46 protein-coding genes and 2 rRNA genes (1 of these 48 running past the window's edge) are annotated in these 47,061 nt (G+C 71.4%); 18 read left to right on the forward strand and 30 right to left on the reverse strand.

The features are described 5' to 3' along the window. Positions 1-3,642: the 5' portion of a wHTH domain-containing protein gene (locus ACZ7DL_RS03680; protein ID WP_470771104.1), read on the reverse strand. Its footprint begins 858 nt before the window's first position; the window shows 3,642 of its 4,500 coding nt (coding positions 1-3,642); it begins with the start codon at positions 3,640-3,642; its stop codon lies off the left edge, out of view. A gap of 137 nt (positions 3,643-3,779) precedes the next feature. Here ACZ7DL_RS03680 and ACZ7DL_RS03685 point away from each other — a divergent pair, with 137 nt between their 5' ends. Next, complete coding sequence (locus ACZ7DL_RS03685; RefSeq protein ID WP_470771106.1) at positions 3,780-3,950, forward strand: hypothetical protein; 171 nt, start codon at positions 3,780-3,782, stop codon at positions 3,948-3,950. 195 nt (positions 3,951-4,145) lie between these two features. Here the strand turns inward: ACZ7DL_RS03685 and ACZ7DL_RS03690 are convergent, their stop codons facing one another. From ACZ7DL_RS03690 to ACZ7DL_RS03705, 4 genes are all read right to left on the reverse strand, one after another. Continuing rightward, positions 4,146-5,606: a sensor histidine kinase gene (locus ACZ7DL_RS03690; protein ID WP_470771108.1), complete on the reverse strand. Its 1,461-nt coding sequence runs from the start codon at positions 5,604-5,606 to the stop codon at positions 4,146-4,148. Continuing rightward, positions 5,607-6,320 (reverse strand): response regulator transcription factor, encoded by a 714-nt coding sequence (locus tag ACZ7DL_RS03695; protein ID WP_470771208.1) that lies wholly within the window; start codon positions 6,318-6,320, stop codon positions 5,607-5,609. Positions 6,321-6,615: 295 nt separating this feature from the next. Continuing rightward, positions 6,616-7,704, reverse strand: a complete 1,089-nt coding sequence (locus ACZ7DL_RS03700; protein WP_470771110.1) for an LLM class flavin-dependent oxidoreductase — start codon at positions 7,702-7,704, stop codon at positions 6,616-6,618. A 75-nt stretch (positions 7,705-7,779) separates the two neighbouring features. Further along, complete coding sequence (locus ACZ7DL_RS03705; protein WP_470771112.1) at positions 7,780-8,670, reverse strand: NADP-dependent oxidoreductase; 891 nt, start codon at positions 8,668-8,670, stop codon at positions 7,780-7,782. A gap of 134 nt (positions 8,671-8,804) precedes the next feature. Here ACZ7DL_RS03705 and ACZ7DL_RS03710 point away from each other — a divergent pair, with 134 nt between their 5' ends. Continuing rightward, positions 8,805-9,209 (forward strand): winged helix-turn-helix transcriptional regulator, encoded by a 405-nt coding sequence (locus ACZ7DL_RS03710; protein ID WP_470771114.1) that lies wholly within the window; start codon positions 8,805-8,807, stop codon positions 9,207-9,209. A gap of 180 nt (positions 9,210-9,389) precedes the next feature. Here the strand turns inward: ACZ7DL_RS03710 and ACZ7DL_RS03715 are convergent, their stop codons facing one another. Next, positions 9,390-9,863: a hypothetical protein gene (locus ACZ7DL_RS03715; RefSeq protein WP_470771116.1), complete on the reverse strand. Its 474-nt coding sequence runs from the start codon at positions 9,861-9,863 to the stop codon at positions 9,390-9,392. A gap of 105 nt (positions 9,864-9,968) precedes the next feature. Here ACZ7DL_RS03715 and ACZ7DL_RS03720 point away from each other — a divergent pair, with 105 nt between their 5' ends. From ACZ7DL_RS03720 to ACZ7DL_RS03735, 4 genes are all read left to right on the forward strand, one after another. Beyond that, positions 9,969-10,307 (forward strand): YnfA family protein, encoded by a 339-nt coding sequence (locus ACZ7DL_RS03720; protein WP_470771117.1) that lies wholly within the window; start codon positions 9,969-9,971, stop codon positions 10,305-10,307. A 52-nt stretch (positions 10,308-10,359) separates the two neighbouring features. After that, positions 10,360-11,136: an SDR family NAD(P)-dependent oxidoreductase gene (locus ACZ7DL_RS03725; RefSeq protein ID WP_470771118.1), complete on the forward strand. Its 777-nt coding sequence runs from the start codon at positions 10,360-10,362 to the stop codon at positions 11,134-11,136. Then, positions 11,136-11,306 carry a hypothetical protein gene (locus ACZ7DL_RS03730; protein ID WP_470771119.1) on the forward strand — a complete coding sequence of 57 codons (171 nt, stop codon included), beginning with the start codon at positions 11,136-11,138 and terminating at the stop codon, positions 11,304-11,306. Before ACZ7DL_RS03725 ends, ACZ7DL_RS03730 begins: the two co-directional genes overlap by 1 nt. Before the next feature lie 89 nt (positions 11,307-11,395). Beyond that, positions 11,396-12,004, forward strand: coding sequence for a TetR/AcrR family transcriptional regulator (locus tag ACZ7DL_RS03735; RefSeq protein ID WP_470771120.1), 609 nt, complete (start codon positions 11,396-11,398; stop codon positions 12,002-12,004). A 43-nt stretch (positions 12,005-12,047) separates the two neighbouring features. Here the strand turns inward: ACZ7DL_RS03735 and ACZ7DL_RS03740 are convergent, their stop codons facing one another. Further along, entirely contained in the window at positions 12,048-13,241 is a 1,194-nt protein-coding gene (locus tag ACZ7DL_RS03740; RefSeq protein ID WP_470771122.1) for an RtcB family protein, read from the reverse strand. Between the two features lie 218 nt (positions 13,242-13,459). Between ACZ7DL_RS03740 and ACZ7DL_RS03745 the strand changes: the two genes are divergently transcribed. The 3 genes from ACZ7DL_RS03745 (at position 13,460) to ACZ7DL_RS03755 (ending at position 16,759) form a co-directional block, all read left to right on the forward strand. Then, on the forward strand, positions 13,460-14,344 hold the full coding sequence (locus ACZ7DL_RS03745; RefSeq protein WP_470771124.1) for a DUF3558 domain-containing protein: 885 nt from the start codon (positions 13,460-13,462) through the stop codon (positions 14,342-14,344). Positions 14,345-14,470: 126 nt separating this feature from the next. Further along, positions 14,471-15,388: a DUF3558 family protein gene (locus ACZ7DL_RS03750; RefSeq protein ID WP_470771126.1), complete on the forward strand. Its 918-nt coding sequence runs from the start codon at positions 14,471-14,473 to the stop codon at positions 15,386-15,388. A 120-nt stretch (positions 15,389-15,508) separates the two neighbouring features. After that, positions 15,509-16,759, forward strand: coding sequence for a DUF2637 domain-containing protein (locus ACZ7DL_RS03755; protein WP_470771210.1), 1,251 nt, complete (start codon positions 15,509-15,511; stop codon positions 16,757-16,759). 67 nt (positions 16,760-16,826) lie between these two features. On the opposite strand, the gene lysS is transcribed toward ACZ7DL_RS03755, so the two are convergent. Beyond that, a complete protein-coding gene (lysS, locus tag ACZ7DL_RS03760) occupies positions 16,827-18,566 on the reverse strand; it encodes a lysine--tRNA ligase (RefSeq protein ID WP_470771127.1) in 1,740 nt (579 codons plus the stop codon). Between the two features lie 128 nt (positions 18,567-18,694). Between lysS and argS the strand changes: the two genes are divergently transcribed. Next, positions 18,695-20,467, forward strand: coding sequence for an arginine--tRNA ligase (gene argS, locus ACZ7DL_RS03765; protein WP_470771129.1), 1,773 nt, complete (start codon positions 18,695-18,697; stop codon positions 20,465-20,467). A gap of 39 nt (positions 20,468-20,506) precedes the next feature. Here the strand turns inward: argS and ACZ7DL_RS03770 are convergent, their stop codons facing one another. Then, entirely contained in the window at positions 20,507-21,475 is a 969-nt protein-coding gene (locus ACZ7DL_RS03770; RefSeq protein WP_470771130.1) for a helix-turn-helix transcriptional regulator, read from the reverse strand. Positions 21,476-21,547: 72 nt separating this feature from the next. On the opposite strand from ACZ7DL_RS03770, the gene ACZ7DL_RS03775 reads away from it, so the two are divergent. Together ACZ7DL_RS03775 and ACZ7DL_RS03780 are read left to right on the forward strand one after the other, a co-directional pair. Next, positions 21,548-21,937: a VOC family protein gene (locus tag ACZ7DL_RS03775; RefSeq protein WP_470771131.1), complete on the forward strand. Its 390-nt coding sequence runs from the start codon at positions 21,548-21,550 to the stop codon at positions 21,935-21,937. Between the two features lie 70 nt (positions 21,938-22,007). Beyond that, positions 22,008-22,832: a DUF4253 domain-containing protein gene (locus ACZ7DL_RS03780; protein ID WP_470771132.1), complete on the forward strand. Its 825-nt coding sequence runs from the start codon at positions 22,008-22,010 to the stop codon at positions 22,830-22,832. 20 nt (positions 22,833-22,852) lie between these two features. Here the strand turns inward: ACZ7DL_RS03780 and ACZ7DL_RS03785 are convergent, their stop codons facing one another. Next, entirely contained in the window at positions 22,853-24,265 is a 1,413-nt protein-coding gene (locus ACZ7DL_RS03785) for a helix-turn-helix domain-containing protein (RefSeq protein ID WP_470771133.1), read from the reverse strand. A gap of 190 nt (positions 24,266-24,455) precedes the next feature. On the opposite strand from ACZ7DL_RS03785, the gene ACZ7DL_RS03790 reads away from it, so the two are divergent. Further along, on the forward strand, positions 24,456-25,190 hold the full coding sequence (locus ACZ7DL_RS03790) for a DUF4232 domain-containing protein (protein WP_470771211.1): 735 nt from the start codon (positions 24,456-24,458) through the stop codon (positions 25,188-25,190). Between the two features lie 3 nt (positions 25,191-25,193). Here the strand turns inward: ACZ7DL_RS03790 and hemB are convergent, their stop codons facing one another. From hemB to ACZ7DL_RS03810, 4 genes are all read right to left on the reverse strand, one after another. After that, positions 25,194-26,195, reverse strand: a complete 1,002-nt coding sequence (hemB, locus tag ACZ7DL_RS03795; RefSeq protein ID WP_470771134.1) for a porphobilinogen synthase — start codon at positions 26,193-26,195, stop codon at positions 25,194-25,196. 10 nt (positions 26,196-26,205) lie between these two features. After that, entirely contained in the window at positions 26,206-26,361 is a 156-nt protein-coding gene (locus ACZ7DL_RS03800) for a hypothetical protein (RefSeq protein WP_470771135.1), read from the reverse strand. A gap of 94 nt (positions 26,362-26,455) precedes the next feature. Then, on the reverse strand, positions 26,456-27,445 hold the full coding sequence (locus ACZ7DL_RS03805; protein WP_470771136.1) for a helix-turn-helix domain-containing protein: 990 nt from the start codon (positions 27,443-27,445) through the stop codon (positions 26,456-26,458). 310 nt (positions 27,446-27,755) lie between these two features. Then, complete coding sequence (locus ACZ7DL_RS03810) at positions 27,756-28,202, reverse strand: ATP-binding protein (RefSeq protein WP_470771137.1); 447 nt, start codon at positions 28,200-28,202, stop codon at positions 27,756-27,758. Positions 28,203-28,362: 160 nt separating this feature from the next. Between ACZ7DL_RS03810 and ACZ7DL_RS03815 the strand changes: the two genes are divergently transcribed. Together ACZ7DL_RS03815 and ACZ7DL_RS03820 are read left to right on the forward strand one after the other, a co-directional pair. Next, positions 28,363-29,196 carry a helix-turn-helix domain-containing protein gene (locus ACZ7DL_RS03815; protein WP_470771212.1) on the forward strand — a complete coding sequence of 278 codons (834 nt, stop codon included), beginning with the start codon at positions 28,363-28,365 and terminating at the stop codon, positions 29,194-29,196. Then, complete coding sequence (locus ACZ7DL_RS03820) at positions 29,193-29,372, forward strand: DUF397 domain-containing protein (protein WP_470771139.1); 180 nt, start codon at positions 29,193-29,195, stop codon at positions 29,370-29,372. Before ACZ7DL_RS03815 ends, ACZ7DL_RS03820 begins: the two co-directional genes overlap by 4 nt. Positions 29,373-29,428: 56 nt before the next feature. Here ACZ7DL_RS03820 and ACZ7DL_RS03825 read toward each other — a convergent pair whose 3' ends face one another. From ACZ7DL_RS03825 to ACZ7DL_RS03845, 5 genes are all read right to left on the reverse strand, one after another. After that, complete coding sequence (locus ACZ7DL_RS03825) at positions 29,429-31,141, reverse strand: bifunctional uroporphyrinogen-III C-methyltransferase/uroporphyrinogen-III synthase (RefSeq protein WP_470771141.1); 1,713 nt, start codon at positions 31,139-31,141, stop codon at positions 29,429-29,431. Beyond that, entirely contained in the window at positions 31,138-32,097 is a 960-nt protein-coding gene (gene hemC / locus ACZ7DL_RS03830; protein ID WP_470771142.1) for a hydroxymethylbilane synthase, read from the reverse strand. The genes ACZ7DL_RS03825 and hemC overlap by 4 nt, the downstream gene beginning before the upstream one ends. Beyond that, positions 32,094-33,833 carry a glutamyl-tRNA reductase gene (locus tag ACZ7DL_RS03835; RefSeq protein ID WP_470771143.1) on the reverse strand — a complete coding sequence of 580 codons (1,740 nt, stop codon included), beginning with the start codon at positions 33,831-33,833 and terminating at the stop codon, positions 32,094-32,096. Before ACZ7DL_RS03835 ends, hemC begins: the two co-directional genes overlap by 4 nt. Then, complete coding sequence (locus ACZ7DL_RS03840; RefSeq protein WP_470771144.1) at positions 33,830-34,594, reverse strand: redox-sensing transcriptional repressor Rex; 765 nt, start codon at positions 34,592-34,594, stop codon at positions 33,830-33,832. Before ACZ7DL_RS03840 ends, ACZ7DL_RS03835 begins: the two co-directional genes overlap by 4 nt. Before the next feature lie 280 nt (positions 34,595-34,874). Then, the gene (locus ACZ7DL_RS03845; protein WP_470771146.1) at positions 34,875-35,156 is read right to left on the reverse strand and encodes a glutaredoxin family protein; all 282 of its coding nucleotides are present in this window, start codon (positions 35,154-35,156) and stop codon (positions 34,875-34,877) included. A gap of 117 nt (positions 35,157-35,273) precedes the next feature. Here ACZ7DL_RS03845 and ACZ7DL_RS03850 point away from each other — a divergent pair, with 117 nt between their 5' ends. From ACZ7DL_RS03850 to ACZ7DL_RS03860, 3 genes are all read left to right on the forward strand, one after another. Then, complete coding sequence (locus tag ACZ7DL_RS03850) at positions 35,274-36,194, forward strand: HAD family hydrolase (RefSeq protein WP_470771148.1); 921 nt, start codon at positions 35,274-35,276, stop codon at positions 36,192-36,194. Between the two features lie 306 nt (positions 36,195-36,500). Next, positions 36,501-37,280, forward strand: a complete 780-nt coding sequence (locus ACZ7DL_RS03855) for an ECF subfamily RNA polymerase sigma factor, BldN family (RefSeq protein ID WP_470771150.1) — start codon at positions 36,501-36,503, stop codon at positions 37,278-37,280. Between the two features lie 236 nt (positions 37,281-37,516). Continuing rightward, a complete protein-coding gene (locus ACZ7DL_RS03860) occupies positions 37,517-38,755 on the forward strand; it encodes a DUF5667 domain-containing protein (RefSeq protein ID WP_470771152.1) in 1,239 nt (412 codons plus the stop codon). Positions 38,756-39,029: 274 nt separating this feature from the next. Here ACZ7DL_RS03860 and ACZ7DL_RS03865 read toward each other — a convergent pair whose 3' ends face one another. The 11 genes from ACZ7DL_RS03865 to ACZ7DL_RS03915 form a co-directional block, all read right to left on the reverse strand. Further along, on the reverse strand, positions 39,030-40,094 hold the full coding sequence (locus tag ACZ7DL_RS03865; RefSeq protein ID WP_470771153.1) for a lysophospholipid acyltransferase family protein: 1,065 nt from the start codon (positions 40,092-40,094) through the stop codon (positions 39,030-39,032). A 14-nt stretch (positions 40,095-40,108) separates the two neighbouring features. Beyond that, the gene (locus ACZ7DL_RS03870; RefSeq protein ID WP_470771154.1) at positions 40,109-41,170 is read right to left on the reverse strand and encodes an NAD-dependent epimerase/dehydratase family protein; all 1,062 of its coding nucleotides are present in this window, start codon (positions 41,168-41,170) and stop codon (positions 40,109-40,111) included. Between the two features lie 183 nt (positions 41,171-41,353). Beyond that, complete coding sequence (locus ACZ7DL_RS03875; RefSeq protein ID WP_003948845.1) at positions 41,354-41,452, reverse strand: 30S ribosomal protein bS22; 99 nt, start codon at positions 41,450-41,452, stop codon at positions 41,354-41,356. 136 nt (positions 41,453-41,588) lie between these two features. After that, positions 41,589-41,801 carry a helix-turn-helix domain-containing protein gene (locus ACZ7DL_RS03880; protein ID WP_121791081.1) on the reverse strand — a complete coding sequence of 71 codons (213 nt, stop codon included), beginning with the start codon at positions 41,799-41,801 and terminating at the stop codon, positions 41,589-41,591. Positions 41,802-41,930: 129 nt separating this feature from the next. Continuing rightward, on the reverse strand, positions 41,931-42,746 hold the full coding sequence (locus tag ACZ7DL_RS03885; RefSeq protein ID WP_470771156.1) for a phosphatase: 816 nt from the start codon (positions 42,744-42,746) through the stop codon (positions 41,931-41,933). A 91-nt stretch (positions 42,747-42,837) separates the two neighbouring features. Beyond that, complete coding sequence (locus tag ACZ7DL_RS03890) at positions 42,838-44,010, reverse strand: acetoin utilization protein AcuC (protein ID WP_470771157.1); 1,173 nt, start codon at positions 44,008-44,010, stop codon at positions 42,838-42,840. Then, complete coding sequence (locus ACZ7DL_RS03895) at positions 43,961-45,181, reverse strand: MFS transporter (RefSeq protein ID WP_470771159.1); 1,221 nt, start codon at positions 45,179-45,181, stop codon at positions 43,961-43,963. The genes ACZ7DL_RS03890 and ACZ7DL_RS03895 overlap by 50 nt, the downstream gene beginning before the upstream one ends. Before the next feature lie 87 nt (positions 45,182-45,268). Further along, positions 45,269-45,979 carry a VC0807 family protein gene (locus tag ACZ7DL_RS03900; protein WP_470771160.1) on the reverse strand — a complete coding sequence of 237 codons (711 nt, stop codon included), beginning with the start codon at positions 45,977-45,979 and terminating at the stop codon, positions 45,269-45,271. Positions 45,980-46,071: 92 nt separating this feature from the next. Then, positions 46,072-46,716, reverse strand: coding sequence for an HAD family hydrolase (locus ACZ7DL_RS03905; protein ID WP_470771161.1), 645 nt, complete (start codon positions 46,714-46,716; stop codon positions 46,072-46,074). Between the two features lie 61 nt (positions 46,717-46,777). Then, positions 46,778-46,894 (reverse strand): 5S ribosomal RNA (gene rrf, locus ACZ7DL_RS03910). Between the two features lie 70 nt (positions 46,895-46,964). Next, positions 46,965-47,061 (reverse strand): 23S ribosomal RNA (locus tag ACZ7DL_RS03915); the annotation flags it as partial.

Consider the following 47,061-nt stretch of genomic DNA (forward strand, 5'->3'; position numbering starts at 1 on the left):
CGGACCGACGGTGAAGCCCCATTTCTCCAGGCGCCGGGCGATCTCCCGCGGGGTGAGCCCCGACTGGACCGCGGCTGTCGCCAGGAGGACGGCAGGTACTGGCTCCGAGATGCGAAGCCAGCCGAGCTTGCTGGTGTTCCAGCCCCACGCGTCGCTCTGGTCCAGCAGTTCCCGGGCCGTCCGCTCGTCCAGGGAGCCGAGTTCTACGGTGCATCCATAGGTCTCCAGCTGTGAAACCACCTCGTGGAAGGACCGGCCCAGTTCGGCTACGGCACGCAGCACGTACCCCGCGGACACCGGCCGGGCGGTGCCGAGCCAGGGTGCCTCTCCCCCGAGTCGCTCGCTCAGCAGGCGTACCACCCACTCGTCCGGAGTGTCGGTGGGCAGGTCGCCGGGAACGGTGAAGCCGAGGGCCGCGAGCCGCCCGGCCGCCTCGTCCACCGGGATGCTCAGCAGCAGGTGGGCCTTCAGCAGATGGCCGGGCGGAACAGGCTGCGCGGGATCCAGCCAGTCGACCCCGTAACTTGTCGCGGTTTCACGCAACTTCTGATCCAGCAAGGCCCTGCCGACCGTGTCGACCACGACCTCGCCCGTGGGCGCGGGCGGGTGGGGAAGGCCCAGGAGGCGTGCTCGCGCCACGATCTCCTCGTAGGAGACTCCGCACGCCTGGGCCACGGACATGAAGTGCCCGGGGCGCGACCTGTTCACGATCTCGCGCTCCCCGGCTCGCCAGGTCCGGTACGTCCACGGGCCACGAGGCAAGGTGAGAAGGTAATAGTCCATGGGCCGCGCAGGGAGCGTGGTCTCAGCCCGTGACAACTCCGGTACGAGCGCGGTCAAGGCGGCGATCCCGGCATTGGGCCGGTGCGTGATGAGCCGCCACAGGAGAACGGCGTCGTCCGGAGTGCCTTCCGAAGCGGTCAGGTAGCCGGACATGACCTGCTTGCGCCGGTCCCCGAGCTCCCACACGAACGTGGCATCCGCCGCGAAGTACCCCGCCCTGGCCACGGGCACCGTCCGCTCCCCCAGCACCACCCTCATCCCCGCCTCCCCTGCCGCCGCCACCACCAGGTCCGCGAGCCGGGGGCTCTCCCGGGCCACCATCTGGAGCCAGTCGGCGGTCAACAGCGGCGGCTCGGCCGCGAACAGGGCGGGCAGGGCGGCCGTGACCAGCTGCTCCACCGTCTCGTGCAGGTCTCCGTCGAGGATCTCCGTGCGGTCCACCGACAGGTCGGCCGGCCGGCTGCGGCCGGTCAGGTTCACCACCACCCCGCTCAGCCGGGCCTCCTCCTCCGGGGTGGCCAGCACGCCCCGCCGTACCCGGGGCTCGACGGCGATGCCGTCGGCGAGGAGGCCGCCGCCGTGCCGGCACCAGACGACCTGGCCGTCGGTGCCGTAGCCGCTCTCCGGCCAGGAGGCCGTGCGCCCGTGCGCGACGAAGCCCCCTGTACGGCCCGCGGACGCCTCCCGGGGCTGGAGCACGCCGGGCCGCCACCGTGCTTCCTGGGCCCCGTGCCGGGCCACGGTGGAGAACTCCGCGATGCCCAGCAGCCGCCGCAGTTCCCGGACGCAGGACGGCGCCCGCTCGGCGTCCCGCAGATAGAGCCGGACCGTCGTCCCGACCGGCCCCCGCCGCCCGGTCCGCCGGACCCGGAAATAGTGCCCGGGGCCGGTGATCAGCACGGTCAGCTGCTCCGGGCGGCCCTCTCCGGCGTCCAGTGGACACGTGGTCACGCGGATCTCGTCGGCCAGCATGAAGTAGCTGAGCACCCCGATGCCGAACCGGCTGTTGGGGTGGACGGTGATGCCGTCGGCCTGCCAGCCCTGGGCCTCCTCCTGGAAGCGGGCGTGGTCGGTGAAGCGGACTCCGGCCCGGGAGAAGACCTCGGCGAGGACCGTCTCGTCCATGCCGATGCCGTTGTCCTCGCACTCGAGGTAGTGGCGCCGCTCCTGCTCGTCGTAGCCCTGCCGGAAGACGATCTCGCCCTCGAAGGTGTCCCGTCCGTCCCGCGCCCGCTGCCAGGCCCTGCGGTAGCGGCAGGCGTCCAGGGCGTTCTGGTACAGCTCCCGGATGGCGAGGCCGCGGTCCCGGTACAGGTTCTCGCCCATGAGGAGTTCCTGGATGCGCTCCTCGTCGAGGCGGAACCGGATGACCGCGCCGGGCCGGCCGGGCGCCGTGGCGGCGTCGGTCTCGTGGACCTCGTCGGCGTGCGCGTACACCGGCAGCCGGCCGAGGCCGGCCACCGGCCGGGTGCGCCGTGCCTCCCGCAGCAACGCGTCGACGTACGCGACGTGTTCGGTGAGCGCGGCCACGGCCGCCGGATGGCCGCACTCGGCGGCAAGGCCGAGGGTGTCACCCGCCGGGGCCCAGCCCGCCTCCTCCAGGGTGGCGAGGAGCCGGGCCGGCTCCAGCGGGTCGGGGATGCCCACGTGTTTGACGACCGCCGTCGACAGGTGGGTCACCTCGACCGCCATGGCGTGGGCGATCGCGAACAGCGGCCCCACCAGGCGCTCGCGCACCTCCTGAGCGCCCCGGCCGCCGAAGTCCACGAAGCACGGGTCCTCGCGCAGCAGGCTCTCGCGGCCGTGCCCGTACAGTTTGCGCGGCACGGCCTGGGCGCAGGACAGCAGACGGGCCAGCAGCTGCGGGTCGAGGACGGCGCCGATCTTCGCCGGGTCCCCGCCGAGGTGCCGGAGCGGCTCCGGGACCCGCCCGGACCGTGCTGCCGCCCACCGCCGGAACAGCCACCAGCCGATCTCCGGCCGCCCGTCCCGCCGGTCCGGCAGGTCACTGCCGCGTAAGGCCTGTCGGACGAGCCGCCGGTGGCTGCGCAGCATCCGGTTGTACGACTCCCGGTCCGCGCCGCCGCCCGTCTCGTCGTCCAGGTTCTCGGGGCCGATGTGCACGAGTGCGGCGAGCGTGGCCGCGCGCCGCGCCTCGTGCAGCACGGGCAGCAGCGCGAGCAGGGCCGCCTCGGCCGGGGCCAGGGCCGCGTCCTCGTCCCCGTCGAGGCGGCGGAGCAGCAGGTTGGACCACCGCGCCGTGCGCCGCACCAGGTGGGGGTCACGCCAGGGGTCGCGGGCGAGGACGTCGTCCCACTCGTCGTACCGTGCCACGAGCCGCCGTACGACGCCCTGCGCCTGTTCCTTCAGTTCGTCGGCCGAGTCCCGCGCGCCGGGCGGGACGAGCCGCCAGGCGTGCGCGTCGGCGACGGCGTCCAGCCAGTCGTGCCGGGACACACCGTCGGGCGCGGGCGCCGGCCGGACGGTGCCCTTCCGGCCCTCCCGGATCATGGCGTCCCAGTCCTGCTCCCTGGGCAGCCGGAAGCGCTCGCCCTGCCGGCCTCGCGCCATCCTGCCCAACGCGCCGAGGAACAGCTTCAGTTCGTCGGTGTCGCGTCCGATCCGGCCGTCCAGCCAGCCGCCCACGGTCGCCGCGGGAGGCGGCTGCCGTCCGCCACCCAGATGCCGGGCGATCTCCTGGCGCACCTTTCCGGAGTCGGGGTTCCCGGCCGCCGTGACCAGCCGCTCCAGCTGCTCGTGGTACCGCAGCGCCATCCCGCCCGTCGCCTCCCCTGCTCCCCTGCGCGAGCCGGCCCGGCCGTTCGACTCGTCCGACCCGTACGACTCGCGAGTTCGCACATTACCGACTTGACCTGCGACATCACCGGGTTTCCCGGACATCCGCCGGGCATCTCGAAAGGGGCCACCGGAGCAAGGTCTTCGACGTCACCCGACGTCACGCGACACCCCGACGTCACCTGCCGAAAGGACGCCTGATGGACCCTCTGCTCCTCGCCGCCGCCTGCGCCGTCGTGCCGCTGCTGATCGTGGCCTGCACGGCAGTCCTGCTCGTCCGCCACGCGCTGACCGGCACGGCGTCAAAGGACCGCGCCCAGATCCTGACCGCAACCGCAGAACTCATCCGCTCCCTGCGGGGCAGGCGGTGAAGCCCCCGCCCCGACACCACAGCCGCACCCGCACCCGCACCACGGCACCACCGCACCCGCCGATGCACTCATAGCCACCCGCACCCGCCGACGGCGAACGCGCCCCACGGGGGCCACCCGCACCCGGCGACGAAAGCCGCACGGGTGGTGCGGGTGGGAAAGCGGGTCACGACGAAGGCGAAGCCGAGGCGGCCGTCACCCCCCGCCGCGCGCACTCCCCTCGCCCCCCACGACGCTCCCGCCCCCACCCCCACCCACCGTGAACCCGATCACCGCTCCACCACCCTCGCGCCGGAAGGCGAACGGCGCTCCGCCATGCGCCATGGCGACCTCCCGCACGATGGACAGACCGAGACCGGAACCGGGCTGGGACCGCGCGTCGGCGGCACGGTAGAAGCGGTCGAAGATGCGCACGAGGTCGCCGTCGGCGATCCCGGGCCCCCGGTCGCGCACCTCCACCCGTACCGTGCCCGCCCGCGCAGGCCCGGTGACGCAGACCTCGATCGGCGCCTTGCCGCCCCGGTCGAACTTGGCGGCGTTCTCCACCAGGTTGGAGATGGCCCGCTGGAGCATCCCGGACCGCCCCTCGCTCGTCGTGTCACCGCTCGCGTGCAGCACGATGTCCCGGCCGGTACGGCGTCTGGCCAGCCCGGCGACGTCCTCGGCGAGGTCGGCGAGGTCCACCCGCTGGGGCGGCTCGGCATCGGACTGGCCGGCGGCGAGGTCGACCAGCTCGTTGACGAGGTCGGTGAGTTCCCGGGCCTCCTGGGAGAGGTCGGCGACCAGCTCCTCCCGGGTGGCGGGCGGGAGTTCGTCGATCCGCCGCAGCAGCGAGATGTTCGTGCGCAGGGAGGTGAGCGGCGTGCGCAGCTCGTGGCCCGCGTCCTGCACGAGCCGGCGCTGGTCCTCCTCGGACTGCGCGAGCCGCCCCAGCATCCGGTCGAAGGCGCGGCCCAGCCGGCCGACCTCGTCCAGCCCGGCCACCGGCACCTGGATGCCCAGCTGCCGGGTGCGGGCGACGTTCTCGGCCGCCGAGGTGAGGATCACCAGGCGCCGGGTGATCCGCCGGGCCAGCCACCACCCGAACAGTCCGGCCGCGACCACCACCGCCGCCATCAGGATCAGCGTCCGCTGCTGGAGGGCGCGCAGCAGGTCCTCGGTGTCGCTGAACTCCTGCGCGACCTGGACCGCGCCCCGCCCGTCGCCGAGCGAGACGGTGGCGATGCGGAACAGGTCCGCGTCCACCCGTACGTCCTTGTGCTGCACGACCCTTCCGGCCGACCGGTCGACGGCGACGGCCCGGTCGCGGGAGGTGACGGGGAGCACCGGGCTGCCGTGGTCCACGATCTGCCCCTGCGCGCCCAGGACCTGGACGTCGGTGCGGGCGGGGCGGACCAGGTCGTGCCCGGGGCGGGAGGAGGAGAAGTCCTCCGGGCCCATGGCGTGCTGCCGTACCTCGTCCCGGACGTCCTGCACGACCTGGGTGAACACCGACTGCTGGTCGACGCGGACGAGCCGCGCGGCGGAGCCGTACGACAGGATGCCCACGAGGATGGTGACGGCGGCCGTGACGGCCGCGAAGGAGACCGCGAAGGTGGTGCGCAGGGAGACCAGCTTCGGCCGGGGCCGGGCCGGCAGCCGCCAGCGGCGGCCCACTCAGTCCTCCCGCAGCACGTAACCCACGCCCCGCACGGTGTGGATCAGTTGCGGGGCGCCGGGCTCGTCGAGCTTGCGGCGCAGATAGCCGACGTAGACGGCGAGGTTCTTGGAGCCGGGGCCGAAGTCGTAGCCCCAGATGCGGTCGTAGATCGTGGCGTGGTCGAGGACGATGCCCGCGTTGCGCACCAGCAGTTCCAGTAGCTCGAACTCGGTGCGGGTCAGTTCCAGCTCGCGCCGGCCGCGCCAGGCGCGGCGGGCCTGGAGGTCCATGCGGAGCCCGGCGGCCTCCAGCCGGCGGCCTGCGGCCGGCGCCTCCCGTACGGCGCCCTCGGGGCTGCCGCCGCCGACGGGCACCGGGCTGGTGCGGCGCAGCAGGGCGCGCAGCCGGGCGAAGACCTCCTCGACGTCGAACGGCTTGACCACGTAGTCGTCGGCGCCGGCGTCCAGGCCCGCGATGCGGTCGGCGGTCTCCACCAGGGCGGTGAGCATGAGGATGGGGGTGCGGTCGCCCTCGGCGCGCAGCACGCGGCAGACCTGGAGGCCGTCGATGCCCGGCATCATCACGTCCAGGACGAGGACGTCCGGCGGGTTCTTGTGTGCCTGCGCCAGCGCTTCCACGCCGTCGGCGACCGCCGTCACCGCGTAGCCCTCCAGGGTGAGAGCACGCTCCAGGGCATGGCGGATGGCGCGGTCGTCTTCGGCGAGCAGCACAGTCTGGGGCACGTCCCCAGTCTGCCAAGGCCACCGGCGGTTCGGCCGGGCCTGAGGGCCGGCGATCACCCTTTTTACCGCCCTCTCACCGTCACAGCGGCGACCCACCGGACACGGCGGCCTTTCAGCCGGCCGCGCCGGGTGGGCGCGTGGGGAGGTGGCGAAAGACCAGCGCTGCTGCGCCGCCGGCTGTACCGCGAACGGCACCACGGCCGGCCCTTCCCGCCGGGTCGCCGGCGGCATCAGCGCGGACAGCTCGTCCGCCGCCCGCTCGGTCCCCCGAAGCCGACGAGCTTCAGGCGACGGTCTCCTTCCGCGCGGCGGCGAGCAGGGACCGGTGGGTCGGCGCCTCGGGCACGCCTGCCGGGCGCCCCTTCGCGAACTCCTTGCGCAGCACCGGGACGACCTCCTCGCCGAGCAGGTCGAGCTGCTCCAGCACGGTCTTCAGCGGCAGCCCCGCGTGGTCCATCAGGAACAGCTGGCGCTGGTAGTCGCCGGCGTACTCGCGGAAGGACAGCGTCTTCTCGATGACCTGCTGCGGGGAGCCCACGGTCAGCGGGGTCTGCTCGGTGAAGTCCTCCAGCGAGGGCCCGTGGCCGTACACCGGCGCGTTGTCGAAGTACGGCCGGAACTCCCGCACCGCGTCCTGCGAGTTCCTCCGCATGAACACCTGGCCACCCAGGCCGACGATCGCCTGCTCGGGCGTACCGTGCCCGTAGTGGGCGTACCGGTTGCGGTACAGCTCGACCATCCGCTTGGTGTGGTCGGCGGGCCAGAAGATGTTGTTGTGGAAGAAGCCGTCGCCGTAGTAGGCGGCCTGCTCGGCGATCTCCGGTGAGCGGATGGAGCCGTGCCAGACGAACGGCGGTACGCCGTCCAGCGGCCGGGGCGTGGACGTGAAGCCCTGCAGCGGAGTGCGGAACTTCCCCTCCCAGTCGACGACGTCCTCGCGCCACAGGCGGTGCAGCAGGGCGTAGTTCTCGATGGCGAGGTTGATGCCCTGCCGGATGTCCTGGCCGAACCACGGGTACACCGGCCCGGTGTTGCCCCGGCCCGTCATCAGGTCGACGCGCCCGTCGGCCAGGTGCTGGAGCATCGCGAAGTCCTCGGCGATCTTCACCGGGTCGTTGGTGGTGATCAGGGTGGTGGAGGTGGAGAGGATCAGCCGCTGCGTGCGCGCCGCTATGTAGCCGAGCATCGTGGTCGGGGACGACGGCACGAACGGCGGGTTGTGGTGCTCGCCGGTCGCGAAGACGTCCAGGCCGACCTCCTCGGCCTTCAGCGCGATGGCGACCATGGCCTTGATCCGCTCGCTCTCGGTCGGGGTCCGCCCCGCGGTGGGGTCCGGCGTGACGTCGCCGACCGTGAAGATCCCGAACTGCATGGTCGCTCACCCTCCAGTTGTTGACCGTTAAACTATAGCCTCGCAACGGTCACCCCGGCCCAGGTATTCCAGCCCCTACGGCACCAGCACCAGCCGCCCCCGCACGCCGCCCTCGGCCAGCCGGCCGTGCGCCTCGGCCGCCTTCTCCAGCGGATAGGTCTCCGCCACCCGAAGCGTCAGCACCCCCGCGTCCACCAGCCGGACCAGCTCCGCCAGCCCCTCCCCGTCCGCGGCCACCTCCACAGCACCCGTCCGCACGCCGCGCACCGACCCGGGCTGCGCCCCCGGATGCACCCCGACGTACGCACCCCCGTCGCGCACCCACTCCAGCGCCGGCCCGCCGAGCACCGCCGCGTCCAGCACCGCGTCCACGCTCCCCGGCTCCACCTCGCCGGCCGCGAAGTGCGCGGCACCCAGCGAGCGCACCAGCCCCTCGTCGCCCGCCCGGGCGTGCCCGGTCACCTCGATCCCCCGGTGCGCGGCCAGCTGCACCGCGAACCCGCCGACCGCCCCCGCCGCGCCGGTCACCAGCAGCGAGTCGCCCGGCGCGAGGTCCAGCAGATCCAGGGCCTGCACCGCGGTCAGCCCGTTGAGCGGCAGGGTGCCCGCATGCACCGCGTCCACCGAGACCGGCGCCACGGCCACCGCGTCCGCGTCCACCACGACGTACTCGGCGTGCGCGCCCAGCGGCGCGGCCACACCCGGCACCAGCGTCACCACCGGATCGCCCACCCGCCAGGCGGCGGCCACGCCCACCGCGTCCACCGTGCCGGCCACGTCCCAGCCGAGCCCGAGGGTCTTGCCGGCCCCGCCGAAGACCCCGGCGCGCACGGCCGCGTCCACCGGGTTCAGCGCCCCCGCGGCCACCTTGATCCGCACCTGGCGCGGCCCCGGCTCCGGCACCGCAACCTCCACGATCTCCACCGCTTCCGGACCGCCGAACGCCTTCACCACAGCAGCACGCATGACAACTCTCCCTGAACAACGGAACTTGACGGTTTCCGCGGCGTCTTTCCGCCGCACCACCAACCGTAGGAGAGCTACTATCGATTGGTAAGTAGTTACCTGAGAGTGCGTAACCGACCCGAAGGTGAGAAGCCATGGCGACCATGACCGCGGCCGAGCGGCGGGAACAGGCCCGCATCGACTACGACGCCTTCCTGCGCGACTGCCCCACCAACCAGCTCCTCGGCCGGCTCAGCGACAAGTGGGTCAGCCTCGTCGTCTCCGCCCTGTCCACCGGCCCCATGCGCTACAGCGACATCGGCCGCAGGATCGCCGGCGTCAGCCCCAAGATGCTCACCCAGACCCTGCGCGCCCTGGAGCGGGACGGCATCGTCAGCCGCACGGTCACCCCGTCCGTCCCGGTCCGCGTCGACTACGCGCTCACCCCGCTCGGCATCGGACTCGCCGGCCTGCTCACCGGCGTGAAGGACTGGGCGGAGACCCACTTCGACGAGGTCCGCGCCGCCCGCGAACGCTACGACGCCCAGCCCCCCGCCTAGGGGGTTTCGTGTGGATCAGGTCGGATCAGGCCGCGGCGCATGGTGCGGTGCATCGCAAGGCGGAGGATCACCCGCGTACTGGGCGTACTCGGGTGGGCCGACAACGCGGCGAGGTGCCGTGCCGGGCGTCGCGGACCCGGGCTGATCCAAACGAAGCCCCCTAGCCGCCGTGAGCGCCGGTCAGAAGGCGTAGGTGTCGCCGGTGGCCAGGACCAGCACCTTCATCCGGTCGTTCGTCCGGTCGTCGTCCACCGCACCCGCGCTCCACGCGGCGTCGATCTCCAGCTCCACCTCCGACGGCCGCTCCCGCAGCCGCACCGGCACCCGCAGCTGCTCCCCCGCCGCGTCCGCGGCCAGCGCCCCGGTCCCGCACAGCACCGTCCGCTCGTCCTCCCGGGCGCACCGGGCGGGCAGCTGCTGGTCGTCGGCCAGCGCCGCCGACCAGCGCAGCCGGACCGTGGCGTCCGCGATCTCGGCGGGCCCGTTGTTGCGCGGCGTCAGCCGCACCTCCACCTGGTCCCCGTCCATCACCGCGGTCCCGTGAAAGGCCAGATCGGCCTCGGGAACCGGAGCGGCCACCGCGACCCCCGGCACCAGGACGGCACCGGCACACACCCCGGACAACACCCACGCCCGCATCCGCACGCCGCTCACCACTCCTCGCTCGCGCTCCGACTGCCGTACGGATGTATGCCACGCGAGCCGCCCGCCAGGCGCCCTCCAACAGGTGACACGGCCACCGCATGCGAAGCTGCCCGCATGTCCGTCCTGCGCTCCGCCGCCCTCTTCGTCGTCGCCGCCCTGTTCGAGATCGGTGGCGCCTGGCTGGTCTGGCAGGGCGTACGCGAACACCGGGGCTGGCTGTGGATCACCGGAGGTGTCCTCGCCCTCGGCGCCTACGGCTTCGTCGCCACCTTCCAGCCCGACGCCCACTTCGGCCGCATCCTCGCCGCCTACGGCGGCATCTTCGTGGCCGGCTCGCTCCTGTGGGGCGTGATCGCCGACGGCTACCGCCCCGACCGCTGGGACCTCGCCGGCGCCCTGGTCTGCCTCGCCGGCATGGCGGTGATCATGTGGGCGCCGAGGAACGGCGGATGAGGCTCCCCTAGGCTTGACGAAGCCCGGCCCCACACCGACCTCAGGAGCAGCCATGGCCACCGCCGCCCCGTCCGCAGCCTCCCGCATCGCCGTGGTCACCGGCGCGAGCAGCGGCATCGGCGCCGCCACGGCCCGGCAGCTCGCCGCGGCCGGCTACCGGGTCGTCCTCACCGCCCGCCGCAAGGACCGGATCGAAGCCCTGGCCGAGGAACTCACCCAGGCCGGCCACTCGGCGGTGGCGTACCAGCTGGACGTCACCGACCGCGCGGCCGTGGACGAGTTCGCCTCCGCCTTCCAGACCATCGGCGTCCTCGTCAACAACGCCGGCGGCGCCCTCGGCGCGGACCCGGTGGCCACCGGCGACCCCGAGGACTGGCGCACGATGTACGAGACGAACGTCATCGGCACCCTCAACGTCACCCAGGCCCTGCTCCCCAAGCTCGTGGCCGGCGGCGACGGCGTGGTCGTCGTGGTCTCCTCCACCGCCGGCCACGGCACCTACGAGGGCGGCGGCGGCTATGTCGCCGCCAAGCACGGCTCCCACGTCCTCGCCGAGACCCTCCGCCTGGAGATCGTCGGCCAGCCGGTCCGGGTCATCGAGATCGCACCCGGCATGGTCAAGACCGACGAGTTCGCCCTCACCCGCTTCGGCGGAGACGCGGACAAGGCCGCGAAGGTGTACGAAGGCGTCGCCGAGCCCCTCACCGCGGACGACGTCGCCGAGACGATCACCTGGGCGGTGACCCGCCCCAGCCACGTCAACGTCGACCTCCTCGTCCTGCGCCCGCGCGCCCAGGCGTCCAACACCAAGGTCCACCGGGACCTGTGATGACCGCCGAGGACCCGGCCGCGGCCTCCGCCGCGAATGCCGCCGAGCAGCGCCGCCTGGCCCAGGAGACCAAGGACGAACGCAAGGTCTGGTACTTCCTCGCCTACTTTCTCTTCGGCATCCACTTCGTGGCGTTCGTCATGATCTACGCGGTACGGCACGCGAAGTAGCACCGGCCGTGTGCCAGGTCCTCTAAGCCAGCTGACTGACTGATGAGGAACCCCACACCGCCCCAGGGGTCCTGTCTATAGTCAGTCAGGTGACAAACTCAGTAGACCGGCGCGCACGGGCGTCACAGAAGCGCCAACGACTCACGGCGGCCGCCGCGCGCGTCCTGCACGAGCAGGGAATCGAGCGGACCACCCTCGCGGACATCGCACGCGAGGCCGGCGTCCCGGTCGGAAACGTCTACTACTACTTCAAGACCAAGGACGAACTGGTCCAGGCCGCACTGGCGGAGCACAGCGCGCACCTGGACGAACTCACCGGCCACCTCGACCGGTTGGCAACCCCGCGCGACCGCCTCCAGGGCCTCGTCCGGGCCTGGGTGGACCAACGCGAAACCGCCGCCCGCCACGGCTGCCCCACCGGCACCCTCGCCGTCGAACTCGACAAGCGCACGGACGGCACCCTCGACGCGGAGGCCGGCGCGGTGATCCGCCGCCTGCTGGACTGGACGGCCACCCAGTTCCGCACCTGGGGCATCCCGGGCCCGGACGACCACGCCCTCACCCTGATCTCCGCCTACCAGGGCATGTCCCTCCTGACCAACGCCCTGCGCGACCCGGACATCATGACCCGCGAGGGCTCCCGCCTGCTGCGATGGCTGGACTCGCTGGAGCAGGTACCGGCGCCCGGCGACCGGTGACCGGACGCACGAGGCCCCCGGCACCGGCCGGGGGCCTTACGCGTCAGCCCTTGACGCAGACGACCTGCTTCAGCTTCGCCACGACCTGCACCAGGTCCCGCTGCTGGTCGATGACCTGGTCGATCGACTTGTAGGCGCCCGGGATCTCGTCCACGACACCGGAGTCCTTACGGCACTCCACGCCCCGCGTCTGCTCCTCCAGGTCGCTGGTGGAGAAGCGCCGCTTGGCCGCGTTGCGGCTCATGCGCCGACCGGCGCCGTGCGAGGCCGAGTTGAAGGCCAGCTCGTTGCCGAGGCCCTTCACGATGTACGACCCCGTGCCCATCGAGCCCGGGATGATCCCGTACTCGCCGGAGCCGGCCCGGATCGCGCCCTTACGGGTCACGAGCAGGTCCATGCCCTGGTACCGCTCCTCCGCCACGTAGTTGTGATGGCAGGAGATCTCCGGCTCGAAGGTCGGCTTCGCCTTCTTGAACTCCTTGCGGACCACGTCCTTCAGCAAGGCCATCATGAGCGTGCGGTTGTACTTGGCGTACTCCTGCGCCCAGAACAGGTCGTTGCGGTAGGCCGCCATCTGCGGGGTGTCCGAGATGAAGACGGCGAGGTCGCGGTCGACGAGGCCCTGGTTGTGCGGAAGCTTCTGGGCCACGCCGATGTGGTGCTCGGCGAGCTCCTTGCCGATGTTCCGGGAGCCGGAGTGGAGCATGAGCCACACCGAACCGTCCGTGTCGGTGCACACCTCGATGAAGTGGTTGCCACTTCCGAGCGTTCCCATCTGCTTCCAGGCTCGTTCCTGACGGAACTTGACCGCTTCCGCGACCCCGTCGAACCGCCCCCAGAAGTCCTCCCAGCCGGCCGTGGCCAGCCCGTGGAAGCCCCCGGGCTCCACGGGATCGTCATGCATCCCCCGCCCCACCGGAATCGCCTGCTCGATCTTCGACCGCAGCCGGGACAGATCCCCGGGGAGATCGTTCGCGGTCAGGGACGTCTTCACCGCCGACATCCCGCAGCCGATGTCCACGCCCACCGCGGCCGGGCAGACGGCGCCCTGCATCGCGATGACCGAGCCGACCGTCGCGCCCTTGCCGTAGTGCACGTCGGGCATCACGGCCAGGCCCTTGATCCAGGGCAGGGTCGCCACGTTCTGGAGCTGGCGCAGGGCCACGTCCTCGACCGTCGCGGGGTCCGTCCACATCCGGATCGGGATCTTGGCGCCCGGCATCTCTACGTACGACATACGTTCCTCATTCCCCCGAAATCAACAACAAAAGGCTTAAAAACAGCAAAACGCAAAAGCGGCGCCAAGGTCGATGAAAAGGGACAAGGGACCGGCGTCCACGGCAGTGCGTGCGATACACATTGTCTCCAGGGGGCGCCCCGCTGCGGCAAGCGAATAACCAGCGGGGACACTGGACCACCAGCAGCACCGAGTCATCCGTCGAGAGGAGCCCGACCGTGCAGCGGAAGGCGTACGTAACCGGCACCGCCGCCCTCCTCGCGGCGCTGCTGGCCGGCTGCACGAGCGGCTCCGGAGACGACGGCGCGACGGACGACGCCAACCCGGGCGACGCCGGCACGGCCACGGTCGCCGCCCAGCCCGGCAAGTACCGCACGCTCCCGGAGCCCTGCGGCGCGGTCGGTCAGGAGACCCTGGACGCGCTGTTGCCCGGCATCCAGCAGATCACGGACACGGACCAGCGGAACAAGGCCTACCAGGGCGAGGCCGCGCTGACCTACGACACCGATCGCAAGGTCGGCTGTCACTGGAAGGTCGAGTCGGCCGACGCCACGGACCGCCTCTCCGTCGACTTCGAGCGTGTGGTGTCGTACGACAACACGGTCAGCGACGACGACGAGGCGCAGAAGCTGTTCCAGGAGAAGGCGGCGGCCGCCGATCTGCCGGTGCCGAGCAGTTCCTCGGCGCCGCCGCAGTCACCGTCGGCGACTCCGTCGGGCAAGGGTTCGCCGAGCGGTGGTGCGTCCCCGTCCGCCGCGGGGTCCGCGGCGAAGTCTTCGGACTCCCCGGCGGCTTCGGACTCCCCGGCGGCTTCGGGGTCTTCGGCTTCTTCGGGTTCTTCGCCGGGTGCCCTGCCCGCCGATCTTCAGCCTCGGGCACTCACCGATCTCGGCGACGAGGCGTATCTGGACGACCGGCTGAGCACGTCCGGTTCGACGGCCGAACAGCGGACGGTGACTGTGGTGTTCCGCACGTCCAACGTGGTGGTCACCATCCAGTACGAGGAGCAGCCGATGGCCACGGGAACGGTCCCGGACAGCAAGGAAATGCAGGACAGGGCCCGCAATCTGGCCTCTCGACTGGACGACGCACTGGGCGGCTGACGGCCCCACCCGTCCCACCCGTCTCCGCCCGCAAAGGGTGCGAACGGAGACCGCACACCCCCCTCACCGCGTACCGTGGCCCCGCAGGAACCCGCACGAACACCGAGCGTCATGAGTGAAGGAACCATGCAGCGAGCAGCCCAGCGAGACGACCGTGCCCAGCAAGGCCAGCGAGCCAAGCGCCTCCGCCGCGCCCTTGTCTGCGCGGCAGCCGTTCCCGCGGTTCTGATCACCGCCGCGTGCTCCTCGGACTCCGGCGACTCCAAGCCCAAGTCCGGTGGCGAGAGCAGCCGGCAGTCGGCGGGCGGTGACACGCAGTCGTCGGCGAGCGCGTCCCCCACGGTGCAGGCCGCGGCGTACCAGAAGCTTCCCGACCCGTGCTCGGTCCTGGCGAAGAAGACACTGACCGATCTGGTGCCGAAGGGCGCGAAGTCGGGCAAGAAGGGCAGCTCGGACGATCCGTCGTCGCGCGCCTCGTGCGCCTGGAACAGCCTGGACAACAACGGCGTCAAGGGCTCCCAGTTCCGTTGGCTGAACGTCTCGCTGCTGCGCTTCGACTCGGATGTCACGCGCGGCTCGGGCGACGACCAGGCTCACGCGTACTTCGGCCAGCAGATCAAGGACGCGCAGGCGGTGGACGGCGCCAAGAACACCAAGGTGGTGCCGCTGACCGGCACGGGCGCGGAGGCGTCGGCGGTCCGTTACGAGCTGAAGAAGAAGGAAGGTCTCTTCAAGCAGCAGACCGTGGTCGCCCGGGTCGAGAACGTGGTCGTCACGCTCGACTACAACGGTGCCGGTCTCGCGGGCGAGAAGACGCCGGACGCCGACGATCTGACGAAGGCCGCGGAGAAGGCGCTGAAGGAGGTCGTGGCGTCGGTGTCGTCGGCCAACGGCGCGGGCGGTACGGCGGGTTCGCCGTCGAAGGCTCCGGCGAGCCCGTCCGAGTCGGCCTCGAAGTCTCCGTCCGGGGCCGCTTCCAAGGCCCCGTCCAAGTCGGCCTCCTCCAGCGCATCTCCGACCAAGTCGGCCGCCGCGAAGAGCTGACCGGCCGGTCGTAGCCGCTGACCGGCGTCACGTTCGCCGTACACGTGTGCCACTCTGTTGCGCGCAACAACACGCAAGGGGAGGGGAGTACGAGTGGCCGCGCCACTGCAGCTGACTCGGATGCACCGCGTACTCATCGGCGTGGTCGTGTCCGGCGCCTTGATCATCGCCGGTATCGGCTTCGCCGGTTCGTACGCCGCTGTCCGTGAGCTGGCCATCAAGAAGGGCTTCGGGAACTTCTCCTATGTGTTCCCGATCGGCATCGACGCAGGTATCTGTGTCCTCCTCGCCCTCGACCTGCTGCTGACCTGGATCCGTATCCCCTTCCCGCTGCTGCGCCAGACGGCGTGGCTGCTGACGGCGGCGACGATCGCGTTCAACGGTGCCGCCGCCTGGCCGGATCCGCTGGGTGTGGGCATGCACGCGGTGATCCCGGTCCTGTTCGTGGTGGCGGTGGAGGCGGCCCGCCACGCGATCGGCCGGATCGCGGACATCACGGCGGACAAGCACATGGAGGGGGTCCGGCTCACCCGCTGGCTCCTCTCCCCGGTGCCGACGTTCCTGCTGTGGCGCCGTATGAAGCTGTGGGAGCTGCGTTCCTACGACCAGGTGATCAAGCTGGAGCAGGAACGTCTCGTCTACCAGGCCCGGCTGCGGTCCCGCTTCGGCCGGGCGTGGCGCAGGAAGGCTCCCGTGGAGTCCCTGATGCCGCTGAGGCTGGCGAGGTACGGCGTGCCTCTGGCGGAGACGGCCCCGGCCGGGTTGGCGGCGGCGGGGATAGAGCCGTCCCTGCTGCCCGCCGTGGCCGCGGGCGGACGTGCCGCCGGGCCGGCACCCGTCCCCGTGCAGGCGGCACCTTCCCGCGAGCAGCGCCCGGAGTTGCCCCGCCAGCGCCCCGGCCGGAACCCCGGGCAACCGGACAACGCGCCGGCGGACGACCAGAGCCCTTGGTTCCAGGCCCCCCGCGAGGTGGAGTACCACGGCGGTTACGACCCCACCTACGACCCGATGCTCCAGGAGCCCCAGTACGCCCCGGAGGAGCAGTACGAGGGCTGGTACGAGGAGCAGGTGGGGGAGGACTTCCAGCAGCCCTCCCCCGAGGAGACCGGCAGCTTCCCCATACCGGTGGGCCCGAACCGCACCCGCGAGCTGGGCGAGGGCGGCGGCACTCCCCCCGTCGAGCCGGACGAGGAGGGCTACTACCAGGTCTTCCGCCAGTCGATAGACGGCAGCTATCCCACGCCCCGGGTCCTGGGCGACAACATCCAGGCGACCTACGGCACCCAGCTCAGCCCCGGTGAGCTGAAGACCCTCGTGGACCGTTTCCAGCAGCGCCATTCGGCGGAACTGGAAGAAGACCACATCGCGTGACGCCATGAAGACGTGACGCCATGAAGAAGGGGCCCTCCGTCTCGGAGGGCCCCTTCTTCATGACCGCTTACTCGCCGAGCAGGCGCCGCACCCGCTCCTGCCCGACGGCGAGCAGCAGCGTGGGCAGGCGCGGCCCGGTGTCCCGCCCGACGAGCAGGTGGTACAGCAGGGCGAAGAAGGAGCGCTGGGCCGTCTTGATCTCCGGCGGCAGCTCCTTGGGCGTGGCATCGGCGGAGAACCCGGCCTGGACCTTCGGCACGCCGTAGACGAGGTGGCTCAGCCCGTCGAGCGACCAGTGGTCGGCCAGTCCGTCGAGCAGGAGCCGTACGGACTGCTGGGACGCCTCGTCGAGGGACTTCAGCAGTTCGGCGTCGGGCTCGTCGCGGACGATGGTGCGCTGGTCGGCGGGGACGTGCGTGTTGATCCACGCCTCGGCCCGGTCGTAGCGCGGCCGTGCCTCGTCCAGGGAGGCCAGCGGCTGCTCGGGGTCCAGCTCGGAGAGGATCCGCAGGGCCTGGTCCTCGTGGCCGGCGGTGATGTCGGCGACGGAGGCGAGGGTGCGGTACGGCAGCGGGCGCGCCGTCCTGGGCAGCTCGCCGGTGGCGGTGCCGACGGCCCGGGTGTAGGCGGCGACGTCGGCCGGCAGGGCGGAGCCGTCGGCGACCTTGGCGACGAGCTTGTCCCACTCGTCGTAGAGCCGCTGGATCTCCTGGTCGAAGGCGATCTTGAAGGACTGGTTGGGCTTGCGGCGGGCGTAGAGCCAGCGCAGGAGCTGCGGCTCCATGATCTTCAGCGCGTCGGCCGGGGTGGGCACGCCACCACGCGAGGAGGACATCTTCGCCATGCCGCTGATGCCGACGAAGGCGTACATCGGGCCGATCGGCTGCTTGCCGCCGAAGATGCCGACGATCTGGCCGCCGACCTGGAAGGAGGATCCCGGCGAGGAGTGGTCGACGCCGCTGGGCTCGAAGATCACGCCCTCGTAGGCCCAGCGCATGGGCCAGTCGACCTTCCAGACGAGCTTGCCGCGGTTGAACTCGGTCAGCCGGACGGTCTCCGCGAAGGCGCACTCGTTGCACGTGTACGCCAGCTCGGTGGTGTCGTCGTCGTACGAGGTGACCGTCGTCAGGTCCTTGCCGCAGTTGCCGCAGTACGGCTTGTACGGGAAGTAGCCGGCGGAGCCGGAGCTGCCGTCGTCCTCGGACGCGGCCCCGGAGCCCTCCTCGGCCTCCAGTTCGGCCTCGTCGACGGCCTTCTGCTGCTTCTTGGCGGCCTTCGGCTTGGTCCGGTACTGGGCGAGGATCGCGTCGATGTCGCCGCGGTGCTTCATGGCGTGCAGGATCTGCTCGCGGTAGACGCCGGACGTGTACTGCTCGGTCTGGCTGATCCCCTCGAACTCGACGCCGAGCTGGGCCAGCGACTCGATCATCGCGGCCTTGAAGTGCTCGGCCCAGTTCGGGTGCGGCGAGCCCTTCGGCGCCGGGACGGAGGTCAGCGGCTTGCCGATGTGCTCGGCCCAGGTCTCGTCGACGCCCGCGACGCCGGCCGGCACCTTGCGGTAGCGGTCGTAGTCGTCCCAGGAGATCAGGTGGCGGACCTCGTGGCCGCGGCGGCGGACCTCGTCGGCGACCAGGTGCGGGGTCATGACCTCGCGGAGGTTGCCGAGGTGGATCGGGCCGGACGGGGACAGTCCGGACGCGACGACGACCGGTTTGCCCGGGGCCCGGCGCTCCGATTCCTCGATGACCTCATCCGCGAAACGGGAGACCCAGTCGGTCGTCTCGGTGCTCTGAGCCACGATCGGCACGTCCTTCTTTCTGAACGGGGTGACACCCCATTCTCACAGACCGGCTCGCGCCCGGGAAAACGGCTTTACCCCCCGTGGGATACTGGCCGGGACTATCCATCCCCACGAGGAGAACGGCACCCATTCCTATGGCCTCGGTCACGTCCCTCAGCGACAACGTCCAGCAGCACCTCGCGTCCGCTCTCTCGGCCATCCTGCCGGAGGCCGCCGGCGCGGACCCGCTGCTGCGACGAAGCGACCGGGCCGACTTCCAGGCCAACGGCATTCTGGCCCTGGCCAAGAAGGCGAAGGCGAACCCGCGGGAGCTGGCGACCCAGGTCGTCTCCCAGGTGGTGACGGGTGCCGTGATCAAGGACGTCGAGGTCTCGGGCCCCGGCTTCCTGAACATCACGATCGCGGACCGGGCGATCACCGAGAGCCTGGCCGCGCGGTACGCGGACGAGACGGGCCGCCTCGGCGTGCCGTCCGCGGAGCAGCCGGGCACGACGGTGATCGACTACGCGCAGCCGAACGTGGCGAAGGAGATGCACGTCGGTCACCTGCGGTCCGCGGTGATCGGCGACTCGGTGGTGCAGCTGCTGGAGTTCACCGGCGAGAACGTGGTCCGGCGTCACCACATCGGCGACTGGGGCACCCAGTTCGGCATGCTCATCCAGTACCTGGACGAGCACCCGCACGAGCTGGACCACAAGTCCGCCGAGGGCGCGGTGTCCGGCGAGGAGGCGATGTCGAACCTCGACCGCCTCTACAAGGCCGCGCGCAGGCTCTTCGACTCCGACGAGGAGTTCAAGACGCGGGCGCGCCGCCGGGTGGTGGACCTCCAGGCCGGTGACCCGCACACGCTCGCGACGTGGCAGAAGTTCGTGGACGAGTCGAAGATCTACTTCTTCTCCGTCTTCGAGAAGCTGGACATGGAGATCCGGGACCCCGACATCGTCGGCGAGTCCGGCTACAACGACATGCTGGCGGAGACCTGCCGCCTCCTGGAGGAGTCGGGTGTCGCGGTCCGCTCCGAGGGCGCGCTGTGCGTCTTCTTCGACGACATCAAGGGCCCGGACGGCAATCCTGTCCCGCTGATCGTGCAGAAGTCGGACGGCGGCTACGGCTACGCGGCCACCGACCTGTCCGCGATCCGCGACCGTGTCTTCAACCTGAAGGCGAACACCCTGCTGTACGTCGTGGACGCCCGGCAGGCCCTGCACTTCCGGATGGTCTTCGAGACCGCCCGCCGGGCCGGCTGGCTGAACGACGACGTCAAGGCGCACCAGCTGGCCTTCGGCACGGTCCTCGGCAAGGACGGCAAGCCGTTCAAGACGCGTGAGGGCGAGACGGTCCGCCTGGTCGACCTGCTGGACGAGGCGATCGAGCGGGCGTCGGCGGTGGTCCGGGAGAAGGCACAGGACCTGTCCGAGGAGGAGATCGCCGAGCGGGGTGCCCAGGTGGGCATCGGCGCGGTGAAGTACGCGGACCTGTCGACGTCGGCGAACCGGGACTACAAGTTCGACCTGGACCAGATGGTCTCGCTGAACGGCGACACGTCCGTCTACCTCCAGTACGCCTACGCCCGTATCCAGTCGATCCTCCGCAAGGCCGGCGAGGTCCGCCCGGCGGCTCACCCGGAGCTGGACCTGCACGAGGCGGAGCGCGCCCTGGGCCTGCACCTGGACTCCTTCGCGGAGACGGTCCGGGAGGCGGCGGCGGAGTACGCCCCGCACAAGCTGGCGGCGTACCTGTACCAGCTGGCGTCACTGTTCACGTCGTTCTACGACAAGTGCCCGGTCATCAAGCCGCAGCCCCCGCGGGAAGTCGCGGAGAACCGTCTGTTCCTCAGCGACCTCACGGCCCGCACCCTGCACCAGGGCATGGCTCTGCTGGGCATCCGGACGCCCGAGAAGCTCTGACCGAGCGGCACACACGCGATACAGGCCGGCGGCCCGTCCTCACGATGAGGGCGGGCCGTCGTCCGTGTGGGCGGCGAGGAGTTCCCGGGTGCGGCGGAGCAGGGCCTGCCGTACGGATTCGGGGGCGAGTACCCGCAGGGGAGTCGCCAGGCCGAGGAGGTAGCGGGCCAGGCCGTCCGCGTCGGGGCCGCCGATGTCCACGATCGTCGCGTCCGGGCCGTCCGGCCGGTGGGTGCCGACGGTCGCGGGGACGAGCCGCAACGCCCGGTCCATGGGCAGGGGGAGGCGGACGGTGGCCGACAGCGGATAGGGGCCGTTCGCGGTGTTGCGGGAGACGAGCTGTGCCGGGTCGGGCGGGTCGGTGATCTCCACGGGCTGCCCGGTGGGCTGGAGCCGTTCGACGCGGTCGGCCCGGAAGGTGCGCCAGCCCCGGGCCACGTCCCGGGCGACGAAGTACCAGCGCCGGCCGGTGTGCACGAGCCGGTAGGGGTCGACGTCCCGGACCGTACGCCGGTCCTGTCCGTCGCAGTACGACAGCCGGGCGCGCTCACCGCGCCGGCAGGCGGCGGCCAGTTCCAGCAACATGCCGGGCCGCAGCTGCGGTTCCGCGGGCCAGGGCAGCCGTACGAGGGCGTCGTCCCACTCCGCGAGCCGTTCGGCGACCCGGGGCGGCAGCACCTGGCGCAGCTTGAGCAGGGCGGACAGGGCGGCCTGGTCGCCGCCGAGGGAGCCGTTCAGCGCCGCTTCGCGCAGGCCGACGGCGACGGCCAGCGCTTCCTCGTCGTCCAGGATCAGCGGTGGCATGCGGGAGCCGGCCCGGAGCCGGTAGCCACCCCAGGGGCCGGCGTCGGAGTCGACGGTGTAGCCGAGTTCCCGCAGTTTGGCGATGTCCCGCCGGACCGTGCGGTCGGTGACGGCCATGCGGTCGGCCAGCTCGGCGCAGGTCCAGGCGGGCCGGGCGGCGAGCAGCGCGAGCAGGCGCAGCAGACGGGTGGACGCGCTGAGCACGGGGGAAGTTTTTCACAGGTGCCCGCACAACCAGGACCATATCTGTCCGGGTTGTGTCCTACGGTCGTCCCCATGAGCACAGACACCACTTCCGCACCCGTCCTCCGCTACGCCGCCGTCACCTTCGACTGCGCCGACCCGGTCGAACTGTCCCGTTTCTACGGCGAGATGTTCGGCCTCTCCGTCGCCTACACCTCCGACGAGTTCGTCTTCCTCGGCGGCAAGGACGGCGCACCGGGCCTGGGCTTCAACCGCCTGGCCGACTACCGCCGCCCCACCTGGCCGGACCCGGCCCAGGAGAAGCAGGCCCACATCGAGGTGGGCGTGGACGACCTGGAGGCGGCCGAGGCCCACCTGCTGAAGCTGGGCGCGACCAAGCCGGAGGCGCAGCCGCAGCCGGACCGCTGGCGGGTCCTGCTCGACCCGGCGGGCCACCCGTTCTGCATCACCACGCTGGTCTGACCGCCCGGTGGCGCGGCAACGGCGGTGACGGCCGCGGGTGTTGTCAGTGGGGGCCCGTACAGTCGGCGGTATGGCGACTCTTCCCAACCCGCTGCCCAGGCTGGCCACCGACCCCAGTGGGCGTTCACTGGCGCTTCGACTGCCGCCCGGCAGGCTGGTGGACGCGACGGACGACGGGCCCTGGCACGAGCCCCTGCTGTGGCACGCGGAGAAACCCGCCGCCGCCGGCACCTGGAAGGCGCTCGGGGCGCCTGCGGCGCGGGCCGGGCTGCTGCCGGTGCTGGTGGACCTGGCCGGTTGCCGGAGCGGTGTCGAGGACTGGATGCTGCTGCCGGGTGAGGCGTCGTACCCGGGGGACCACGATGCCGAGGAGGTGCTCGCGGAGTACTGGCACGAGGAGACCGACGGGCATGCCGGCAACGAGATCGAGCCGTTCGGGACGGAGTGGCCGGGGCTCGCGCCGGCCGGGGTTCTCTGCGCCGACCCGGACTCCCGTGCCGCGCAGGTCGCCGACGCGCTGAACAGTGACCCGGGCGCATGGGCCGAGTGGATGGAGGAACCGCACCTGGCCCTCGTACCGGCCCGCCGGTCCGCCGACATACCCGCCGCAATCGGGTGGACCGGCCCCTTGAACTACGAGAGCGACGTGGCCCGGGTCAGCGCGGTGCTGCGCTCGTGGGAGGACCGGTTCGGCATCCGGGTCGTGGGACTGGGCCTGGACAGCCTGGTGGTGTCCGTGGCAGCGCCGCCCGGCACGCTCGGCGACGCGGAGGTGCTGGCCGCCGAGCACTACGCCCTGTGCCCGAACACCGTCGCGCAGAGCGGGCCGGGGAGCATAGGGGCGTACGCCAAGGAGCTCGTCGGCGCCACCAGTTGGTCCTTCTGGTGGGACTGAGGCACCCCGCCGGGGCGCGCTCAGTCGGCCTCCGACGCCGGTTGCCACTTCTCGCCGCCGAGTGGGAAGGCGTAGGCCGGGCGTCCGTTGTTGCCGCTGGTGCGGAACGGGCGTCCGGCATCGTCGATCGACAGGGTGCCGTGCCGGCTCCCGCTGGACCAGGCCAGCTCCAGGTACCAGCTGACGTCGTACGCGGACGCGTCGGCCGTGACGTAGAAGACCTCGGGGTCGGACTGGCTCACCTTGAACGGGAAGTTGCGGTGCCCGGCCTCCGGCACGGGCGCGGGGCGCATCGCGTCCAGGGCGACCGTGAAGGAGTGGGTCGGCACGCCGCCGCCGCAGCCGACGCCGGGATAACCCATCGCGTAGTCGTTCCAGGCGAGCGGGGGCCGCTTGCCCGCCATGCGCACGGACAGCCGCTCCAGGACGACGGTCTCCTTGCCGGTGCCCTGCACCGTGAAGGTGACGAACTGCTCCCCGGCCGACACCGCCTTGTGCACGTCCACCCAGGCGGGCGCGTCCTGTTCCAGCGGCGGCGGGGCGACGTCGGTCGGCGGCCGGTCGATCAGGTAGTGCTGGGAACAGGGGTCCACCCAGCTGTAGGGGTGGGTGGTGACGGTGAGGGGCGGGGCGGCGGACGTCCGCCCGGTCGCGGAGGCGCTCGGCCTGCCCGCGGGCCTGCCGCTGCCGGCGCCGGTTCCGGGGGCCTCGGCGGAGTCGGCGGACGGGGAGACCGAGCGGGCGGCGGACCTGCGCGGCGTCGGTGTTCCGGCCGTCGGCTTCGCCGGTGTGCGGTGCGGGGCGGCGGCCCCCGCGGTGGCCGTGGCCGCCGCCGTGCCCTTGCCGTCCTCTTCTCCGTCTGCTGAGGGCAGATTCAGGGCGACGGCCACGCCGCCGAGCAGCGCGGTGACGGTGACGGCGGCGAGGAGAACGGCCCGGCTCCGCCGCCGCGCCCCTGCGGAGGGCTCCGCCTTCGGTCCCTGCCCGCCCGCCGGCTCCGGCTCCGGCCCAGCCGGCTTCTCCGGCGCGCCCATCGGCTCCGACTGCGACTCGGGCGGTAACTCGGACTGCGGCTCCGACTGCGATCCGGACCGCGGCTCCGACTGCGACTCGGACTCCGGCTCCCGGTCTCCCGCCGGCACCGGTGCCCGCGCGGCCCGTGCCGGCTCCGGGCCCTTCCGCCCCCGCCCCGCGTCGGCCAGGATCCACCGCCGGTGCAGTTCCACCAGTTCCTCGGGCGTGGCCTTGCACAGCCGGGCCAGCCGTTCCACGGGCGCGTAGTCCGTCGGTACGGCGTCCCCGTTGCAGTAGCGGTGCAGCGTCGACGTACTCATGTGCAGCCGTTTGGCGAGCGTGCCGTAGCTGTGCCCGGAGCGGTTCTTCACCTCCCGCAGCAGCTCGGCGAAACCGCTCTCAGACGTACCCTCGGACACCGTTCCCCTTCCCCCCTCGTCCCACCCCGGCGTTCCAGGCAGGAACCGCTTCCGCAGGTCAAAGCCGGTATGGGCATTCCAGCGTCCCGGATCACCGGCAGGTGCTGGCCACCGGGACGGAGCCGCCCACAGGCTGTTGGTCATCCAAGCACGACAACCGGCCCGGCCCGAAAGAGGACTTGCCATGCGTATGCGCCATATCCGTCTGCTCGCCGCCACCGGCACCGCCGTCGCCGCCCTGGCGCTCACGGCGTGCGGGAGCGGAACGGGCACCGAGGACGAGGGCGCCTCCCGGCCGACGGCGACGGAGGTGGAGTCGGGCGCGACGAAGACGCCCGTGGGCGCCGCCACCACCGGCGACAGCACCCGGACCAGCGCCGGCACCGTCGGTGGTACGGCGGACGGCACGCCCGTGGCCCGTACCCGCACGCCCAGCGCCCAGGCCCCCGCCTCCGCCTCCGCCACCCGAGGAAGTCAGCACACCCGCACCGGCGGCTCCGCCGTGCTGTGCAACGGCACGAACACCACCGTGACCGCCCAGCCGCTCTCCCGGCCCCTCAACCACATGCTGCTCACGGTGAAGAACACCGGAAGCAAGACCTGCGACCTGCCGTACTGGCCGGTCCTGCGCTTCGACCAGATGCAGTGGGTGCCGCAGGCCGACGAGGCCACCCAGCCGCAGGCCGTGGTCTCCCTGGCGCCCGGTGAGTCGGGGTACGCGGGTGTGCTGCTGTCGGCCGCCGACGGCAGCGGCACCGGCGGGAGGACCGCCCACAAGCTGACCCTGGCCTTCCAGGGCTACACCCCGAACAGCAGCGGCGGCCCGTCCGCCACCCCGTCCCTGCCCGCCAAGGGCGTCTACTACGACAGTTCGCTGGAGGTGACGTACTGGCAGCAGGACGTGGACGACGCCGTCAACTGGTGAGTGTCACGCGGACCGGCGCAGCTTCTGGGCCACTTCGGTGGCCCAGTAGGTGAGGATGTTCCGCGCGCCGGCCCGCTTGATGCCGGTCAGGGTCTCGAAGATGGCCCGGTCGCGGTCCACCCAGCCCTTCTCGGCGGCGGCCTCGATCATCGCGTACTCGCCGGAGATCTGGTAGGCGGCGACGGGCACGTCCACGGCGTCCGCGACCCGGGCGAGGATGTCGAGGTAGGGCCCGGCCGGCTTGACCATCACCATGTCGGCGCCCTCGGCCAGGTCCAGTTCCAGCTCCCGCAGGGACTCGCGCCAGTTGGCCGGGTCCTGCTGGTAGGTCTTGCGGTCGCCCTGCAGCGAGGAGGCGACGGCCTCGCGGAAGGGGCCGTAGAAGGCCGAGGAGTACTTGGCGGTGTAGGCGAGGATCGCGACGTCCTCGCGCCCGATCTGGTCGAGCGCGTCGCGGACGACGCCGATCTGACCGTCCATCATCCCGCTGGGGCCGACGACATGGGCTCCGGCGTCGGCCTGCACCTGCGCCATCTCCGCGTACCGCTCCAGGGTGGCGTCGTTGTCGACGCGCCCCTCTGCGTCCAGCACCCCGCAGTGGCCGTGGTCGGTGGTCTCGTCCAGGCACAGGTCCGACATGACGAGAAGGTCGTCCCCGACCTCGGCGCGCACGTCCCGGATGGCGACCTGGAGGATCCCGTCCGGGTCGGTGCCGGGGGTGCCGACGGCGTCCTTCTTGCTCTCCTCGGGCACGCCGAACAGCATGATCCCGGAGACCCCGGCCTCCACGGCCTCCAGCGCCGCCTTCTTCAGGCTGTCCCGGGTGTGCTGTACGACCCCGGGCATCGACCCGATCGGCACCGGCTCGCTGACACCCTCCCGGACGAACGCCGGGAGGATGAGGTCGGCGGGGTGCAGCCGGGTCTCGGCGACCATGCGGCGCATGACGGGGGTGGTGCGCAACCGTCGGGGACGCGTACCGGGGAAGGATCCGTACTTCGTCATGTCTTCTACGCTACGCCCGCCGAACCCACGCCTTTGCCGACGCGCTGTCGGACGAAACCAGGCAGCAGGCGTCCCAGAAGAAGCGGCGTAATCGTGCCCGCTCGACGTGATCGGCCGTGTTGCCGTAGTCGATGCTGAGGTGGCGACGGAGCAGCAGGATCGACACGCTTCCGGCACCGGCCGGTCCACGCGGCAAGCAGAGGAACCGCTCCCCCACCGGCAGGCGGCTTGCGCAGACGCCGCAGGCCGGTACAGCAAACTCATGCGGCGCACACGTCCTCGCCTGGCGCCGTCCGAGCAGCGCGGCAGTCGCGGCAGTGGCCGGGGCGTGGGGCGCGGAACGCGCGTTCGCAGCCGTCGCAGGTCTGCAACGGATGGGGGAAGCGCCGGGTGGCCTCGGTGTTCACCGGCGCGGGTGGTGGGCTCGCGGGGAGTGGTGCGGGCCGCAGCTCGTGGAGGCGATAGGCGAGCACACCGGCCGGGTGTCGCATGTCCACGGGCAGATCGGCGGTCAGGACGCGGTGGACGACGGCGGCCGTGGCGCCACCCGCGAACCAGGCAGCAACGGCGGGCGCGAGCCGGTCCACCTGCCGCTGGGAAAGCGTCAGGCGGTTGTCGGTGCGGCGCAGGCCCGCGAGGAGAGTGACGGCCATCCTGTGGTGCCGGTCGGCAGGGGGGTGCGCGGAGCCGTGCGTCTTCGGCGGGGCGGGCGACTCGTCGCCGGTCACGGGCGCTTCCGGCGTGACGCGGGCTTGATCGTCCTCCTGGGGCGTCTCCTGAGGGGTCTCCTGGGCCTGCGCGTCGACCGCCGGACCGCCGGTGGCGCGGGCAGGGGCAGCTGCCGGGCGGCCGGAGACCCGGACGGGGGCGTGGGGCGCGCCGGCCCCCGCGGGGGTGTGGTGGGCGTAGGTACGCGTGACCAGGCGGCCCGACTCGGTCTGCTCGCGGACCCGCTCCAGATAGCCATGCGCCTCCAGCTCCCGCAGCCCGAACGCGATCCGGTCGCGGCCCTCGGGGAAGCGTTCGGCAAGGCTGCGGATGTCGACCGGAGTGCCCTCGGGCACCGACAGGATGTGGGTCGCCAGTCCGATGGCCGTCAGCGACAGGTCGCGGTGCTGGGCGAGGTGGTTGCCGATGACGACGTACTGACCGGACTGGTACGTGCGTACGTGGGTGACACCGGAGGGGGTGGCGCTTCGCCGAACACCGTGAATCGGACGCAGGGCGGCGTTAGGCTTCTTCTCAGCCATGGGGAAGGGTCGTCTTCCTCTTTGGTCAGGCCCTCGCACTGGGATTGCCGTCCCGGCGGGGGCCGATGCATGTGTGGGGCTGTGCGTTCGTGAGGCGCATATGCCTCGGGGCGAGCCTGCATGCCCGAACTGCCGCCACGCCAGCCGGACCGACCACTTTCACCCGCCCGGGTGATGTACGCGAGGTTTGGTTGGTTGGGTTGGTTTTTTCCCCGGGTTCTTTGGTCTTTTACCGCCCGCGGCACCGGCCCGCCCGCCACCGCAGCACGTGTTTGCGGGCTCCGGTGCGCGGCCGCTCGGTGAAGGAGTATCAGCCGAGGTCATCTGGGTGGGCGGCGGCTGAGAGATCCAGTTCCGCCCACACCGTCTTGCAGGGCACCGGCCCGCGCCGCACGCCCCAGCGGTCCGCCAACTCCTCGACCAGCAGCAGTCCGTAGCCGGACTCGCCGGGCACGTCGGACGCGGCCCCGCGGACCGGCAGCTGATCACCCCGGGTGTCGGTCACCTCGATGCGCAGGACGCGCCGCTCGATGACCGACAGCGCGAGACGGAAACTGCGGCCACGAACCCGGCCGTGCAGCGCGGCGTTCGCCGTCAGCTCGGCGACGATCAACCGGGCGGGGTCCAACGGCAGGCCCCACGCGCCCAGTTGCTCGGCCGCGAGCAGCCGTCCGAGACGAGCACCGCGCCGCGTCGCGGACAGAGGGGCGAAGAACTCGTGCGCCGAGGTGCGGAGGGTGGAGATTCGCTCATTCACATCACTCAGCGTGTCCACGCGTGCTTAGCCTGTGAAGTGCGGCGGCCCGTGCGACCGGCGGCTGTCCGTGCGGTGTCCGGTTCCGTCCGGGTCGTACGGGGTGACCGGGGACGCGCGGGGCTGGTTGGACCACGAAGGGTGCGGCGGGAGGACGGAGTACGTGAACGATTGTGAGGCGGGGCCGGCGGACGAGGAGGCCGGGGCGGTGATCCGCACGGTCGCGCGGCAACTGAAGCTGTGGCGGGAGGCGGCGGGTCTCACCCAGGCCGAGTTCGGCGCGGCCATCGGGTACGGGGAGGAGCTGGTCTCCTCCGTGGAGCGGGCGCGGCGGATCCCCCGGCCCGAGTATCTCGACGCGGCGGACGAGGCGTTGGGTGCGGGCGGCAGGGTCTCCGCGATGAAGAAGGACATCGCGGAGGTCCGGTACCCGAAGAAGGTGCGGGATCTGAAGAAGCTGGAGGCGGAAGCGGTCGAGATGTGCGCCTACAACAACTCCGTCGTCCATGGGTTGTTGCAGACGGAGGAGTACGCGCGAGCGGTGCTCAGGGCACGTCGCCCAGCCTTCACCATCGACGAGCTGGAGCAGCAGGTAGCGGCCCGCGTGGCACGGCAGGAGATCGTCAACGACACGACGGCCCGGCCTGTCTTCAGCTTTGTCCAGTGTGAGTCGACGCTCCGTCGGCTCATCGGAGGCAAGATGGTCATGCGTGGGCAACTCGAACGACTGCTGGAAGTCGCCGAGTTCCGTAACGTCGACCTCCAGGTGTTGCCCCTGGGCCGCGAGGAGAACTCGGGGCTCGACGGATCGTTCAGGATGCTCAGGCTCAACGACGGCACCGCGGTCGGCCACATCGAGGTAGTGCACATCAGTCGTGTGATCGCCGATCCGAAAGAGGTTCAACTCCTCGACATCCAGTATGGAATCATCCGGGCACAGGCTCTCAGCCCACGGGAGTCGACGGCCCTCATCGAGAAAGTGCTTGGAGAGACATGAAGCTGGAGTGGATAAAGAGCAGCTACAGCACGTCTAGCGGCCCCGACTGCGTCGAGGTGGCCACCCCCGACGAGACCCACGTCCTCGTCCGCGACTCCAAGAACCCCACCGGCCCCCGCCTCGCCCTCACCCCCACCGCCTGGGCGACCTTCCTGCCGTACGCCTCCGGGCACTGACGCCTCAGGGGTGCCCAGACAACCTGGGCACCCCTGAGGACGGTGTCAGCCGAAGGTCACGTCGTCGTACGACGCCTCCGCGCCCCCGGCCGCCGCTCGCTCGGCCGCGTCACGGGGTCGCCGGCCTCCAGGGCCGCCGCGCGACGGCGCATCCCGAAGTCGGCCAGCGCCTCCGCCAGCTTGTGCACGGACGGCTCGGGAGCCATCACGTCCACCCGCAGCCCGTGCTCCTCGGCCGTCTTGGCCGTGGCCGGCCCGATGCACGCGATCACCGTCACGTTGTGCGGCTTGCCCGCGATGCCGACCAGGTTGCGGACCGTGGACGACGAGGTGAAGAGCACCGCGTCGAAGCCACCGCCCTTGATCGCCTCCCGGGTCTCGGCCGGCGGCGGCGACGCCCGCACGGTCCGGTACGCCGTGACGTCGTCCACCTCCCAGCCCAGCTCGATCAGACCGGCGACGAGGGTCTCCGTCGCGATGTCGGCCCTCGGCAGGAAGACACGGTCGATCGGGTCGAACACCGGGTCGTACGGCGGCCAGTCCTCCAGCAGACCGGCGGCCGACTGCTCCCCGCTCGGCACCAGGTCCGGCTTCACACCGAAGGCGACCAGCGCCTTGGCGGTCTGCTCGCCCACCGCGGCCACCTTGATGCCCGCGAAGGCACGGGCGTCGAGGCCGTACTCCTCGAACTTCTCCCGGACCGCCTTCACCGCGTTGACGGACGTGAAGGCGATCCACTCGTACCGGCCCGTCACCAGGCCCTTGACGGCACGTTCCATCTGCTGGGGCGTGCGCGGCGGTTCCACGGCGATCGTCGGAACCTCGTGCGGCACGGCACCGTAGGACCGCAGCTGGTCGGAGAGCGACGCCGCCTGCTCCTTCGTCCGCGGCACGAGCACCTTCCAGCCGAACAGCGGCTTGGACTCGAACCACGACAACTGGTCGCGCTGGGCGGCGGCGGAACGCTCGCCGACCACGGCTATCACCGGCCGGCCGCCGTCGGGAGACGGAAGGACCTTCGCCTGCTTCAGGGTCTGGGCGATCGTGCCGAGGGTCGCGGTCCAGGTCCGCTGACGGGTCGTCGTACCGGCGATCGTCACCGTCAGCGGGGTGTCCGGCTTGCGGCCCGCCGAGACCAGCTCGCCCGCCGCGGCGGCCACGGAGTCCAGGGTCGTCGAGACGACCACCGTGCCGTCCGACGCGCCCACCTCCGTCCAGCAGCGGTCGGAGGCGGTACGGGCGTCCACGAACCGGACGTCCGCGCCCTCGGCGTCCCGCAGCGGCACACCGGCGTACGCGGGCACGCCGACCGCCGCCGCGACACCCGGGACGACCTCGAAGGGCACCCCGGCGGCGGCGCAGGCGAGCATTTCCGCCGCCGCGTACGTATCAAGTCCGGGGTCCCCGGACACCGCACGGACGACCCGCCTGCCGCCCCGCGCGGCCTCCATGACAAGATGAACGGCATCCCGGGCAGCGGCCGGTGCAGCGGCGGGGGTTGACGTGCCGTCAACGACCGTCAGCTGTGGCGTGCCTGTGCCCGGCGGCGAGACCGAGGAGGGATCGGCGTCCGTCTGCACGACGGAGACGCCCTGTCGGGCGTGCGTCCGGATGACGTCGAGCACCTCGTGCTCGGCGACCAGGACGTCCGCGTGCGACAGCGCCTCCACGGCGCGCAGAGTCAGCAGTCCCGGATCCCCGGGTCCGGCACCGAGGAAGGTGACGTGCCCGTGTTCCGGACCGGCGGCAGGAAGGGCGGTGGGGCTCAATGTGCTCGCTCCCCCATCAGACCGGCCGCGCCCTGGGCGAGCATCTCGGTGGCGAGTTCGCGACCGAGTGCCAACGCCCGGTCGTGCGTCTGGGGCACGGGACCGGTGGTGGACATCTGCACCATGCGGGAGCCGTCGGTCGTGCCGACGACGCCGCGCAGGCGCATTTCCTTGACAATCTGCCCGTCGGCCAGCAGGTCGGCCAGCGCGCCCACAGGGGCGGAGCAGCCGGCCTCCAGGGCGGCGAGCAGTGACCGTTCGGCGGTCACGGCGGCCCGGGTGAACGGGTCGTCGAGTTCGCCGAGCGCGGCGATGAGGTCCGCGTTGTCCGCGGCACACTCGATCGCCAGGGCCCCCTGGCCGGGGGCGGGCAAAACCGTGTCGACCGACAGGAAGTCGGTCACCTCGTCGATCCGGCCGATCCGGTTCAGTCCGGCGGCGGCCAGCACCACCGCGTCCAGTTCGCCGGCCCGGACGTATCCGATCCGCGTGTCGACGTTGCCGCGGATCGGGACGGTCTCGATGTCCAGGCCGTGGGCCCGGGCGTACGCGTTCAGCTGCGCCATGCGGCGCGGCGCTCCGGTGCCGATGCGCGCTCCGCGCGGCAAATCGGTGAACTTCAGCGCGTCGCGCGCGACGATCACGTCCCGCGGGTCCTCGCGCACCGGTATGGCGGCCAGGACCAGCTCCTCGGGCTGCGTGGTCGGCAGGTCCTTGAGCGAATGAACCGCGAAGTCGACCTCGCCCTTGAGCAGCGCGTCGCGCAGCGCCGTGACGAACACGCCGGTGCCGCCGATCTGCGCGAGCGCCTCGCGGGAGACATCGCCGTACGTGGTGATCTCGACCAGCTCGACGGGCCGCCCGGTCACCTGGCGGACGGCCTCCGCCACCTGCCCGGACTGGGCCATGGCGAGCTTGCTGCGCCTGGTCCCCAGCCTCAAAGCCTTCTCACTCATGCCGGTCGGTCCTTCTTCTCTGTGCTGTCCCCGGCCCGGGAGACGGCGGCCACCGTCTCGGGGTCGAGGTCGAACAGGGTGCGCAGCGCGTCCGCGTACCCGGCGCCGCCGGGCTCGGCCGCGAGCTGCTTGACCCGTACGGTCGGCGCGTGCAGCAGCTTGTCGACGACCCGGTGCACGGCCTGCCGGATCTCGCCGCGCTGGCGTTCGTCCAGGTCGGGCAGGCGGCCGTCGAGGCGGGCGATCTCGCTGGCGACGACGTCGGCGGCCATGGTGCGCAGCGCGACGACGGTCGGCGTGATGTGCGCCGCCCGCTGTGCCGCGCCGAAGGCCGCGACCTCGTCGGAGACGATACGCCGGACCTGGTCCACGTCCGCCGCCATCGGTGCGTCGGCGGACGCCTCCGCCAGCGACTCGATGTCCACCAGGCGCACCCCGGCCAGCCGGTGCACGGCCGCGTCGATGTCCCGGGGCATGGCGAGGTCGAGGAGGAAGACGGCAGGGGCCGGGCGCGGGATCTCGGCGACCGGTTCCGGCTTGCGGCGCTCGGGGATGCGGCCGACGGTGGCGGCGGTCGCGGCGAGCGCGGTGATCAGCTCGGCGTCGGCCTCGGGGCCCCGGCGTTCACGGCGGTCCACCGTGCCGCCCGCGGCCCAGGCCGCGTGCTGCTCCAGGGTGGCCGCGTCCATGCCGGCCACGGCGGCCTCGCCCATGACGGAGAAGCCGGGCTGTACGGCGGCGAGGTCCAGCGGGCAGTTCTCCTCGGTGCCGACGCTGGTGGGCGGCAGCAAAGCCTTGGCATGTCCGGCCGTAGGCGCGCCGTCGCCGGTGTCTGCGGTGGCGGCGAGTTCGGCGGCGGGGGCGCCGGTGCGGCCCTCGACCGCCTGCGCGACCGCCTCCGCCGTGAGCACCAGACCCGTCGCCCCGGTACAGGAGACGACGACGTCGGCACGTGTCAGCTCGTCGGCCACGGCGTCCATCCGTACCGCGCGCGCGGTCACGCCACCGGTGTCCTCACTCTCGGCGAGGCTGTGCCCGTATTGCTCTTCGAGCAGGAGCGCGAGCCGCTCGGCGCGCTCGAAGGTGCGGTTGGCGACGACGATCTCGGCGACCCCGGCGCGCGCGAGCGTCGCGGCGGCCAGGGACGACATCGACCCGGCGCCGATGACCAGCGCGTTGCGGCCCGCGGCCCATGCGAGCACGTCACCGCCCGCGGCCAGCTGCTCCAGGCCGAAGGTGACCAGGGACTGGCCGGCGCGGTCTATGCCGGTCTCGGAGTGGGCGCGCTTGCCGACCCGGAGGGCCTGCTGGAACAGGTCGTTCAGCAGCCTGCCTGCGGTGTGCAGCTCCTGCGCACGGGCCAGGGAGTCCTTGATCTGGCCGAGGATCTGCCCCTCGCCGACGACCATCGAGTCGAGACCGCAGGCCACCGAGAACAGGTGGTGGACGGCCCGGTCCTCGTAGTGCACGTACAGATAAGGAGTCAGCTCCTCGAGGCCGACACCGCTGTGCTGGGCGAGCAGCGTGGACAGCTCGGCGACACCGGCGTGGAACTTGTCCACGTCGGCGTACAGCTCGATGCGGTTGCAGGTGGCGAGCACCGCGGCCTCGGTGGCGGGCTCTGCGGCGACCGTGTCCTGGAGCAGCTTGATCTGGGCGTCCGCGCTCAGCGCGGCCCGCTCCAGCACGCTGACCGGGGCGCTGCGGTGGCTCAGTCCGACGACGAGGAGACTCATGCCGGCATCACGGCGGGGACGTCCCCGTCGGGTCCCTGGTCGGCGGAGTCCTCGCGGGTGGTGGCCGCGGGAAGCGCACCGTCACCCGCCGCGGTCTCCTCACCGGCCTTGCGCTGCTCGTGGAAGGCGAGGATCTGAAGCTCGATGGAGAGGTCGACCTTGCGCACGTCGACGCCGTCCGGGACGGACAGCACGGTCGGCGCGAAGTTCAGGATGGAGGTCACGCCGGCGGCCACGAGCCGGTCGCAGACCTGCTGGGCGGCACCGGCGGGGGTGGCGATCACGCCGATGGAGACCCCGTTGTCCTTGATGATCTTCTCGAGGTCGTCGGTGTGCTGCACCGGGATACCCGCGACCGGCTTGCCGGCCATCGCCGGGTCGGCGTCGATCAGCGCGGCCACCCGGAAGCCACGGGAGGCGAACCCGCCGTAGTTGGCGAGAGCGGCGCCGAGGTTACCGATACCGACGATGACGACCGGCCAGTCCTGGGTCAGGCCGAGTTCGCGGGAGATCTGGTAGACGAGGTACTCCACGTCGTAGCCGACACCGCGCGTTCCGTAGGAGCCCAGGTACGAGAAGTCCTTGCGCAGCTTGGCGGAGTTGACCCCCGCCGCCGCGGCCAGCTCCTCGGAGGAGACCGTGGGTACCGAGCGTTCCGACAGTGCGGTCAGGGCTCGGAGGTACAGCGGAAGCCGGGCGACGGTGGCCTCGGGAATCCCTCGGCTACGGGTCGCCGGTCGGTGTGTTCGGCCAGTTGCCACGGTGCTCCTGCGGGTAGAGCGGGGCTGTAGGCGGTCATACGTCCCCAGACCGCCCCGTCGACAGCAGGCTATGTCTTTGTGAACGCGTGCACAAAGATGGTGTCCGATTTGCCCGGCAGAAGTGACCGGGGTCACGCGGGTTTCGCGCCCGTGGCGGGAACCGGCGCATACGCACCGGCGCTCCTTCGTTACTGGGGGAAAAACCGCACACACTCCTCGCGAATCCCGCCCCCGAGACCAAACCGCCGTTGATCCTAAGCGACTTTCCGCCCGGTTTGGACTACTCGGTCAGTGCCCGGCGCAGTCGCTCCTCGTTCACGCGCCAGAAGGTGTGCTGTTCGCCGTCGATGAGGACGACCGGGATCTGCTCCCAGTAGCGGTCGTGGAGGTCCTGGTCCTGGGTGATGTCCTTCGGCTCCCACGGCACGCCGAGGTCGGCGCACACCTTTTCGACGACCAGCTGCGCGTCGTCGCAGAGGTGACAGCCCGGCTTGCGGACGAGGGTGACCAGCCGCTCGCGCGGCTCTGCCTTGCGTCGGAAGAGGGGACTCATACCGGCCATTCTCGCGCGCTCCGCGCCCGTTCCGGATCGCTTCTTTAACGACGCTGTTCCGCAGTGTTCACACCCTGCCGACCTCTCGGCTCAGGAACCACCGAACAGACTGGCTATGCTCACGTCATGGCCGCTCTCGGATGGCTCACTCCCCGTAGGCGCTCCGCCACGGCGCGGAGCGTGTTGGCAGGCGAGGCTTCGGCGGAGGCCGCCCGCAAGTCCTCGCAGGAGGCCCCGCGCGCCACGCCCGAGGAACCTCAGTTCCCGGTGATCGGCGACGACAAGGCCGCCGCCTTCTTCGACCTCGACAACACGGTGATGCAGGGCGCCGCGCTGTTCCACTTCGGCCGCGGGCTGTACAAGCGCAAGTTCTTCGAGACCCGCGACCTCGCCAGGTTCGCCTGGCAGCAGGCGTGGTTCCGGCTGGCCGGCGTCGAGGACCCGGAGCACATGCAGGACGCCCGCGACTCGGCCCTGTCGATCGTCAAGGGCCACCGGGTCGCCGAGCTGGAGTCGATCGGCGAGGAGATCTACGACGAGTACATGGCCGACCGCATCTGGCCCGGCACCCGCGCCCTCGCCCAGGCCCACCTGGACGCGGGCCAGAAGGTGTGGCTGGTCACCGCGGCACCCGTAGAGATCGCCCAGGTGATCGCGCGCCGCCTGGGACTCACCGGCGCCCTCGGCACGGTGGCCGAGTCGGTGGACGGCGTCTACACCGGCAAGCTGGTCGGCGAGCCGCTGCACGGCCCCGCCAAGGCGGAGGCGGTCCGCGCCCTGGCCGCGGCCGAGGGCCTCGACCTGACCCGCTGCGCGGCCTACAGCGACAGCCACAACGACATCCCGATGCTGTCCCTGGTCGGCCACCCCTACGCCATCAACCCCGACGCCAAGCTCCGCAGGCACGCCCGCGAGAAGGACTGGCGCCTGCGGGACTACCGCACGGGCCGCAAGGCGGCGAAGGTCGGCATTCCGGCGGCGGCCGGCGTGGGAGCGGTCGCCGGCGGCACGGTCGCGGCGATCGCCATCAGTCGCCGGCGCCGATAGCCGCGCCCGCGCCCTCGGCCCGCCCAGCCCCACCCCGCGCGCCCGGAATTATGCCGCGGCCACTTCAACACGCCCCGGACTTCACCGAAACACGCCCCTTTCCGTTCAACAACCGATCATTCTGCGGCACTTGACCTGCCATCAAACGGCTAGAGATGCGACGCAATCGATGATTTGAGCAACTCGGTGTAGCAGTGCCTGCACGAAGCGTTATTCTCCTCAGACGCAAACCGGTACCCCTCCGTCGCTACGACGGGTGAACGGTCCCGCACTGCACGTGATGGAAGCTCTGCCTCTGGGAGTCCCGTGTACCCACACGTCGGGGTTGACGCCTCGGGCCTGGCTACGCTGCGCGCAACGGTCGCGACGGTCAAAGACATGCTGCGCGGCTTCGTCCCCACCGCGTCCGCCGTCCCCGCCTTCGCCGCCGCCGCGCCGGCAGGCCCGTGCTATGCACTGGCCGACGGCAGCGCCGCCGTCGGCAGACGAGGGCGTGCCACCGGCGCGGCCACCACCCGCCGCCCGGCCGCCGACAGCGACAGCGCCCGGATGATGGACCTCGTCGAACGCGCCCAGGACGGCGAGGCCGAGGCCTTCGGGCGGCTCTACGACCAGTACAGCGACACCGTCTACCGGTACATCTACTACCGGGTCGGCAGCCGTGCGACCGCCGAGGACCTCACCAGTGAGACCTTTCTGCGGGCGCTCAGAAGGATCGGCACCTTCACCTGGCAGGGCCGCGACTTCGGCGCGTGGCTGGTCACGATCGCCCGGAACCTGGTCGCCGACCACTTCAAGTCCAGCCGCTTCCGGCTCGAGGTCACCACCGGCGAGATGCTCGACGCCAACGAGGTCGAGCGCTCCCCGGAGGACTCCGTCCTGGAGTCCCTGTCGAACGCCGCCCTGCTCGACGCCGTACGCCGGCTCAACCCGCAGCAGCAGGAGTGCGTGACGCTCCGCTTCCTCCAGGGCCTCTCCGTCGCCGAGACCGCCCGGGTCATGGGCAAGAACGAGGGCGCCATCAAGACCCTCCAGTACCGCGCCGTACGCACCCTCGCCCGGCTGCTGCCGGACGACGTGCGCTGAGCGGGGCAACCGTGGGCGACGGCCAACTCACGTTGAGTGAAAGCCGGTTGCCTTTCTGATCCGATCATCCGCCGTCCGTAACCCAAGTGCCGCGCCACTCGTTGTGCGGGATACAGGCTCCCTGTGGTCACGTCCTGGCCATCCCCGATCACTCGATCGTGGGGAAGTGGTCGTGGGCGTGCAACCCTCAGGACCCCCTGGGGAGTCGACCGTCATGACGAGAGGAGGTGCCGCCAGTGATCGCGAACGTTTCGGCGCACCGGCGGGCGAACGCCTTCGCCCAGGCCCTGGAGGAGCAGTCCGACCGGGACACGGCGGCCGAGCAGTCCGCAGCACCGGCGGAATCACCGCCGGCCGCCGAGGAACACACCGAACAGGGCGCGCTGCTGGCCCTGACGGTGGATCTCGGCGCGCTGCCCAAGCCGCAGCTCGACCCGGACGTCAAGGTCGTCCAGCGGGCCCAGCTGGTGGCCGCGATGGAGGCCATGCTCCAGGAAGGCAGCGCGGGGGCGGCGGACGCATCGGTACCGGAGCAGCGTACGCACCGGGGCAGGGGTGCGCACCGGGCGAGCCCGCTGGGCAAGTTGCGCCCGCGTTCGAGACTGACCAAGGGGCTCGCGGCCGGCGGGCTGAGCGTGGGCGTGGCCGCCGGGGCCTTCGGCGGAGTCGCCGCCGCCAGCTCCGACGCCCTGCCCGGCGACTCGCTGTACGGCCTCAAACGCGGCATCGAGGACTTCAAGCTCAACTATCTGGCCGACGGCGACGACCAGCGCGGCCAGACCTACCTCGACCAGGCGTCCACCCGGCTGAGCGAGGCCCGCCGGCTGCTGGAGCGGGGCCGGGGCGGCCACCTCGACCACGAGTCCATCGGCGAGATCCGCCGCACCCTGTCCGGGATGCAGCACGACGTCACCGAGGGGCACCGGCTGCTGCACGCCGCCTATGAGGCCGACCCGGACTCCCTCGGACCCATCCAGGCCCTGTCGGCCTTCTCCAGATCCCACCGCGAAGCCTGGAGCGCGCTCAGCGACAAGCTGCCCGTGCAGCTGGGAGACGTCAAACAGCAGGTCTCCTCGGTCTTCGACGCCATAGACGAAGAGGTCGCCCCGCTCCAGTCCCTGCTCCCCCAGCCGCCGGCCCAGCCCGGCGACGGCAGGCGGCAGGGCGGCTCCGGGGCGGCGTCCACGGGCTCCTCCGGCAGCGACCGGTCGACCGCGCCCAGCTCCGCCGGCGGCACCCCGTCCACCGGCAAGCACGCCCGCACGGGCGACCCGAGCGGCTCGGCCACCGGCAGCAGCGGCGAGGGCCTCATCAGCGGCGACACGGGTGGCCTGCTCGACCCGCCGAAGACCGGCACGGGCAGCAGCAGCCCGTCCGCCGGCAAGTCCCCGTCGAACCAGCCGGACGTCACGATCCCGCCGCTCATCCCGGACCTGCTACCGGGCCTGGGCATCGACGGCGAGGACACGGACTGACCCGGTACGGCCACGGCAGCGAGGGGCGCCCCTTTCCGAGCAGGGGCGCCCCTCGTCGTACAGCCCTTGGCCCCCTCGTCAGATCCCTCAGAAGAACACCGACCGCCGCTGCACCGGCAACTTGGGCCCCCTTGTCTGCCGCCCTCGCACCGCTCCGCAGTCTTCGAACAGCTGCGCCGCCCTCCGACCGGCGGCTCCAGCGGTCTTGATCCAGCGCTTCCGTGCATTCCGCCACGAAAGGCTCGGCCTCTTCAGAAGAACAGGCTCGGCCTCCTCAGAAGAACACCGAACGCCGCTGCACCAGCAACTTGTACAGCGTGTGCTGGATCTGTTCCCGGACCTGGTCGGTCAGGTTGAACATCAGCATCGGGTCCTCTGCCGCCTCCGGCGGATAGCCGTCCGTCGCGATCGGCTCACCGAACTGGATCGTCCACTTCGTCGGGAGCGGGATGGCGCCCAGCGGACCCAGCCACGGGAAGGTCGGCGTCAGCGGGAAGTACGGGAAGCCCAGCAGCCGGGCCAAGGTCTTGGCGTTGCCGATCATCGGGTAGATCTCCTCGGCACCGACGATCGAGCACGGGATGATCGGCGCGCCCTGCCGCAGTGCCGTCGAGACGAAGCCGCCTCGGCCGAACCGCTGGAGCTTGTAGCGCTCGCTGAAAGGTTTCCCGATGCCCTTGAAGCCCTCCGGCATCACCCCGACCAGCTCACCCTGGCCCAGCAGCCGTTCCGCGTCCTCCGCGCAGGCAAGGGTGTGCCCCAGCTTCCGGGCCAGCTCGTTGACCACCGGCAGCACGAAGACCAGGTCGGCCGCGAGCAGCCGCAGGTGGCGCCCGGCCGGGTGGTGGTCGTGCACGGCGACCTGCATCATCAACCCGTCCAGCGGCAGGGTGCCGGAGTGGTTGGCGACGATCAGCGCCCCGCCCTCGGCCGGGATGTTCTCGATGCCCTTCACCTCGACCCGGAAGTACTTCTCGTACACCGGCCGCAGCAGCGACATCAGGACCTGGTCGGTCAGCTCCTCGTCGTAACCGAAGTCGTCGACCTCGTAGTCCCCGGTGAGCCGGCGCCGCAGAAAGGCCAGCCCGGCCGCCACCCGCCGCTCCAGGCCGCCGTCCCACCCGTCGGCCTTTACGGCCTCCAGCGGCTCCTCCTCGCGGCTCACAGGCCCATTCTCCTGTGCCCGCTCCCGGCCCGGCAGGGGCTGGACGGCCCCGAGCTCCCCCGGTTCGCCGAGCCCGCCGCGTCGGCTCCCCCCGCTCCGGCGGCGCGCCGGGCGCTGCGCGGCGCTCCCGCGGGACCGGTCGTCGTCGAACGGAATGACCTTGGCGTCCGCCATCGTTGCCGCTCTCCTCAGTTTGCGCTGTGCGTCTGGGGGTGGCCGCCCGCCTTCGCGGTGAGCGCGGCGACCCGGTCGACGGCCCCGGCGAGGGCCTCCGGCGGCAGCAGCCCGGGGGCCTGGCCGCGCGCGAAGTCCGCGAAGGCCTCGGCCGTCGTGTATTTGGGCGTGAAGCCCAGCGTCTCGCGCATCTGGACGGTGTCCACCACCCGCCCGTGGGTGAGCAGCCGGATCTGCTCCGGTGAGAAGTCCGTCATACCCAGCGTACGGACCAGCGAGCCGGCCCAGGTGACCGCGGGCAGCAGCAGCGGCACGGTGGGCCGCCCGAGCCGCCGGGAGCACTGCGAGAGCAGCAGCACGCCGTCCCCGGCGATGTTGAAGGTGCCGCTGTTGAGGGTGCCCCGGCGCGGCTCGTGCGAGGCGATCCGCAGCACCTCGATGACGTCGTCCTCGTGCACGAACTGGAGCCGCGGGTCGTAGCCGAACACGGTCGGCAGCACGGGCAGCGCGAAGTACGAGGCGAGCGGGGTGTCCGCGGTCGGCCCGAGGATGTTGGCGAACCGCAGCACGCACACAGCGACGTCCGGCCGCCGCCGGGCGAACCCGCGCACATAACCCTCGACTTCGACGGCGTCCTTCGCGAAGCCACCGCTGGGCAGCGACTTGGGCGGGGTGGTCTCGGTGAACACGGCGGGATCGCGCGGCGCCGACCCGTAGACGTTCGTGCTGGACTTCACCACCAGCCGCTGCACGGTCGGCGACTTCTGGCAGGCTCCGAGCAGCTGCATGGTGCCGATGACGTTGGTCTCCTTGACCGTGGCCCGGCTGCCGCCGCCCAGTGCCGTGCCCGTGACGTCCATGTGGACGACCGTGTCGGCGCCCGTCTCGGCGAGTACCCGGGCGATGGTCGGCTGGCGGATGTCGGCCTGGATGAAGTCGGCTCCACCCAGATGGTGGGCCGGGGGCACCGCGTCCACGGCGATCACCCGGTCGACCTCCGGGTCCCGCTGGATCCGCCGCACGAACCGGCCGCCCAGTTGCCGGGCCACTCCGGTGACGAGCACGACCCTTCCCAAGATCAGCGCCTTCCTTCCCGCGTTACCGGTATCCCGCGTTCCCCTGTGCGGCCAACCTAGCCGGTCGACGTTGCGCTGTGATGACCGCGAAAGCCCGAGGGGACGGAATTTCCCCCATCGGTATATGCCTGTGGCCCCCCACCAGTGCTGGTGGGGGGCCACAGATCACGCTCGCGTCGCCGCTTACTTCTTGTTGCGGCGCTGAACGCGCGTGCGCTTGAGCAGCTTGCGGTGCTTCTTCTTGGCCATCCGCTTGCGCCGCTTCTTGATAACAGAGCCCACGACTACCCTCGCTCACTTCTCATCACTCGGTTGTTTGGGCGCCATGGGCCCACACGACCTACGAGGGGCTAGCCTACCCAACCGAGCGCCGAGGTCGTAATCGAGGGGGTACCCCCGGGTTACGAGGGGGTCGCCGTCAGGCCGTTTCCACCCCCACATAGCTGTCGCGGAGGTACTCGTGTACCGCTTGTTCCGGGACGCGGAAGGACCGTCCGACCCGGATCGCGGGCAGATGACCGCTGTGCACCAGGCGGTACACGGTCATCTTCGACACTCGCATCACCGAGGCGACCTCCGCCACGGTAAGGAACTGAACCTCGTTCAGAGGCCTCTCGCCAGCTGCAGCCATGACACACCTGAACCTTCCGCACTCGACGGCCACCGGCTTCCCCTTCCGGTGACTCTTCGTCGTTGCGTGCTCACTCCCCAGACTAGGGGCGGGTGATGCGAGTGGGGAAGAGGTGCACCCATCGGCGGCCTACTGTGACAGACACGCTCGATTGAGCACGTAGCGGGTGAGCGGCAGGTAGTAACTAGACCGCACTGCGTCATCAACCGGAACGACGACGGACACCCGCCCCTCGGCCTGCCCCACGAACAGCGCGGGATCGTCGGTGTCCGCCAGGCCGATGGCCTCGAACCCCAGCTGACCAGCGCCGCAGACCCAGCCGTGGTCGCCGACGACCAGCTCGGGCAGCGGTCCGCCGGCATGGATCACGGCCTCGAGCGCGACCCGAACCGGGAGCGGCGAGTGGCTGTGGGCACCCGGCTCACAACCGGGGCGCTCGCCCGCCGGTTCCCGCACCAGGGCAACCCCTCGTACGTAGTCGAGGCGAAGAGTGCGTAGACCGAACCGGGTCAATATGTCGACACAGCGACCCTGCGCCGGTGTGAGGACCTCACATCCCGCCGCCGACAGCGCGCCCGCCAACCCGGCGTAGAAGCCGAGCAGCCGCTGCGGGTGCCCGGTGCCGAGCAGCACGGGCGCGCCACGCCGGGCCACCTCCCGGATCCGCCCGGCGAAGGCGTCCAGCGCGGCCAGCGTACGCTCCGGATCGATCACATCCGGTCCGGATGTGTACCGGGGATCGGCCGAAACCCCGCACTTCTCCGCCATCAACGCGAGCAACTCCCGCTGCCCCCAGACCCCTTCGGGGTCAATACCGATCAGCACGCGCGGATCCCGCGCGGCGAACAGCCGGTAACTGCGCAGGCTGTCCTCCCGCGAGGTCGCCACCACCCCGGCCAACCGAACGGCCAGCAGGTACGCACGGAGTCGGGCGGGGGTCAACACGGGTGCGATGGTGGCCCACCGGGGGTGCGGGCGGGGCGGAAACCGGGGAATTCCGCACGGTTGGCCTAAAGGATGCGGGGACGCGTGCCGCTCAGGGCAGAAGCCCCCGCAACGGGAACACCGCCCGCCGAGTCGCCAGCACCGCCTGATCCAAGCGATCGGCGGGATCGTACCCCTGCTCCCACGAGGCCCAACTCACCGGCCACCGGCCGTCGGTCATCCGCTGCGGCCCCAGCTGCCGCGTCCGGGCGAACACGTCCCGCCGCCATCCCTCGGGGATCACCGCCTCCGGCGCCACCGGCTTCCCCGCCGCGATCCCCACCAGATGCGTCCACGACCGCGGTACGACGTCCACCACCGCATACCCTCCCCCGCCCAGCGCGACCCACTTCCCGCCCGCGTACTCGTGCGCCAGCTCGTGACAGGCCACCTGCACCGCCCGCTGCGCGTCCAGCGAGACGGCCAGATGCGCCAGCGGGTCCTCGAAGTGCGTGTCGGCCCCGTGCTGGGAGACGAGGACCTGTGGCCGGAACTCGGCGAGCAGTTCGGGCACCACGGCGTGGAACGCCCTGAGCCACCCCGCGTCCCCGGTCCCGGCCGGCAGCGCCACGTTGACCGCGGCCCCCTCCCCCGCGCCCGCTCCGGTCTCCTGGGGCCACCCGGTCTGCGGGAACAACGTATGCGGATGCTCGTGCAGGGAGATCGTCAGCACCCGCGGGTCCTCCCAGAACGCCGCCTGCACCCCGTCCCCGTGATGCACGTCGACGTCCACATAGGCGACCCGCTCGGCCCCCAGCTCCAGCAGCCGCGCGACCGCGAGCGCCGCGTCGTTGTAGATGCAGAACCCCGACGCCCCGCCCGGCATCGCGTGGTGCAGCCCGCCCGCGAAGTTCACGGCGTGTTCGGCATCCCCCCGCCACACCGCCTCGGCCGCCCCCACCGACTGGCCCGCGATCAGCGCGGAGACCCCGTGCATCCCGGCGAACGCGGGATCGTCGAGCGTCCCGAGCCCGTACGCCCCGTCGGCTCCCGCCGGATCTGCCGACGCGGCCTTCACGGCGTCGATGTAGTCCTCCCGGTGGACCAGCCGGAGCGTCGACTCGCCGGCCGGCTTCGCCGCCACGACCTCCAGCTCCCGGTCCAGCCCGAAGGCGCCCACCAGCCTGCGGGTCAGCTCCAGCCGGACCGGATCCATCGGATGGTTCGGACCGAAGTCATAGCCCGTTACTGCCTCGTCCCACATCAGCTGTGCGCGGCCGCTCATGCCCGCCACCGTATCGGTCCGGTTGAGTGGCGAACGACCTGGCGTACCCCAACGTCACCAGCACCAACATCATCGGTACGAGCATGGCCCCGCGATAGCTCCACGCGTCGCCCAGGGCTCCCACCAGCGGCGAACCGATCAGAAAACCCACGTAATTGAAGATGTTCAGTCGCGCGATGGCCGCATCCGAAGCCCCCGGGAACAGTCTCCCCGCCGCCGCGAACGTCTGCGGCACCAGCACACACAGCCCCAGCCCCAGCAGGGTGAACCCGAGCATCCCGAGCCACGCGCCGGGCGCCACGGCCACCACCGCGAACCCGCCGGCCGCCACCAGCGCCCCCAGCCGTACGACCGCCACGGCCCCGAACCGCCGCACCCCGAAGTCCCCGATGGCCCGCCCCAGCAGCGTGGTCACCATGTACACGTTGTACGGCACGGTCGCCAGCTGCTCCGAGCTGCCCAGCACATCCTGGAGATACTTGGCGCTCCAGTTGGAGACCGTCGAGTCCCCGATGTAGGCGAAGGTCATCACCAGACACAGCGGCAGCAGCAGCCGGAACGCTGGAACCCCGCCCCCGCCCGGCTCACCCGCAGCCCCGGCTGCGGCACCCCCGTCGACGTACCACCGGCTCCCCACCAGCACCGCCGGCAGCAGAACGGCCACCACCGGCAGGTACGACACCCACAGCGCGAGGTGCCAGTGCGCCCCGGCCCAGGCCAGCGAGGCTCCCACGATCCCACCGAGGCTGTAGACGGCGTGGAAACTCAGCATGATGCTGCGTCCGTACGACCGCTGGAGGCTGACGCCGAGCATGTTCATGGACGCGTCCAGCGCGCCCACCGCCAGACCGAAGCCGCCCAGGGCCACCGCCAGCGCGGCCACCTGCCCGTGCCCGCCCGCCGCGACCCCGAGCAGCGCCAGCAGCACCACCGGCTGGGACCAGCGCAGCAGCCGGCTGGGCCGTACCCGCCTGACCAACCGCTCGGTGGTCACGCTGCCCACCCCGGCGAGGATCGGTACGGCCGCCAGAAAGACCGGCAGCAGCGCGTCGGAGACGCCGTACCGATCCTGAATGGCCGGGATGCGCGTCACCAGCAGCGCGAAGGCCACGCCCTGGGCGAAGAAGGCGAACGCCAACGAGGCCCTACCGCGCCGCAGCACATCAGTCATGGCGGCGAGAGTAGGGCCCCGGGCTACCTGTGGGTAGATCCAGCCAAAGATGAATTTCCTTCAGCTTCATCCGGCTCGCATCGGTGGTCAGGCGGCCACGACCGGCTCGCGCCGGTCGGCCCGGGCCGCCACCTCGGCATCGAGCAGCCGGCCCATCGGCTCGGCGGCCACCCCGCCACTCACCACGAACGCGGCCGTCAGCACCACCGTCACCATGACCCCGCCCAGCCAGACCATGGTGTCCACGGGGATCGTGTAGGCGCCGACCACCCGGGCGACGCACTCCAGCAGCAGCGCCCCGCCCCACACCAGGGAGAAGGCCCCCTCCTTGCGCCGGAACGCGTCCGAGCCGGCCGCGCGGCCCGAGACCAGCCGGTCCCAGGCGGCCTCCCGCGCCGCGTCTCCCTTGACCAGGAAGGGCTTCATGGCGGTGGTCATCATCGGCCTGCCGAGCGCCACGGATACAAGGATCCCGACCGCGACGGTGCTGCTGACCGCGCCGTCCTTGGCGAGCATCAGCCGCGGGTCGCCGGAGACGAAGCTCAGCACCAGCGAGACGACGTTCACGACGAGGATGAGAGCGGCCAGCGGGTTGGTCCGGCGTTCCCGGGCCAGGCTCCACACGGTCCGCACGGCCGGCACCACGCTGCTCCCGGCGAGCGCCGCGAAGGTGCTCATCCCGAAGGCGTCCTTCAAGAGGTAGTACGACCCGAGCGGCAGCGCCACATCGATCAGCAGCGGCCTGAAGTTGTCCAGCACGCTCGGGTTCTTGCCCTGGGTCCCCGTCTTCTTCGTCATGCCCTCAGCTTCGCCGCCGGGCGGGGTCCGGCAGTAGAAACGAACGTCCGGAGGTCCGCGTGACAAATGTCAGCCCGGACGTCCGACCGGGGTCATACCAGCAGGTCAGCCAACTCGCCCATGCGGGAGAAGAGTTCGCCCGCGCCCGCGAGCCTCGCCGCCGGCGTCATCGCGGTGAACCCGTACACGTCCATCCCGGCCGCCACGGCCGCCTGTACGCCCAGCGGAGAGTCCTCCACGACCACGCACCGCTCGGGCGCGATCCCCATCCGCTCGGCCGCGTGGAGGAACAGGTCCGGGGCGGGCTTGCCCCGCCCGACATCCTCCGAGCTGAAGATCCGGTCCTCGCCGAACCACCGGTCGAGCCCGGTCGTCCGGTGCCCCACCCGGATCCGCGCATGACTCCCGGAGGAGGCCACGCAGTACGGCACCCCGTCCGCCGCCAGCTTCTCCAGTACGCCGGCCACCCCGGCCACCGGCTTCAACTCCCGCTCGAATGCGGCGAACACCCGCGCGTGAAAGACATCGTCGAAGTCGTCCGGCAGCCGCTGCCCGGTCCGCTCCAGCACGAGTTCATGGATCCGATGCATCGCCGACCCCATGTAGTCCCGGATGGAGTCCTCGTACGAAGTGGGGTGTCCCAGCTCGGTCAGATAGGCGGCCAGGAGCCTGTTGGATATGGGCTCGCTGTCCACGAGGACGCCATCGTTGTCGAAGATGACCAGGTCATAGCGCATGGACACACCCTAAACGCAGAAAACCCCCGCACCGGAAGGTGCGGGGGTTTTCCCAAAAATTGTTCGGCGGCGTCCTACTCTCCCACAGGGTCCCCCCTGCAGTACCATCGGCGCTGTGAGGCTTAGCTTCCGGGTTCGGTATGTAACCGGGCGTTTCCCTCACGCTATGACCACCGAAACACTATGAAACAATCAACAACCGTTGGCTGTTCGTGGTTTCAGAACCAACACAGTGGACGCGAGCAACTGAGGACAAGCCCTCGGCCTATTAGTACCGGTCACCTCCACACGTTACCGTGCTTCCAGATCCGGCCTATCAACCCAGTCGTCTACTGGGAGCCTTAC

The organism is Streptomyces sp. NPDC036984 (assembly GCF_055607665.1).

What these genes read in the sequence shown, in the direction of transcription:
- ACZ7DL_RS03880 (WP_121791081.1), bottom strand. Translation starts at nt 41,801, where the DNA reads ATGGCTGCAGCTGGCGAGAGGCCTCTGAACGAGGTTCAGTTCCTTACC.
- ACZ7DL_RS03835 (WP_470771143.1), bottom strand. Translation starts at nt 33,833, where the DNA reads ATGAGTCTCCTCGTCGTCGGACTGAGCCACCGCAGCGCCCCGGTCAGC.
- ACZ7DL_RS03805 (WP_470771136.1), bottom strand. Translation starts at nt 27,445, where the DNA reads ATGGCTGAGAAGAAGCCTAACGCCGCCCTGCGTCCGATTCACGGTGTT.
- hemC (WP_470771142.1), bottom strand. Translation starts at nt 32,097, where the DNA reads ATGAGTGAGAAGGCTTTGAGGCTGGGGACCAGGCGCAGCAAGCTCGCC.
- ACZ7DL_RS03755 (WP_470771210.1), top strand. Translation starts at nt 15,509, where the DNA reads ATGCACCGCGTACTCATCGGCGTGGTCGTGTCCGGCGCCTTGATCATC.
- ACZ7DL_RS03775 (WP_470771131.1), top strand. Translation starts at nt 21,548, where the DNA reads ATGAGCACAGACACCACTTCCGCACCCGTCCTCCGCTACGCCGCCGTC.
- ACZ7DL_RS03790 (WP_470771211.1), top strand. Translation starts at nt 24,456, where the DNA reads ATGCGCCATATCCGTCTGCTCGCCGCCACCGGCACCGCCGTCGCCGCC.
- ACZ7DL_RS03705 (WP_470771112.1), bottom strand. Translation starts at nt 8,670, where the DNA reads ATGCGTGCTGCTGTGGTGAAGGCGTTCGGCGGTCCGGAAGCGGTGGAG.
- ACZ7DL_RS03710 (WP_470771114.1), top strand. Translation starts at nt 8,805, where the DNA reads ATGGCGACCATGACCGCGGCCGAGCGGCGGGAACAGGCCCGCATCGAC.
- ACZ7DL_RS03850 (WP_470771148.1), top strand. Translation starts at nt 35,274, where the DNA reads ATGGCCGCTCTCGGATGGCTCACTCCCCGTAGGCGCTCCGCCACGGCG.
- ACZ7DL_RS03720 (WP_470771117.1), top strand. Translation starts at nt 9,969, where the DNA reads ATGTCCGTCCTGCGCTCCGCCGCCCTCTTCGTCGTCGCCGCCCTGTTC.
- ACZ7DL_RS03725 (WP_470771118.1), top strand. Translation starts at nt 10,360, where the DNA reads ATGGCCACCGCCGCCCCGTCCGCAGCCTCCCGCATCGCCGTGGTCACC.
- ACZ7DL_RS03730 (WP_470771119.1), top strand. Translation starts at nt 11,136, where the DNA reads ATGACCGCCGAGGACCCGGCCGCGGCCTCCGCCGCGAATGCCGCCGAG.
- hemB (WP_470771134.1), bottom strand. Translation starts at nt 26,195, where the DNA reads ATGACGAAGTACGGATCCTTCCCCGGTACGCGTCCCCGACGGTTGCGC.
- ACZ7DL_RS03845 (WP_470771146.1), bottom strand. Translation starts at nt 35,156, where the DNA reads ATGGCCGGTATGAGTCCCCTCTTCCGACGCAAGGCAGAGCCGCGCGAG.
- ACZ7DL_RS03740 (WP_470771122.1), bottom strand. Translation starts at nt 13,241, where the DNA reads ATGTCGTACGTAGAGATGCCGGGCGCCAAGATCCCGATCCGGATGTGG.
- ACZ7DL_RS03905 (WP_470771161.1), bottom strand. Translation starts at nt 46,716, where the DNA reads ATGCGCTATGACCTGGTCATCTTCGACAACGATGGCGTCCTCGTGGAC.
- ACZ7DL_RS03865 (WP_470771153.1), bottom strand. Translation starts at nt 40,094, where the DNA reads ATGGCGGACGCCAAGGTCATTCCGTTCGACGACGACCGGTCCCGCGGG.
- ACZ7DL_RS03900 (WP_470771160.1), bottom strand. Translation starts at nt 45,979, where the DNA reads ATGACGAAGAAGACGGGGACCCAGGGCAAGAACCCGAGCGTGCTGGAC.
- ACZ7DL_RS03750 (WP_470771126.1), top strand. Translation starts at nt 14,471, where the DNA reads ATGCAGCGAGCAGCCCAGCGAGACGACCGTGCCCAGCAAGGCCAGCGA.
- ACZ7DL_RS03780 (WP_470771132.1), top strand. Translation starts at nt 22,008, where the DNA reads ATGGCGACTCTTCCCAACCCGCTGCCCAGGCTGGCCACCGACCCCAGT.
- argS (WP_470771129.1), top strand. Translation starts at nt 18,695, where the DNA reads ATGGCCTCGGTCACGTCCCTCAGCGACAACGTCCAGCAGCACCTCGCG.
- ACZ7DL_RS03685 (WP_470771106.1), top strand. Translation starts at nt 3,780, where the DNA reads ATGGACCCTCTGCTCCTCGCCGCCGCCTGCGCCGTCGTGCCGCTGCTG.
- ACZ7DL_RS03820 (WP_470771139.1), top strand. Translation starts at nt 29,193, where the DNA reads ATGAAGCTGGAGTGGATAAAGAGCAGCTACAGCACGTCTAGCGGCCCC.
- ACZ7DL_RS03700 (WP_470771110.1), bottom strand. Translation starts at nt 7,704, where the DNA reads ATGCAGTTCGGGATCTTCACGGTCGGCGACGTCACGCCGGACCCCACC.
- ACZ7DL_RS03890 (WP_470771157.1), bottom strand. Translation starts at nt 44,010, where the DNA reads ATGAGCGGCCGCGCACAGCTGATGTGGGACGAGGCAGTAACGGGCTAT.
- ACZ7DL_RS03895 (WP_470771159.1), bottom strand. Translation starts at nt 45,181, where the DNA reads ATGACTGATGTGCTGCGGCGCGGTAGGGCCTCGTTGGCGTTCGCCTTC.